Raw genomic sequence first — 57,266 nt, 5'->3', positions numbered from 1 at the left:
ACACTCACCGCCGATGGCGCGGACCTGTTCTTCGGCCCGTACCGCGAGGGCACCGAACTGGACGATCCCCGGCTGCAGGGCTGAGCCTGCAGCCGGGGACCGCGTCAGCCCTGCGAAGCGCCGTAGATCGGGCTCTTGGCCTGCTCCTCTTCGGCTTCGGGGCCGAGCGGGATGCCGGTCCGGTCGCGCAGCAGCAGGGTCGCGATGAGCGCCAGCGCGACCATGCCCAGCAGGTAGCCGGAGATCGACCACGTCGTGCCGGTCGCCTGCAGCAGGGCGGTCGCGATGGTCGGGGCGAACGCCCCGCCGAGGATCGCGCCGATGGCATACGAGATCGAGACGCCCGAGAAGCGGATCGATGCCGGGAACAGCTCGGAGTACAGCGCAGCCTGCGGCCCGTACGTGAAGCCGAGACCCACCGTCAGCAGCACGAGCGCGGCCAGGAGCGACCAGATCGAGCCGAGGTTCACGAGCGGGAACAGGGCGACGATCCCGAGGGCCAGCACGATCCAGCCGATGATGTAAGTGTTGCGGCGCCCGATCCGATCGCTGAGCACCCCGCCGAGCCAGGTGAAGATCAGCCAGGTGACGCCCGAGATCGCGACCATCCACAGCACGGGGGCCGGGTCGAGCTTGATCGGGCCGGCCGGGTCGGTGGAGTAGCGCTGGATGTAGCCGCCGGTCGACATGTAGCCGACCGCGTTGTTGCCCGCGAACACGAACGCGGCGACGATCACCAGCAGCCAGTGCTTGCGGAACAGCTGCACGATGGGCATCCGGGCCTCCTCCTTGCGTTCGGCGATCTCCTGGAACACCGGGCTCTCGGAGACTCGGCGGCGCACCCAGTAGCCGACGAAGATCAGCACGATCGACAGCAGGAACGGCACGCGCCATCCCCAGGCGAGGAATGCTTCGCCGGGCGCGATGCCGGCCATGATGGCCATGACGGCCGAGGCGAGCAGGATGCCGAGCGGCACCCCGATCTGCGGCGCGGCGCCGAACGCGCCCCGGCGATCCTTCGGCGCGTGCTCGACGGACATGAGCACGGCACCGCCCCACTCGCCGCCTGCCGAGATCCCCTGCAGCACGCGCAGCAGGATCAGCAGCGCCGGCGCCCACACGCCGATCGCGGCGTAGGTCGGCAGCAGGCCGACGAGGGTGGTCGAGGCACCCATCAGGAGCAGGGTGATGACGAGCATCGGACGACGGCCCAGCTTGTCGCCGAAGTGCCCGGCCAGGAACGCGCCGAGCGGGCGGAACAGGAAGCTGATGCCGACCGTGATGAACGCGAGGATCTGCGCGAACTGCGGCCCGGCGGGCTCGAAGAAGAGCTGACCGAACACCAGGGCGGCGCTGGTCGCGTAGATGAAGAAGTCGTACCACTCCACGGTGGTTCCGACGACGGTCGCGACGACCACGCGGCGGCGGTCGGACGGACTCTGGATGGTGCCGGTCGGGGTGAAACCGGGATGGGATGCTGCGGTCGGCGTGCTCATGTGACTCCCTCGTCAGCGGGTTGCGGTTGACCTGCGTCCGAGTATCGACGTGCAGGCCTCTCAGGGAAAAGCGGTGACATTCGCGGATATTCATCGGGAGAACCGAATTGCGGATGCCTTGCCCTTCCGCCACCGATTGTATACGATTTCGAATACCAACGACGGGCGAGGGAGCTCATGAGCACTGACAGCACATCGCCGGCACCGGCAGACGCACGATTCGCAGGTCTTCCGGGACGCCCCGGCAAGATCATCGCGGTCCACCTCAGCTATGCCTCCCGCGCCGACCAGCGCGGTCGCCGCCCCGCCGATCCGAGCTACTTCTTCAAGCCGTCGAGCTCCGTCGCGGCCACCGGTTCCGAGATCGTGCGGCCCGCCGGCACGGAGCTGCTAGCCTTCGAGGGCGAGATCGCCCTCGTCATCGGCACGCCCGCCAAGAACGTCCCGCTGCAGGACGCCTGGAGCCACGTCGGCTGGGTGACCGCCGCCAACGACTTCGGGCTCTACGACCTCCGCGCGAACGACAAGGGGTCCAACGTCCGCTCCAAGGGCGGCGACGGCTACACCCCCATCGGCGCGCAGCTGATCGACGCCCGCACCGTCGACCCGGGCGCCCTGCGCCTGCGCACCTGGGTGAACGGCGCCGTCGTGCAGGACGACACCACCGCGGGCCTCATCTTCCCGCTCGCCCAGTTCGTCGCCGACCTCTCGCAGCACTTCACGCTCGAGCCGGGCGACGTCATCCTCACCGGCACTCCCGCGGGCTCGTCGGTGGTGCGCCCCGGCGACGTGGTCGAGGTCGAGGTGGATGCCCCGCACTCCCCGGGATCTGCCACCTCCGGGCGCCTGATCACCACCGTCGTCCAGGGCGAAGGCGGCGGGTTCGACGAATCCGTCGGCTCGCTCCCGCAGGTCGACGACACCCAGCGCGCCGAGGCGTGGGGGTCGCGCGAGCTCGCCGGCCTGCCCCCGGTCGCCCCGCGCCCTTCGACAGGCTCAGGGACCGGGGGAGACGAAACCCAGCTCTCCCCCGAGCTGCGCGCCAAGCTCGAGGCGGCGCCGGTCGCGGGCCTGTCGCAGCAGCTGCGAAAGCGCGGCTTCAACAACGTCACGATCGACGGCGTCGCGCCGCTGCATCCCGAAGCGAAGCTCGTGGGCACCGCGAAGACCCTGCGGTTCGTCCCCAACCGCGAAGATCTCTTCAAGACCCACGGCGGCGGCTACAACGCGCAGAAGCGCGCGTTCGACGCGGTCCGCGCGGGCGAGGTCATCGTGATCGAGGCGCGCGGCGAATCCGGATCCGGCACGCTCGGCGACATCCTCGCGATCCGCGCGAACGCGCAGCGCGCGGCCGGCATCGTCACCGACGGCGGCGTGCGCGACCATGACGCGGTCGCCGCGGTCGGCATCCCCGTCTACAGCAACGGCGCCCATCCCGCCGTGCTCGGGCGCAAGCACGTCCCGTGGGACCACGACGTCACCATCGCCTGCGGCGGCACCACCGTGCAGCCCGGCGACATCATCGTCGGCGACAACGACGGGGTCATCGTCATCCCGCCCGCCCTTGTCGAGGAGGTCGTGGATGCCGCCCTCGCCCAGGAGGACGAGGATGCCTGGATCGCCGCCCGCGTCGCGGAGGGGCACCCGGTCGACGGGCTCTTCCCGATGAACGCGGAGTGGCGGGCGCGGTTCGAGCAGGCCCTTCGTCAGGCTCAGGGGACGGCGTGAGCACCGTGGTCGCGCCGAGCAAGTCGGAGCGCGCGTACGAGTACCTGAGCGAACGCATCAGCTCCGGCGACTACAGCCCCGGGTACCGCCTCGTGCTCGGCACGATCGCCGCCGAGCTCGCCATGAGCGTGGTCCCGGTGCGCGAGGCGGTGCGCCGGCTCGAAGCCGAGGGTCTCGTCACGTTCGAGAAGAACGTCGGCGCCCGGGTGACGCTCGTCGACGAGAGCGAGTACGTCTTCACGATGCAGACTCTCGGGCTCGTCGAGGGCGCCGCCACCGCGCTGTCCGCCCCGCTGCTGACGCCCGCGCAGCTGGATGCCGCGAACCAGGTCAACGACCGGCTGCAGGACCTTCTCGAGCACTTCGACCCGCACGTGTTCACGGTGCTCAACCAGCAGTTCCACTCGCTGCTCTACGAACCGTGCCCCAACCCGCACATCCTCGACCTCGTCCAGCGCGGATGGGGCCGGCTCGGACGCCTGCGCGACACCACGTTCGCGTTCGTCCCCGGCCGCGCCCAGCACTCCGTCGAGGAGCACGTCGAGATCCTCGACCTCATCCGCACCGGCGCCGACCCGCTCGAGATCGAGCTGGCCGCCCGAAACCACCGCTGGCGCACGATGGACGCGTTCATCGCCGCCCGACACGAAAACAAGGAGAACTGATGGCACAGCACGTCCCCGCCGACCTCCCCACCCGCATCCAGCACTACATCGACGGGGAGTTCGTCGATTCGGTCGACGGCGACACGTTCGACGTGCTCGACCCGGTCTCGAACGAGACGTACCTGCAGGCCGCGGCCGGCAAGAAGGCGGACATCGACAAGGCCGTCGCCGCCGCGAAGCGCGCCTTCGACGAGGGCCCCTGGCCGCGCATGCTCCCCCGCGAGCGCAGCCGCGTGCTGCACAAGATCGCCGACATCGTCGAGTCGCGGGATGCCCGCCTCGCCGAACTGGAGTCGTTCGACTCCGGCCTGCCGATCACGCAGGCGCTCGGCCAGGCCCGTCGTGCGGCCGAGAACTTCCGCTTCTTCGCCGACCTGATCGTCGCGCAGGCCGACGACACGTTCAAGGTCCCGGGCCGCCAGATCAACTACGTCAACCGCAAGCCGATCGGCGTCGCCGGGCTCATCACCCCCTGGAACACCCCGTTCATGCTCGAGTCGTGGAAGCTCGGCCCGGCCCTCGCGACCGGCAACACGGTGGTGCTGAAGCCCGCCGAGTTCACGCCGCTGTCGGCATCCCTCTGGGCCGGCATCTTCGAGGAGGCGGGCCTGCCCACGGGCGTCTTCAACCTCGTCAACGGCCTCGGCGAGGATGCCGGCGACGCGCTCGTCAAGCACCCCGACGTGCCGCTCATCTCGTTCACCGGCGAGTCGAGCACCGGCCAGCTGATCTTCGGCAACGCGGCGCCGTACCTCAAGGGCCTGTCGATGGAGCTCGGCGGCAAGTCCCCCGCCGTCGTGTTCGCCGACGCCGATCTGGACGCCGCGATCGACGCCACCATCTTCGGCGTCTTCTCGCTCAACGGCGAGCGCTGCACCGCGGGCAGCCGCATCCTCGTGCAGCGCGACGTGTACGACGAGTTCGTCGAGCGCTACGCGGCGCAGGCGAAGCGCGTCAGGGTCGGGTACCCGCACGACCCGCAGACCGAGGTCGGCGCACTCGTGCACCCCGAGCACTACGCGAAGGTCATGAGCTACGTCGAGCTCGGCAAGGAGGAGGGCCGCCTCGTCGCCGGCGGCGGCCGCCCCGAGGGGTTCGAGACCGGCAACTTCGTCGCGCCGACGGTGTTCGCGGACGTGTCGCCGGATGCCCGCATCTTCCAGGAGGAGATCTTCGGCCCGGTGGTCGCGATCACCCCGTTCGACACCGACGAGGAGGCCCTCGCGCTGGCGAACAACACGAAGTACGGCCTCGCCGCCTACGTGTGGACCAACGACCTCAAGCGCGCCCACAACTTCGCGCAGTCCGTCGAGGCGGGCATGGTGTGGCTGAACAGCAACAACGTGCGCGATCTGCGCACCCCGTTCGGCGGCGTCAAGGCGTCGGGTCTCGGCCACGAGGGCGGCTACCGCTCGATCGACTTCTACACCGACCAGCAGGCCGTGCACATCACCCTCGGCAAGGTGCACAACCCGACCTTCGGCAAGAACTGACACCCCGGGAACTGAGAGCAAGGACGCTGACATGACCAACCGCGAAGACATGACCCTCACCTCCTCGGGCTTCTATGTGAGCCAGGAGGCACCGATCCGCACCGACAACCCGGTGCCGACCCCGCAGGCCACCCCGCCGGACGTGCTGCGCTGCGCGTACATGGACCTCGTCGTCACGGACCTGGCGGCATCCCGCGTGTTCTACGTCGACGTGCTGGGCCTGTACGTCACCGCCGAGGACGACGAGGCGATCTACCTGCGCTCCACCGAGGAGTTCATCCACCACAACCTGGTGCTGCGCAAGGGCCCGGTGGCCGCGGTCGCCGCGTTCTCGTACCGCGTGCGCACCCCCGAGGACCTCGATCGGGCCGTCGCCTTCTACACGGAGCTCGGCTGCGACGTGCGCCGCAACCCGGACGGCTTCACCAAGGGCATCGGCGACTCGGTGCGCGTGGTCGACCCGCTGGGCTTCCCGTACGAGTTCTTCTACAGCGCCTCGCACGTCGAGCGGATGTCGTGGCGCTACGACCTGCACATCCCCGGCGAGCTCGTCCGCCTGGACCACTTCAACCAGGTCACCCCCGACGTGCCGCGCGCGGTCCGCTACATGCAGGACCTCGGCTTCCGCGTCACCGAGGACATCCAGGACGACGAGGGCACCGTGTACGCGGCGTGGATGCGGCGCAAGCCCACCGTGCACGACACGGCGATGACCGGCGGCGACGGCCCGCGCATGCACCACGTGTGCTTCGCGACGCACGAGAAGCACAACATCCTCGCGATCTGCGACAAGCTCGGAGCGCTCCGTCGGTCGGACGCCATCGAGCGCGGCCCCGGACGCCACGGCGTCTCGAACGCCTTCTACCTGTACCTCCGTGACCCCGACGGGCACCGCGTCGAGGTGTACACGCAGGACTACTACACCGGCGACCCCGACAACCCGGTCATCACGTGGGACGTGCACGACAACCAGCGCCGCGACTGGTGGGGCAACCCGGTCGTGCCCAGCTGGTACACGGATGCTTCCCTCGTTCTCGACCTGGACGGCAACCCGCAGCCGGTCGTGGCCCGCACCGACTCCAGCGAGATGGCCGTGACCATCGGCGCGGACGGCTTCAGCTACACCCGCTCCGGCGACGAGGAGATGCCGGAGTGGAAGCAGGGCGAATACAAGCTGGGGCACCAGCTGTAACCCATCGGTCGACCACCCCGGTCGTTGAGCGAGGCCCGCCAGGGCCGAGACGAAACGCATCTGCCGCTTGAGGTCACTGCGTTTCGACTCGCTTCGCTCGCTCAACGACCGGGGGTAACGCGAGAGGATTTCACCATGCTCCCCCCAGACACCATCGCCGCGATCGCGGACGAGCTCGCCGAAGCGGATCGCACGCACAGCGTGATCCCACGGATCACGGCGCGGTATCCGGATGCCGCCGTCGAGGACTCGTACGCCATCCAGAAGGTGTGGCGCGAGACCATGCTGGCGTCCGGCCGTCGCCTCGTGGGCCGCAAGATCGGGCTGACGTCCAAGGCGATGCAGCAGGCGACGGGCATCTCCGAGCCCGACTACGGGGTCATGTTCGACGACACCGTGTACGAGAACGGCGCCGTGATCGACACCGCGCAGTTCTCGAACGTGCGCATCGAGGTCGAGCTGGCGTTCGTGCTCAAGGAGCCGCTCGAAGGCCCGCACTGCACGCTGTTCGACGTGCTGCGGGCCACCGAGTACGTCACGCCGGCGCTGGAGATCCTGAACTCCCACATCGAGCTCGAAGGCCGCACGATCGTCGACACGATCAGCGACAACGCGGCGTACGGCGGCATGGTGCTGGGCGGCATCCCGATGCGGCCCGACCAGATCGACCTGCGCTGGGTGTCCGCTCTGCTGTACCGCAATGAGACGATCGAGGAGTCGGGCGTCGCCGCGGCGGTGCTCAACCACCCGGCGACGGGCGTCGCGTGGCTGGCGAACAAGATGCACCACCACGGCGACCGCCTGGAGGCGGGCGAGATCATCCTGGCCGGGTCGTTCACCCGGCCGATGTGGGTGTCGCAGGGCGACAGCGTGCTCTGCGACTACGGACCGATGGGAACCATCACATGCCGCTTCAGCTGAAACCGACCCTGCGCGAGCACATCGCCGCCACCGACCGTCCCCTGGTGGGCCTGTGGGCCTGTTCGGGGTCGGCGCTGGTCGCCGAGATCCTGGCCGGGTCGGGGGCGGACTGGCTGCTCATCGACATGGAGCACTCCGCCAACACCCTGCCGTCGGTGCTCGCGCAGCTGCAGGCCGTCGCCGCGTACCCGGTCACTCCCGTGGTGCGGGTGCCGTTCGGCGAGGACGTCATCCTCAAGCAGGTGCTCGACGTCGGCGCGCAGACCGTGCTCGTGCCGATGGTGTCGAACGCCGAGCAGGCGAAGGCGCTCGTCGAGTCGGTGCGGTATCCCCCGCACGGCCGGCGCGGCGTCGGCTCGTCGTTGTCGCGCTCGGCCCGCTGGAACCGCGTGGACGGCTACCTCGGCGACGCGGACTCCCACGTGTCGCTGATCGTGCAGATCGAGTCGGCGGATGCCGTGGATCACGCCGCCGAGATCGCCGCGGTCGACGGGGTCGACGGGATCTTCGTCGGGCCCGCCGACCTCGCGGCGTCGCTCGGCGTGCTCGGGCAGCAGACGCACCCGGATGTGCTGGCCGCCGTGCAGCGCACGTTCGACGCGGTGCGGGATGCCGGCAAGCCCGTCGGCGTGAACGCCTTCGATCCGGTCGCCGCCGACGCGTACATGGCCGGCGGCGCCGCATTCGTCGCGGTGGCGGCCGACGTCTCGATCCTCGCGCGGCAGTCCGAGGCCCTCGCCGCCCGGTTCATCCCCGCCACGGACGACACGGAGCGCGCGGGGTACTGATCAGCGCTCGATGACCTCGAGCAGCCCGTCGAGTCCGCGCAGGTCGGCGGCGTTCCGCGTGACGAGCGCGAGGCCGTTGGCCACGGCCGTCGCGGCGATCATCCGGTCGAACGCGTGGGCACGAAGTGTGCCGCCGCGCTCGCCGACGCGTGCGAAGATCAGGTCGGATGCCGACACGCACGCGTCGTCATACGGAAGGCCGTCGCCGAACCCGGACCGCATCGCCGCCAGCGCCTGCGATCGTCGGCGATACTCGGCGACGTTGCGGGCGAGATGAAGACCGAGCGTCAGCTCGTGCCATGTCAGGGCGCTGATCCGAGTGGACTCGAAGTCGGCCAGATCCGGCGTCTCCTCGTGCGCCGAGGCCGATGCGATGACGATCGAGGTGTCCAGAAGCACTGCGGTCATCGAGCGGGGTCCCACGGGTCGGAGATCTGGCTGTCGATCTCTGCACGCTGCGCACGCAGCTCCTCGGCCCAGCCCGGGACAGCCGCCAGGGAGCGCAGAATCTCCATGGCTTCGCGCCCGGACGGCGGGGCGGAGCGATCGACGGGCACGAGTCGCGCGACCGGCCGGCGGTAACGCGTGACGACATAGGTGTCGCCGTTCGCCACGGCATCCAAGGCGGGCCCCGGGTCGTGCCGCAGATCGGCGATACTGATCGTCTTCATGTGTCAATTCTGACATATCTGGCATATTCTGGCTCGGCCGCTTGCGGAAGAGGAGGATGTCGATCGGCGGCATCCTTGATCGTCATCATCACGTCAACCCGTACGGAAGGACGGATCATGCGATACACACTCCTGCTGCAGTACCCCGAGATGACGGCCGACGACCTCGGCCCGGAGGCGCTCGAAGAGGGCATGCGCGCGTTCGCCGAGTACGCGGCCGCGCTGGATGCCGCCGGCGTCCTGCAGTCCGCCGAGGTGCTGCATCCCTCGTCGGCGACCACCACGGTGCGCGTCCGCGACGGCGAGCTCGTCGTGCAGGACGGCCCGTTCGCCGACACGAAGGAACAGCTCGGCGGCACGTTCGTGATCGAGGTCGACGACCTGGATGCCGCACTCGCCTGGGCTACGAAGGCACCCTCTGTCGCGTGGGGTGCCGTCGAGGTGCGCCCGGTCGCCACCCGCTATGTGGACGGCGCCTGGCACGGCGCCCAGCCGGTGCGCTGACGCTCCGATGAGCACGGCCGACGAGTCCCGGGCCGCCGCGCAGCGCGCGGTGCGGGACTCGTACGGCCGGCTCGTGGCGCTGCTGGCATCCGGAACCGGCGACCTGCCGCTCGCCGAGGACTGCCTCGCCGACGCCCTGGAACGGGCGCTTCGGACGTGGCCGGAGGCCGGCGTGCCGGACAACCCCGAAGGATGGCTGCTCGCCGTGGCACGCAATCGTCTGCGCGACGTGCTCGGCTCCGCCGCGCGCCGCACGGCCGCGCCGCTCGACCCCGACACCGCGCGCGGCGCCGTCGCCGACGTCGACCGGCTGCTGGAGGTCGGCGACACGATCCCGGACCGCCGGCTGGAGCTGATGTTCGCGTGCGCGCACCCCGCGATCGATCCGGGCATGCGCACCCCGCTCATGCTGCAGGCCGTGCTCGGGTTCGAGGCCGCGAAGATCGCCGCCGCGTTCGACGTCGCCCCGGCCGCGATGGCGCAGCGGCTCGTGCGCGCCAAGCGCAAGATCCGGGATGCCGGCATCCCCTTCGCGATCCCCACCCGCGCCGACATGCCCGCCCGCACGAGCGCCGTGCTCGAGGCGATCTACGGCGCGTACGCGATCGACTGGCTCGGCCAGGGCGACCGGGTGCGCACCTCCATCGCCGACGAAGCGCGCTGGCTCGCCGTCCTCACCGCCACCCTGCTCGAGACCGATGCCGAAGCGTGGGGGCTCGCCGCGCTGCTGACGCTCGCCCAGTCCCGGGCCCCCGCCCGCGCCCAGCGGCCGTGGCCGCCGCTCGACGAGCAGGACACCGGCCTCTGGGACCGCGAACTCATCGCCGAGGGCGAGGCGCTGCTGCACCGGGCATCCCGGCTCAGCCCGCCGTCGCCGGAGCATCCCGGCGGAAGGTTCCAGCTGGAGGCCGCCATCCAGTCGGTGCACTGCGATCGTGCGCGCACCGGCATCCTCGACCGCGACGCGCTGGTCGCGCTGTACCGCGGGCTCGTGCGGGTCGCCCCCACCCGCGGGGCGCAGGACGCCCTGGCGGCGGTGGAGGCGCGCCGCTGAGGGGTCATTCCCCGGGCGTCAGCGGTCGAGGGCGCGCAGCGCCAGCCAGGCGGCGGCGCGATCGTCGGGGTCCGCGAGCGACAGCCCGGTCAGCTCCTCGACGCGGCCGATCCGGCTCGCCAGCGTCTGCCGGTGCACCCCGAGACGCGTCGCCGCCGTTCCCCACGCGCCGTTGCCCTGCAGGAACACGCGCAGGGTGTTCGTCAGCTCCCCGTGCCGCCCCGACTCGTCGCGCAGCGGATCGAGGACGCGCGTGAGGGATGCCGCATCCTGCGTTCCGAGCCGTGCCAGAACCAGCCTCACGGTGGGAATCGCCGCATAGCGCACCACCCGGTCGCCGGAGACCTCCGCCGATGCCAGGGCCTGGCGGGCCTCGTCCGCCGTGCCGGCGAGGGTCTGCACCGCGGCAGAGGTGCCGAGCCCCAGGAAGAGCGGCGACGGGTACGCCTGCACCCGTTCGGCGAGCGGATCCACGTGGTCGTCGCGCAGGAACCCGTGCAGCACGCCGTGATCGGTCGCGAACACGTACGGCGCACCGAGCTCCTCCAGCCAGTGCTTCAGCAGCCGCTCCCCGTCGACGTTGCCCGACCGCGGCTCCAGCGCGAAGCCGGTGAGGGTCCGCTCGTGCACGCCCCACTCGCGTAGCAGGGCGGCCGCGGCGGGTCCGCCGCCGAGGAGCGCGTCGATCATCGCCGCCCGCCCGAGCCGCTCGGTCACGCTGGTGTCGTTGGTGCGAAGCAGCAGGTCGAGCAGCGCGGCCGCCTGCGAGCCGAGCTCGCGCCCGCGGGCCACGGCATCCAGCCGGGGCGCCACGACCAGGCGGGCGGAGATGTCCTCACCGGGACCGACCGGGTGCACGTGCAGCGCCCCATGACGGATCCGCACCGGGCTCCCCTGCGCACTGGCGACGGCATCCTTGATGTGCAGGCTGCCTGCCCCCGAGGTCGCGATCATCTCGCCGTGCCGGTCGAGCAGCACCACCCACCCGTCGAGGCGATGCGCGAGCTCCGCGACGACCCCGCGCACCCCGCCGCGGCGGGCCGCGAGGGTGAGCACCCGCATCGCGGTCATCACCCGGCGATCCTCCGCGGCGGCATCCACCGCGAGCAGGGCGTCGAGCATCGGGCGCAGCAGGATGCCGGGGTCGCGCGTGCCGAGGATCGCGGTGACACCCGCCCCCGCGAGCGCGTCTCGCAACGCGGCATCGTCGTCGGCGCAGACCGCGACCGTCGCGTGCAGCAGGTCGCTCGCTGCGGCCCCGTCCCCCAGTGCCGCGACCAGCCCGGCACGCTCGCAGACCACGAGCGTGGCGAACATCGGGTTGCCGATCACCGTGAGATCGGCGAGATCCACGACTGCATCCACCGGCACGGCGGGGTCGACGGCGCCGGGAGAGATCGCGCCTCCGAGCGCCCGAGCGACCGATGCGACATCCCTGACCACACGGCAAGTGTACGGAGCGAGTGTACGAAGTTGTGAACCCGAGCCACCGAATCCACCAACTTTCACAGTGAAATGATCGTCGGTCCGGCCGTACATTCGTGTGGTCCCTCCCGCGCGATTCAGAGAGGATCCTCATGCGCGCCGTCGTCTTCACCGAGCCCGGCTCACCGATCACCTACACCGACGTCGACCTCGAGGCGCCCCGCGCCGGCGAGGTCCGCGTCCGCATCGCCGCCGCCGGCGTCTGCCACTCCGACCTGCACGTCAAGCGCGGCGAGTGGGATGCCCCGGCCCCCATGGTCATGGGCCACGAGGGCTCCGGCGTCGTCACCGAGCTCGGAGAGGGCGTCACCACCCTCGCGGTCGGCGACCACGTCGTGCTCAGCTGGGTGCCTCCGTGCGGCGAGTGCCGCTACTGCCGGGCCGGCCGCGAAGCGCAGTGCCAGAAGGTCGCGACCGTCGTCGCCCCGCAGGGCGTGCTGTTCGACGGCACCTCCCGCCTGTCGGTCGACGGCGAGACCGTGCACCACTACCTCGGCGTCTCGTCGTTCGCCGAAGAGGTCGTCGTGCCGGCATCCGGCGCCATCAAGGTGCGCGACGACGCCCCGCTCGACGTCGTCGCGGTCGTCGGCTGCGCCGTCGCGACGGGCGTCGGCGCCGTGCTGAACACCGCCGCCGTCGAGCCGGGCTCCACGGTCGCGGTGATCGGCTGCGGCGGGGTCGGGCTCAACGTGGTCCAGGGTGCGCGGATGGCCGGTGCCGAGCGCATCGTCGCCGTCGACGTGCTGGCCGCGAAGACGCACGCCGCCCGCCAGTTCGGCGCGACCGACTGCATCGTCGCCTCCGACGGCGACGTCGTGGAACAGCTCTTCGCCCTCCTCCCCGACGGCGTGGACTACGCGTTCGACGCCATCGGCCGCACGTCCACCACCGAGCAGGCGATCCGGATGCTCGGCCTCGGCGGTGCCGCCGTGCTCGTCGGTCTCCCGCCGACCGGCTCGCGCGCCTCGTTCGAGCCCCTCGTGCTCGCCGAGGCCGAGCAGCGCATCCTCGGTTCGAACTACGGCTCGGTGCGCCCGTCGATCGACATCCCCGCGCTCGTCGACCGCTACATGGACGGCCAGCTCAGCCTCGACCCGCTGATCTCCGGACGCCGGCCGCTCTCCGAGGCGGCCGAGGCGTTCGCCGACCTCGAGTCCGGGTCGGTGCTGCGCACCCTCCTCATCCCCTGACCCCTCCTCCCTCGCCCACCCGAACAACGAGAGAAACAATGATGTCCACCTCAGAGAGAACCGCGGCCGCTGCGCCGCCGAAGACCGACGCCGGCCTCCGGCACGGTGTCATGAGCGGTCCCGAACTCGCCGCTCAGGCCATCGCCAACATCGCGCCCAGCGCCGTCATCGCCTTCACCGCCGCCGCCATCTTCGTCGGCACCGGCAACGGCACCATCTATTCGTTCGCCCTCGCCACCGTCGTGATCCTCAGCGTCGGCTACTGCGTCGTGGTGTTCGCGCGCCGCCACGCATCCGCCGGATCGCTCTACACGTACGTCGCCAAGGGTCTCGGCCCGACCGGCGCATACCTGGCGGGCACGTCGCTCGTGATCGGATGCTGGGGCATCGCCGCCGGGTCCCTGGGCGGCTCCGTGTCGTACGTGCAGCAGTTCCTGCAGCAGATCGGGCTGCCGGTCGGCGGGTCGCTCTGGCAGATCGTGCTCGCGATCGTCGTCGGCGGGCTCGCCACCCTGTTCACGATCCGCGGCATCCGGCTGTCCGCCCGCGTCTCGCTGGTGCTGGAGCTGATCTCGGTGACCATCATCACGATCCTCCTGATCCTGGCGCTCGTCTGGGCCGGCCCCGCCGCCTGGGACCCCGCGCAGGTGTTCATGCACGGCGCCACTTTCCAGGGCGTCGCCACCGGCATGGTGCTCGGCATCCTCGGCTTCGTCGGCTTCTCGTCCGCCGACGCCCTCGGCCGCGAGGCGAAGAACCCGTACACGGCGATCCCGCGCGCGATCATGTGGAGCGCGCTCGTCGTGGGCGTCCTGTACGTCTTCGCCGCCTACACGCAGATCGCCGTCCTCGGCGACAGCCTGGCCACGAGCGCCAACCCGCTCAGCGACATCGCGCACAAGATCGGGATGCCGGACTGGTTCACGCCCGTGCTGACGCTCGGTGTCGGCGCATCCTTCTTCGCGGTCGTCGTCGCACCGCTGAACGTCGTCGGGCGCATCGTGTACGTCATGGGCAAGGAAGGCGTCGTGCCGGAACGCTTCGGCCGCACCCACGATCAGCACCTCACGCCGCACCGCGTGCTGCTGATCGCCGGGCCGCTCGCGATCCTCGTCGACGTGATCCTGATCGCGTTCGGTGCCGACCCGATGGACATCACGGTGTGGATCGACACGTACGGCACGTACGGCTACATGGTCGCGTACGCGCTCGTCGCCATCGCCTGCGTCGTCTACACCCAGCGGCTGAAGGTGTCCAACAAGCTCGTCTGGCTGTGCGCGACGATCGCCGTCGTGGGCATGGCGTACGTGTTCTTCGCGAACGTGTGGCCGGTGCCCGCGTTCCCGCTGAACATCATGCCGTACCTGTTCCTGGTGACGATGCTCGTCGCGGTCGCCTGGTTCGCGCGCCTGCGGGCCAAGCACCCCGAGGTGATCGGCAACATCGGCAACACCGAGACCGACTCGCTCGAGGGCGTCGGCTGAGGGTCACTCCCCCGGGTAGCGGAGTCCGATCTGACGGCGCACCTCGTCGAGGGTGCCCATGATCGCGACGGACTCCTCGGGCGGCAGGATGTCTCCTGCCGTCCGCCCGGCGGCCACGAGCCGTTCGAGCTCGAGAGCCTGCAGCTGACGCCCGCTGCCCGGCACCGGCTCCTCGAACTCCTCGAGCACGGTGCCGTCGGCGGCGACCAGACGGAACGACGTCTGCCCGTACCAGCCGGACCCGATCTCGATGCGCGCCTCGGTGCCGACGATCGCAGCCGTCACCGGGGAGGCGGCATCCAGCACGCACTGCAGCACCGCCTGCTGCCCGCCCGGATATCCCAGCACGATCGAGGTGGAGGCATCCACCCCGGTCGCGGCCGGGCTGGACAGGGCCAGCACCCGGTCGGGCGCACCGAGGACGTCCCACGCGAACGACACGGGGTAGATGCCGAGGTCGAGCAGCGCGCCGCCGCCGAGCGCCGGGTTCAGCAGCCGGCCCTCGGGATCGGCCGACAGGCGCTGACCGTGGTCGGCCTGCACGGTGCGCAGCTCGCCGAGTGCGCCGGAGCGCACCAGTTCGCGAATGCGCACCATGTGCGGCAGGAAGCGCGTCCACATCGCCTCGAGCACGACGAGTCCGCGCTCGGCGGCCCGGTCCACGACCCGGCGCGCCTCGTCGGCGGTGAGCGTGAACGGCTTCTCGACGAGCACGTGCTTGCCGGCATCCAGCGCCAGCAGGGCGTTCTCGGCATGCATCGGGTGCGGGGTCGCGACGTACACGGCATCCACGTCGGGATCCGCCACGAGCTCCTCGTAGCTGCCGTGCGCCCGCGGGATGCCGTGCGCCTGCGCGAACGCCTGCGCGTTCTCGAGACTGCGGGAACCGACCGCGGTCACGGGAACCCCCGCGACGCGCAGGTCGGATGCCAGCTGCCCCGCGATCCAGCCGGTGGCCAGGATGCCCCAGCGCAGGCGTTCGGTCATCAGGCGGCGCTCCGTTCTGAGGCCGCCCGCTCGGCGGCTTCGACGACGTTGGTCATGAGCAGGGCGACGGTCATCGGACCGACTCCGCCCGGGTTCGGCGAGATCCACCCGGCGACGTCGGCGACGTCCGGGTGCACGTCGCCGAACACGCGGTCCTTGCCGCCGTCGACACCCGGTTCGCGGGTGACGCCGACATCCAGCACCGCCGCACCGGGCTTCACGTCCTCGGCGCGGATCAGGTGCTTCACCCCGGCTGCGGCGACGATGACGTCGGCCTGTCGCAGATAGAAGGGCATGTCCACCGTGCCGGTGTGCGTGAGGGTCACCGTCGCGTTGATGGCGCGCCGGGTCAGGATCAGCCCGATCGACCGGCCGATCGTGACGCCGCGCCCGACGACGACCACGTGCTTGCCGTGCAGGTCGTAGTCATTGCGCAGCAGCAGCTCGATCACCCCGCGCGGGGTGCACGGCAGCGGCGTCGTGATCGGCCCGTTCACGTTCAGCACCAGGCGGCCGAGATTCGTCGGGTGCAGCCCGTCGGCATCCTTGGCGGGGTCGATCCGCTCCAGGATCGCATCGGTGTCGAGGTGCTTCGGGAGGGGCAGCTGCACGATGTACCCGTGGCAGGCCGGATCGGCGTTGAGCTCGTCGATCACCGCCTCGACCTCCGCCTGGGTGGCGTCGGCGGGCAGCTCGCGCTGGATCGAGTTCATCCCGACCGCCTCGGACTGCCGGTGCTTCATCCCCACGTACAGCTGGGAGGCCGGGTCGGCCCCGACCAGCACCGTCGCGATCCCGGGCACGACGCCGCGCTCCCGCAGCGCCGCGACCCGTTCGGTCAGCTCCGCCTTGATCGCCGCGGATGCCGCCCGGCCGTCGAGGACCTGAGCGGTCACTGCTGCAGGTCCGGGTACAGCGGGAAGGCCTCGGCGAGCGCGTCGACGCGAGCGCGCAGCGCCTCGACGTCGGCACCCGGCTGCAGGGCCAGGGCGATCACGTCGGCGACCTCGGTGAACTCGGCGTCGCCGAATCCGCGCGTCGCCAGGGCCGGGGTGCCGATGCGCAGGCCCGAGGTCACCATCGGCGGCCGCGGGTCGTTCGGGACCGCGTTGCGGTTCACGGTGATGTGGATGTCGTGCAGCAGGTCTTCGGCCTGCTTGCCGTCGATCTCGGCGTCGCGGAGGTCCACGAGCACGAGGTGCACGTCGGTGCCGCCGGAGCGCACGGTGATGCCGGCATCCGCGACGTCCTGCTGCGAGAGGCGGTCGGCGAGGATCGCGGCGCCGCGCAGCACGCGCTCCTGGCGCTCCTTGAACTCGGGGGTCGCGGCGAGCTTGAACGCGGTCGCCTTGGCGGCGATCACGTGCATGAGCGGACCGCCCTGCTGGCCCGGGAACACGGCCGAGTTGATCTTCTTCGCGATGTCGGCGTCATTGGTGAGGATGAAGCCCGAACGGGGACCGCCGATGGTCTTGTGCACCGTCGAGGAGACGACGTGCGCGTGCGGCACCGGGTTCGGGTGCAGGCCGGCGGCGACGAGTCCGGCGAAGTGGGCCATGTCGACCCAGAGGATCGCGCCCACCTTGTCGGCGATCTGACGGAACCGCGCGAAGTCGAGCTGGCGGGGGTAGGCCGACCAGCCGGCGATGATGACGTCGGGCTGGTGCTCCTCGGCGAGGCGCTCGACCTCGTCCATGTCGATGATCGAGGTCTGCGGGTCGACGCCGTACGCGACGATGTTGTAGAGCCGGCCGGAGAAGTTGATCTTCATGCCGTGGGTCAGGTGGCCGCCCTGGTCGAGCGAGAGGCCCAGCAGCTTGTCGCCGGGCCGCGCGATCGCGTGCAGCACGGCCGCGTTCGCGGATGCCCCGGAGTGCGGTTGGACGTTGGCGAACTCGGCGCCGAACAGCGCCTTGGCGCGGGCGATCGCGAGTTCTTCGGCGACGTCGACCTCTTCGCAGCCGCCGTAGTAGCGGCGCCCCGGATAGCCCTCGGCGTACTTGTTGGTCAGCACCGAGCCCTGCGACTGCAGCACCGACACGGGCACGAAGTTCTCGGAGGCGATCATCTCGAGGAACGTCTGCTGGCGCTTGAGCTCCCGGTCGAGCACCTCGGCGATCTCGGGATCGACTTCGGCGAGCGGGGCGTTGAAGAACTGGTCGGTCATGGGTGTCCCTTCACGGCGGGCGGTTCGAGTGAGTCGAGGGTGTCGCTTCGGCCCAGGCGTGCGGTCGAATGCCGTGTCGGTCGCTCCCCGGTGGTAAGCCACCTCAACGCCAGTCGCGACACGACGAGCCTAGCGGATCCGGATGCCGGAAACCCCGTCCGGGATCCCACAGGATTGGCTGTATGCGGACGGATTCACAGCGCAACCGGCTTCGCCCTCTCGTCGGCGGGGTGGTGGCGGTCGCCCTCGCGGCGACGCTGTCCGGGTGCAGCGCTGCGGACCAGCCCGACACGGCCGCTCTCCGCAGCGCGCTGGTGTCCGGCGACTTCAGCCACGTGCGCCTCGCCGGTGCGACGGCGAAGCAGGCGGGCACGGAGTACTCCGCCATCGTCGCGGGCCTCGGCAAGATCACGCCGACGGTCGAGATCTCGGCCCCGAAGGTCGAGGACGACCACGCGACCTCCCGCATCCGCTGGAGCTGGCCGGTGGCCGGCACGGAGAACTGGACGTACACGTCCACGGTCCGAAGCACCAAGAAGGGCGGCACGTGGTCCGTCGACTGGGCTCCCTCCGTCGTCGAGCCGAGCCTCGTCGCCGGTGGCGTGCTGCGGCGCGCGACCCAGGCGCCACCGCGTGCGGACATCCTCGGTGCGGACGGCACGGCACTGATCACCGACCGCCCGGTCGTCACCTTCGGCATCGACAAGAGCAAGGTGACGCCGGCCGTGGCGGCGACATCCGCGGCGGCGCTGGCAAAGCTCGTCGGGGTCGATGCGAAAGGCTTCGTCGCGAGCGTGAAGTCCGGTGGCGCCCAGCAGTTCGTCGAGGCGATCACCTACCGGAAGGCCGAGGTCCCCGCATCCGCGGCGGACCTGTCCGGCATCCCGGGCGCCCTCGCGGTCCCCGGCTCCCGCCAGCTCGGGCCTGCGCGCGGCTTCGCCGGTCCGGTGCTCGGCACGGTCGGCCCGGTCACCGCCGAGATCATGCAGAAGCACCCGGGCATCTACACGTCCACGGACTCCGTCGGGCTCAGCGGCCTGGAACAGCGCTATGACGGTCAGCTGCGCGGAACCCCCGGCGTGACGATCAGCCTGGTGCCCGAGAGCGGCGACGCGACCGATCTGTTCACGGCACAGCCCAAGCCCGGTGAACCGCTGAAGACGACGCTCGACGAACACCTGCAGACCATCGCCGAGGCGGCGCTGCACGACATCGGCCCGGCGAGCGCCCTGGTGGCGCTGCGCCCCAGTGACGGCGCGATCCTCGCCGCGGCGAACGGCCCCGGCACCGGCTCGTTCGACGCGGCCCTGAACGGACAGGTGCCGCCCGGCTCGACCTTCAAGATGTTCGACACGCTCGCGCTGCTGCGGGCGGGCCTCACCGCCGACTCGACGGTCGACTGCACGGCGAAGGCCGTCGTCGACGGCTACACCTTCGTGAACGACGCCGACTATCCCGCGTCGGCGATCGGCAGGATCCCGCTGAAGACGGCGATCGGCCACTCGTGCAACACCGCCATGATCAACGCCCGCGACAAGCTGGGAGACGTCACCTCCGCTGCGCAGACCCTGGGATTCGGCATCGGCCGGACACCGGGGGTGGACAGCTTCCCGGGGCGGATTCCCGCGGGAGGATCCGCCACCGAGGCCGCCGCCGCCGTGATCGGGCAGGGCAAGGTGCTCGCCTCCCCGCTGGCGATGGCCGCCGGCATCGCCTCGATCCAAGCGGGTCACACCGTCGTGGCCGGCCTCCTGCCGTCGCAGCCGGCCACCGTGCCGAGCGAGGTGAAGCCGTTGACCGCGGCCGAAGCCGCGCAGCTGCGGCTCATCTTCCGGCAGCCGGTGCTGGACGGCACCGCCGTCGGCCTGAAGACCGTGCCCGGCGCGCCCGTCATCGCGAAGACCGGCACCGCCGAGTTCGAACAGGGCGGAAAGACGCAGGTGCACGCCTGGATGGTCGCCGCCCAGGGCGACCTGGCCGTGGCCGTGTTCGTCGACACCGGCCACAGCGGCGCCGACACCGCCGGTCCGATCGTGAAGAGGTTCCTGACCGCGGCGCAGCGCTGAGTAACCCGATCCCCGTTTGTTAGGCTTCCTCACATGTCTGCGTCGCCGCTGCCGCTCATCCCCCTGCCCGCCTCCGTGACGCTCACCGAGGGTGCCGCGCCGTACCGACCGGCCGATCCGTCCGACCTGCACCTCACGGTGACGGTGGATGCCGCCGCCGGCGGCCCGGAGGCGTACATGCTGCGCATCACCGAGCGCGGCATCCAGATCATGGCCGGCGGCCCCGCCGGCGCCTTCTACGCCCGGCAGACCCTCGCGCAGCTGGAGCACGACGGCGAGTACCCCGCGGTGGTCATCGAGGATGCCCCGCGCTTCGCCTACCGCGGCGTGATGCTCGACGTGGCCCGCCACTTCCAGCCGGTCGAGACGGTGAAGACGTACATCGACCACGCCGCCTCGCTCAAGTTCAACCACCTGCACCTGCACCTCACCGACGACCAGGGCTGGCGCCTCGCGCTGGACTCCCGCCCCGCACTGGTCGAGAAGGCCTCCACGACCAGCGCGCTGGGCGACCCGGGCGGGCACTACACGCGGGAGGACTGGACAGAGATCCTCGAGCATGCGGCATCCCGCCACGTGACCGTCGTCCCCGAGATCGACGTTCCCGGGCACACCCACGCGGTCGGACTGGCCTACCCGGAGCTCGCCGCCGACCCGGTGATCTCGGACCTGGTGCTGGAGACCGTCGAGACCTTCGGCGGGGGGCTCCCCCTGCCCGGACACCCCTACACCGGGTGGGCGGTCGGCTTCTCGTCCCTCAAGCACGACGACCCCGAGGTCGATCGGTTCCTCAGCGACGTGTTCACCGAGCTCGCCCGGATCACCCCGGGCCCGTACCTGCACGTCGGCGGCGACGAGTGCCACGGCACGGATCCCGCCGACTACGCGGTCTTCCTCGAGAAGGTCACCGCGATCGTCGCCGCCACCGGCAAGACCCCGGTGGCCTGGCACGAAGCGGGGGCCGCCGCCGGCCTCCATCCCGCGACGGTCGGCCAGTACTGGAACTACGTGCAGCCGGAGCCGGGTCAGGATGCCCCGGCCCGCGCGTTCGGCTCCCGCGGCGGCCTCATCATGTCGCCCGCCGACGTCGCGTACCTGGACATGAAGTTCGACGCCGACTCGCCGCTCGGGCTCACCTGGGCCAAGGGCGTCACCACGATGCAGGACGCCTACGGCTGGGAGCCGACCGCGATCCTCGACGGGGTGGACCCGGATCGGATCCTCGGCGTGGAGGCGCCGCTGTGGTCCGAGACCGCCCGCGACCTCGCCGACATCGAGCAGCTCGCGTTCCCGCGCATCGGCGCGATCGCGGAGATCGCATGGAGCCCGGCCGGCGCACACGACGCGGCCGGTTTCGAAGCGCGCACGGCGGCGCTGATCTCCCGCTGGAAGGCCGCCGGAATCCGGATCCCCACACCGTAGCCCGCAGCCGCTAGTGTCAGTGCCGTGACCGCGAATTCCCCCGCCGCCCCGCCTGTCGCCCGGGTGTTCGGCACCCTCGCCTCCCGCCCCAGCGCACGCTCGATCGAATCACTGGCGCTCGGCGTCGGCGTGACGGCGTTCGTGTTCGTCGCGGTCGTGGCGATCTTCGTCTTCCGCTTCGAGCCGGCCCCCATCTCGGGTCCGGGCTCGGTCGGCGAGTACGCCGCCGTCGCCTCCGGCGTCGCGACCGCCCTCGCCGTCCTCGGCGCCCGCTACGTGGTGCGCGAGCGCACCCGCGCCGGCCGCATCGGGTTCTTCGACGTCGTGGACGTCGTCGCGCTCGCCTTCGCCCTGGCGGTCATCGTCATCCTCACCCTGACGCTGCTCGCCGGCATCATGGAGCAGTCGTTCCAGGGCGCCACGGTGTTCGGGTTCTCGGTGCTGGTGCTCTCCGGGGCGACCGCCGCGATCGCGGCATACTTCACGTTCTACCTCGCCGCCGAGATGACCCTGTCGTCGCTGGCGGCGGTGCTGGCCGTCTTCCTCGTCGAGGGCGTCATCACGAGCGCCCTCACCGCGAGCGACCCGCAGTGGTGGAAGGAGAACCTCAGCGCGCTGGGCATGAACAACGACTTCTCGTCGTGGGCGTTCAACATCTCGCTGATCGTGTCGGGCATCCTCGTCACGGCGCTCGCCCGCCTCGCCACCCGCGGGGTCCCCACCACCAACCCGGAGGGCGTGCAGCGCACCCGGGTCGCGCTAGTGGTCATCGGCATCTTCCTCGCGTGCGTCGGGGTCTTCCCGGTCGACGAGTTCCTCGCGATCCACAACACCGTGGCGACCGGCATGGCCGTCGTCTTCGCGATCACCGTCTTCCGGGTGCACTCGTGGATCCCCGGCCTCGCGCGGGCGTTCCGCCTGGTCGGCTACCTGTTCGTCGCGGTCGTGGTCGTCGCCGGCGTCTTCTTCGCCGTCGGCTTCTACACGCTCACCGCGGTGGAGCTCATCGCGGGGGCGCTGGTGTTCTCGTGGATCATCCTGCTGGTGCGCAACTGCGCCGCCCTCGTCGCCGATTCCACCCGGAACGGCGGCGACGCGGAGGCGCCGGCACCGGCCGTAAACTGGAATCCATGACCGACCCCCAGCCCGCCGGCACCCGGCCGCCCCTCAGCGCGGTCGACCTCGTCGCCTTCGTCTGCGAGCTGTTCGCCTTCGCCGTGTTCGCGTTCTGGGGCTTCGCCGCGTGGCCGTTCCCGTGGAACATCGTGTTCGGCCTCGGCACCCCGATCCTCGCCCTCCTGATCTGGGCGCTGTTCGTCTCGCCGCGCGCGGTGCTGCACGTGCACCCGTTCGTGCGCGCCGGTGTGGAGCTGCTCGTCTACGCGGGCGCCACGGTGTGCCTGTGGAGCATGGGGCTCACGTGGATCGGCCTCGGGTTCGCGGTCGTCGCCGTCACGGCCGGTCTCATCGCCGGACGCCGCCGCTTCGTATGACCACGCCCGACGTCGTCGCCCGGCTTCGCGCCGAGCTCGGCGACCGTGTCGACACGTCGGCCGACGCGCGGGATGCCGCCCGCGCCGACAAGTCCGGCTTCGCGGCCGACGCCGCGCCGCTCGCCGTGGTGCGCGCCGAATCCGTCGCCGACGTGCAGGCGGTGATGCGCATCGCCACGGCCACCGGCACCCCCGTCGTGACACGCGGCGCCGGAACGGGCCTCGCCGGCGGCGCCAACGCCGGCGCAGGTGAGATCTCGCTGTCGCTCGGCGCCATGGACCGCATCCTCGAGGTGCGCCCCGACGACCTGCTGGCGGTCGTCGAGCCCGGCATCCTGAACGCCGACCTCAACGAGGCGCTCCGGCCGCACGGCGTGTGGTGGGCGCCGGATCCCGCCAGCCGCGCCATCTCGACGGTGGGCGGCAACATCGCGACCGGTGCCGGCGGCCTGCTGTGCGCGAAGTACGGCGTGGTGCGCGACGCCGTCCTGGCGCTGGACGTGGTGCTCGCCGACGGGCGCCTCCTGCACCTCGGCCATCGCAGCGTCAAGGGCGTCACCGGTCTCGACCTCACGTCTCTGTTCATCGGGTCCGAGGGCATCCTGGGCGTGGTCGTCGGCGCGACGCTCAAGCTGCGCCCGCTGCCGTCCGGCCCGGTGTGCTCGATCACGGCGATGTTCCCCGACGTGCGGGCCGCGGCATCCGCGTCGGCGGCGGTCACCGCCTCCGGTGTCCAGCCCGCGATCATGGAGCTGATGGATGCCGGCAGCCTCGCCGCCGTGCACGCGCTGCTCGGGCTCGAGACGCCCCCGCCGGGCGCCGCGCAGCTGACGATCCAGACCGACGGGTCGGCGTCGGTCGCCGAGGCCGAGGCGATCGCCGGCATCCTCCGCGACGCGGGCGGCGCCGTGCTCGTCACGGACGACCCGGACGAGGGCGAACGGCTGCTCGCGATCCGCCGGTCGCTGCATCCCGCGATGGAGACCCTCGGCACCACCCTCATCGAAGACGTGTCGGTGCCGCGCAGCCGCCTCGCCGACATGTACGACGAGATCGCCCGTGTGGAGCGCGAATACGGAGTGCGCATCCCGACCGTGGCGCACGCCGGCGACGGCAACCTGCACCCGAACTTCGTGGTCGAGACCGGGGCGGACGTGCCGCAGCACGTGTGGGATGCCGCGGACGACCTGTTCCGCGCCGCCCTGCGCCTGGGCGGAACGCTGACCGGCGAACACGGCGTCGGACTCCTCAAGCGCCGGTGGCTCGCCGCCGAGCTCGGCGACGACCAGTGGCGCCTCCAGCGCGACATCGCCCGGGTCTTCGACCCGGACGGCATCCTGAACCCGGGCAAGGTCTTCGAACCCCCGGTCGTTGAGCGAGGACGCGCGCAGCGCGACCGAGTCGAAACGCAATGAGATATCTCGACGTCGAGACAAATCCCGGCGCCCGGTAGACTGAAGACACCGCGAAAAACCCCTGACGGGAGACCTCTGTGCCTGAATCCACCATCATCTACACGCACACCGACGAAGCTCCGGCGCTGGCGACCGCGTCGTTCCTTCCGATGGTGCAGGCCATCGCCGCGCAGGCGGGCGTGCAGCTGGACACCCGCGACATCTCGCTGGCGGCCCGCATCCTGGCGGCGTTCCCGCAGAGCCTGACGCCCGAGCAGCAGGTGGGCGATGCCCTCGCCGAACTCGGCGGCCTCGCCACCCTGCCCGAGGCGAACATCATCAAGCTGCCGAACATCTCGGCATCCATCCCGCAGCTGAAGGCCGCGATCGCCGAGCTGCGGGCCCAGGGCTACGACATCCCGGCCTACCCCGACGACCCGCAGACCGCCGACGAGAAGGACGCCAAGGCGCGCTACGACCGCATCAAGGGCTCCGCGGTCAACCCGGTGCTTCGCGAGGGCAACAGCGACCGCCGGGCGCCGCTGTCGGTGAAGAGCTACGCGCGCAAGCACCCGCACCGCAACAAGCCGTTCGCGGACGGCTCGAAGACCCGCGTCGCCACCATGGGCCACGACGACTTCCGCTCGAACGAGAAGTCCTACGTGTCGCCCGACGACGACGTGCTCACGATCCAGCACGTCGGAGCCGACGGAACGGTCTCCCCGCTCAAGCAGAACCTCAAGGTGCTCCCCGGCGAGATCGTGGATGCCACGTTCCTCGACGCCGCCGCCCTCGACGCGTTCCTGGCGCAGACGCTGGAGCAGGCCACGGCCGACGACGTGCTCTACTCGGTGCACCTCAAGGCGACCATGATGAAGGTCAGCGACCCGATCATCTTCGGCCACGTCGTGAAGACCTACTTCGCCGACGTGTTCGACCGGTACGGCGACGTCATCGCGTCCGAGGGACTCACGCCCAACAACGGCCTGGGATCCATCCTCGACGGCCTGACCGCCGCCGGCCGCACCGACGTCGTCGACGCGATCACCGCCGACCTCGCCCGCGGCCCGCGCCTGTCGTACGTCAACTCCGACAGGGGCATCACGAACCTGCACGTGCCCTCCGACGTGATCGTGGACGCCTCGATGCCGGCCCTCATCCGCAACGGCGGCAAGCTGTGGGGCGCCGACGGCGGCGAGGACGACACCCTCGCGGTCATCCCCGACTCGTCCTACGCCGGGGTCTACCAGGCCGTGATCGAGGACGTCATCGAGCACGGTCCGCTCGACCCGGCCACCATCGGCACCGTCCCGAACGTCGGCCTCATGGCGCAGGCGGCCGAGGAGTACGGCAGCCACGACAAGACGTTCGAGATCCAGGCTCCCGGCACGGTGCAGGTCGTCACCGCGGCGGGCGACGTCGTGCTCGAGCACGCGGTGAACCCGGGTGACATCTGGCGCGCGACGCAGACCAAGGACGTCGCCGTGCGCGACTGGGTCAAGCTCGCCGTGAGCCGCGCCCGCGCCACCGGCTCCCCCGCCGTGTTCTGGCTCGACGAGACCCGCGCGCACGACGCGTCGCTCATCGCCAAGGTGCGCGAGTACCTCGCCGAGCACGACACCGACGGCCTCACCATCGAGATCCTCGCTCCGGCGGAGGCCACCCGCTACTCGCTGGAGCGCATGCGCCGCGGCGAAGACACCATCTCGGTCACCGGCAACGTGCTGCGCGACTACAACACCGACCTGTTCCCGATCCTCGAGGTCGGCACGTCGGCCAAGATGCTCTCGATCGTTCCGCTGCTGGCCGGCGGCGGGCTCTTCGAGACGGGCGCCGGCGGCTCAGCACCCAAGCACGTGCAGCAGCTGCTCGCCGAGGACTACCTGCGCTGGGACTCGCTGGGCGAGTTCTTCGCGCTGGCGGCATCCTTCGAGCACTACGCCGGCTTCACCGGCAACGCCAAGGCGCAGGTGCTCGCCGACACGCTCGACCGCGCCACCGGCACGTTCCTGGAGAACGACAAGTCCCCGGGCCGCGCGCTCGGCACGATCGACAACCGCGGCAGCCACTTCTACCTCGCCCTGTACTGGGCGCAGGAGCTGGCCGGCCAGACCGAGGATGCCGACCTCGCCGCCGTGTTCGCGCCGGTCGCGCAGCAGCTGGCGGATGCCGAAGAGGCGATCGTCGCCGAGCTGATCGCGGTGCAGGGCGAGCCCGTCGAGATCGGCGGCTACTACCACCCCGACGAGGCGAAGGTCTCGGCCGTGATGCGTCCGTCCGCGACGCTGAACGCGATCATCGACGCTCTGGCCTGACCCGCCGCCGTCCGCGAAACGCGTCGTCCCATTTCGGGGCGGCGCGTTTCTGCGCTCACAGGCTTCTTTCAGCTAGCATGCAGGCATGCCTGTCTGGTCCCTGCACGGAGACGGCCGCCACGTCGGCCCCGGCGATGCCGTCCACCCCCGCGAACGCCTCACCTGGCCGCTGACCATCGCGATCGGCGCGCAGCACGTCGTCGCCATGTTCGGCGCGACGTTCCTGGTGCCGAGCATCACGAAGTTCCCGGTCTCGACAACGCTGCTGTTCTCCGGCTTCGGCACGATCCTGTTCCTGCTGATCACGAAGAACCGCCTGCCCAGCTATCTGGGTTCGTCGTTCGCGTTCATCGCACCCATCACCGCTGCGACAGCAATCGCCGGAACCGGATCGGCGCTCGCGGGCATCGTGTCGGTCGGCATCCTGCTGGCACTCGTCGGCGTGATCGTGCAGGTGCTCGGCACGGGCTGGGTCGACAAGCTGATGCCACCGGTCGTCGCCGGCGCGATCGTCGCGCTCATCGGCTTGAACCTCGCTCCCGCTGCGTGGAGCAACTTCAAAGACGGCCCGCTCACCGGATCGATCACGCTGGTCGCCATTATCCTGTTCAGCGTGCTTTTCCGCGGGTTCCTCGGGCGCATCTCGATCTTCATCGGCGTGCTCGTCGGGTATGTCGCCGCAGCGCTCCAAGGCGAGCTGGACTTTGCGAAGGTGAACGCCGCCGCGTGGATCGGCCCGCCCACATTTCAGTTCCCCGACTTCGCCACGCCGGGGACGTGGAGCGTCATCGCGATGTTCCTCCCGGTGGTGCTGGTTCTGATCGCTGAGAACGTCGGCCACGTGCGCGGCGTCGCGACCATGACGGACCCGGCGGTCAACAAGCTCACCGGCCGCGCCCTCCTCGCCGACGGCATCTCGACGACGGTCGCGGGTGCCTTCGGCGGTTCGGGCACGACGACCTACGGCGAGAACATCGGGGTCATGGCGGCCACCAGGGTCTACTCGACGGCCGCCTACTGGGTCGCGGGCACCGTCGCCATCCTGCTCTCGATGTCACCCAAGATCGGAGCGGTCTTCAACACCATTCCGCACGGCGTGCTCGGTGGCGCCACGACGGCCCTCTACGGTCTCATCGGTGTCATCGGCATCAAGATCTGGGTGGACAACCGCGTGGACTTCTCACGGCCCGTCAACCAGTACACCGCGGCGGTGGCGCTGGTCATCGCGATCGCGAACTTCACGATGCAGTGGGGAAACTTCCAGCTCACCGGCATCGTGCTCGGCGCGGGCGCGGCCCTGCTGATCTACCACCTGGGCAACGCCGTCGCCCGGGCGCGCAAGACCGGGGCGGACGACGGCGGCCCGATCCCCGCGGTCGGCGCCCTCGGCGGGGACCCCGTCGACGCGTAGAATCTGGTCGTGAGCCAGCTCGTCCCCGCATCCGCTGATCGCCTCGCGGCCGACACGCGCATGGGCGCGGTCACGCTGCTCGTCGGTGACCTCGACCTCATGACGCGGTACTACCGCGATGTCGTGACGCTGCAGGTGCTGGATGCCGCGGGCGACACCGTCACGCTCGGCCGTGCCGGGCACCCCATCGTCGTCCTGCGCCACGAGCCCGCGCTGCGGCACGCCGCACCGGGGTCGGCCGGGCTCTACCACACGGCCATCCTGTTCGAGTCGCAGGCGGCCCTCGCCGCGGCGCTGTACTCCGTCGCCAAGAACGCGCCGGGCACCTTCACCGGCAGCGCCGACCACCTCGTCAGCCAGGCGTTCTACTTCACCGACCCGGAGGGCAACGGCGTCGAACTGTACTGGGACCGCGCCCGCACCGAGTGGTCGTGGACCCACGGGCAGGTCGAGATGGCGACCCTGTACCTCGACCCGAACGCGTTCCTCACCGAGCACCTCACCGAGGAGATCGTCGACGGGGCGACCGCGCACGACGCGGCCACCGTCGGCCACGTGCACCTGTCCGTGGGCGACGTCGCCACGGCGAAGGCGTTCTACGTCGACGCGCTCGGCTTCGACACGACGGCGTCGCTCGGCAACACCGCCCTGTTCGTCAGCGCGGGCGGATACCACCATCACATGGCGATGAACGTGTGGGAGTCCCGCGGCGCCGGGCCGCGGATGCCCGCCCTCGGCCTCGGCCGCGTCGACCTGGCCCTGCCGGATGCCGACTCCCTCGGCGCCCTGCAGGAGCGTCTGCGGCACCACGGCTTCCAGGTGCGCGACGACGGACGCACGGTGAGCTTCGACGATCCGTGGAACAACCTGCTTCAGGCGTCGGTCACAGGCGGATCTGCGCGATGACCTCGCCGTACTCGGTCTCCCCGACGGGCGTGAAGCCGACCGCGGTGAAGAACGCCTCGGGCCCCTCTTCGCCGGCCTCGTAGATCACGTTCACGTGATCGACGCCGCGCTCGCGCGCCTCGGCGAGCAGCCCGTCGATGAGGAAGCGCCCGACGCCGCGACCCTGCTCGTCGGCGTCGACGTTGATGCGCCAGAGCACCGACTGGAAGTGCTCCTCGAGCACGTCGCCGTCGAAGTTGGCGCTCACGAAGCCGACCACGTCGTCTCCGTCGAGCGCCACCCGCTGCCACGACGTCGCCGGGTTCACGACCGTCGCCGCGACCCCGTAGCTGACCGGGGAGAGGAACCCCTCCTGGCCGGGCTTCAGCGACATCTTGTTGACCGCCACGATGGTCGAGGCGGACAGTTCCTCCAGGCGAAGCTCAGTCATGCGTCCAGGCTAGCGCTCAGCGCCGACACGCGGCGGGCCGGATTCAGTTGTGAACCCAGACCTCGATGTTGTCGGGCGACCAGTCGTAGAGCTGCTTGGCGCGGGAGATCGGCATCCCGACGCAGCCGTGACTCATCTTGTGGCCCCAGTTGTTGTGCCAGTACACGCCGTGGAAGCCCTCGCCGCCGTTGAAGTACATGATCCACGGGACGTCCGGCGTGGTGTACTTGGTGCCGTCGACGTTCAGCCCGCGCATGGTCTGCACCGGCAGGTGCACGTAGACGCGGTAGTGCCCGGTGAAGGTCGGGGTGATGTCGTGCCCCGAGGAGACCAGCCAGGAATCGACGACCTTGCCGTCCTGCTTCAGGTAGACGCGCTGCTCGGTGAGGTTCACCTCGAGCTGACGGACGATCTTGGTGGTCTTGCCCGGCACGACGGTCACCGGCAGCTTGTACGCGCCGTCGCCCTTCTCGAGCTGCGCGGCGAACTGTTCGGCCACCTTCGACGTGTCGCCGAGGGTGCGGCCGTCCTGCGTGGGCGTCTCGACCCGAAGAATGCTGCCCTCGCTGTCGGCGATCGCGCTGCCGTTGCGCACCGTCTGATCGATCTGCGCGGCGGTGGGCACCGCCTTCTGGATCTTGGCGGCATCCGCCGAGACGGAGATCTTGCCGTCGACGTCGGTCGTGATCGTCAGCCATGACGCCATCGTCGCCGGTGAGACCGGGACCACGCGCTCGGAGCCGACGTAGAAGCCGCCCATGTCGAGCACGGCGTTCAGCTTCACCGCGACCTGCTTGGCCGTGGCCGTCGACGTGGCGGCCGGCACCGTGACGCCCGTGATGGCGACAGGGCTGGCCGTCTTGCCGGTGACGAAGGACTGCTTGAGCGCTGCGGCCACCGAGGCCAGCTCGACGCCCTTGCCGGCGACCGCGGGAGTGACGACGTACTTCGCGGCATCCGCGTTGTAGGCGACGGTGGCGTTGCGCGGGTCGGCGAACAGCGACGGTGCGACCTTGTGCAAAGCCGCCTCGGCCGTGGCCGGGTTCAGGGTCACCGTGGCATCCTTCACCTCGGCGAACCAGGAGCCGACCTTCCACATCGGGTGGGCGTCGTAGGCGGACTTCGCGAGCGTCTCGGCGTCGACCGTGGCACCCAGATCGGCGCCGGTGAGCGACACGTTGCCGTTGGGCCCGGCGACCTCGATCGTGGTCTGCGACAGCTTCTGCTGGATCGCCTGCGCGGCGGCGCCGGCGGTCATGCCGCCGACCGGAACGCCGGCGACGGCGGTGCCGGGGGCGATGAGAACGAGAGAGGACGTGATCGCCGCGACCAGGAGAACGGCCACCGGCGTGCCGATCCACCAGCCCAGATGCCGCTTGCGCTTCGGCGGAGTCGCCGGCGCCCAGGCATAGGTCACATCGCCACCGAGCGGCGTGGTGTCGTCGGTATGGCTCCCCGAATCATGCGTCATGCGTGTGTCACTCCCCCAAAGTGCGCGTTCTACTATGATATTGGATCCGCGGACCTCTCTCCTACCAGGCCGCACAACAGTACGGTCACAGATGGGCGGTCAATGGATCAGTCGCCGTTCGAGGCCGGAAGACCTCTGCGCCGGGGCGGGAAGGTGCTGCCCGAGCAGGCCCGTGCACACAACCGGTCCCTGGTGCTGCAGACGCTCTTCCACGGCGGAGGCATGAGCCGGGCCGACCTCGCCCGCGCCACCGAACTCACCCGGGTGTCCATCTCCGACCTCGTCGCCGAGCTCATGGACGACGGATACGTCATCGAGACCGGCGAGCGCACCGCTCCGCGCCCGGGCAAACCGGCGATGGTCGTCGACCTCGCGCACGATGCGCACCGCATCGTCGGGATCGACCTGTCCGGCGCGGGAGAGTTCACCGGCGCGGTGCTGACCCTGAGCGGCGAGATCGTCGCCCGGGCAGCCGTGCCGCAGCCGCACTCGGCCGGAGACCGCATCGACGCGGTCGTCGAACTGGCCCGCGACCTGGTCGCCCTGTCCGAGACCCCCGTGCTCGGCGTCGGCGTCGGCACCCCCGGTGTGGTCGACGACGCCGGGGTGGTGCTGACCGCGCCGAACTTCGGCTGGACCGACATCGACCTCGACGGCATCCTCACCGAGGCGCTGCACCTGCCGGTCACCGTCGCCAACGACGCCAACGCCGCCGTGCTCGCCGAATACACGTTCGGCGGCGCCCGGGACGACGTGATGCTGGTGAAGGTCGGCCTCGGCGTCGGCTCGGGCCTTCTCGCCGGCGGGCAGCCGCTGGTCGGGGCCCGGCACACCGCGGGTGAGATCGGGCACGTCACGGTGGGCACCGACGGCGGGCCGCGGTGCTCGTGCGGCAAGAGCGGCTGCCTCGAAGCGTGGCTGTCGGTGCCGGCGCTGACCGCGCGGCTGGCGGGCGTCGACGAGGCATCCCGCGAGGGCGTCCTGCGGGATGCCGGCGAGCGCCTCGGCATCGCCCTGGCTCCCGTCGTGGGTGCGCTGGATCTCTCCGAGGTGGTGCTCGCCGGTCCTCCCGAGCTCCTCGCGGGCACCATCGCCGACCAGACCCGGGCGACCCTGCGAGCCCGCACCCTGCCCGTCTTCCACGACGACATCCGTGTGCGGATGACCGGTCAGGGCCCCGACATCGTGCTGCGCGGCGCCGCCGTCATGGTGCTCAGCGCCCAGCTCGGTGTGAGCTGAGCGCTGAGCAACCCCGCGGTTACACCAGCGACTGGCGCCAGGCGCTGTGCAGCTGGGCGAACTTGCCCGTGCCCGCGATGAGGGCGTCGGGGGCGTCGTCCTCGATGATGCGGCCGTGCTCCATGACCAGGACGCGATCGGCGATCGCGACCGTCGACAGACGGTGCGCGATGATGATCGCGGTGCGGTCGGCGAGCAGGGTCTGCAGCGCCTCCTGGATCTGTCGCTCGGACGGGATGTCCAGGGATGCCGTCGCCTCGTCGAGGATGAGCACCGCCGGATCGGCGAGGAACGCGCGGGCGAACGAGATCAGCTGACGCTGCCCCGCCGAGACGCGGCCGCCGCGCTTGTTCACGTCGGTGTCGTACCCGTCCGGCAGCGCCCGGATGAATCCGTCGGCGCCGACCGCGCGCGCGGCCGCCTGGATCTCGTCCAGGGTGGCGTCGGGTTTGCCGAGCGCGATGTTGTCGGCGACCGTGCCGGAGAACAGGTACGCCTCCTGCGTGACCATCACGATCGCGCGGCGCAGGTCCGACGACGACAGCTCGCGCAGATCCACGCCGTCGAGCTGCACCGAGCCGCGCGTCGGGTCGTAGAACCGCGACACCAGCTTGGCGAGGGTCGACTTGCCCGCACCCGTCGTGCCGACGAGCGCGATCGTCTGCCCCGCGGGCATGTCGAGCGTGAAGTCGGGCAGGATGACCCGCCCGTTGCCGTACGCGAACTGCACATCGTCGAAGAGCAGATGACCGCGGGCGTCCGGAAGCGCCACCGGCTCGGCCGGCTCCGGCACCGACGGCTGCTCCTCGAGCACGCCGGACACCTTCTCGAGCGCCGCCGTGGCGGACTGGTACGAGTTGAGGAACATCGCGACCTCCTCCAGCGGACTGAAGAAGTTGCGCACGTACAGCACGGCGGCCAGCAGCGTACCGATGAGGAGGCCCCCGTTCACGACGCGGATCGCGCCCCACACGAGCACCACCGACATGGTGATGTTCGCGAGCAGGATGAGGCCCGGGTCGAAGATGCCGTACAGCTTCACCAGCCACAGGTTCACCCGCCGGTACTCGGCCGAGATGTCGCCGAACTCGACGTCGTTGCGCTTCTCCTTGCGGAACGCCTTGACCGCGCGGATGCCGGTCATCGTCTCGACGAACTGGACGATGAGCCGTGCCGAGACCACGCGGGACTCCCGGTAGCCCTTCTGCGACTGCAGGTAGAACCAGCGCATCAGGAACGCCAGCGGGATGCCCATCGCGAGCAGCACCAGGCCGGACTGCCAGTCGAGCAGGAACAGCGCGACGAGCGTGAACACGCCGTACAGGGCGCCCTGGACGAGCTGGTTCAGCCCGCCGTCGAGCAGCTCTCGGATCGACTCGAGGTCGCTCGTCTGCCGCGAGATGATGCGGCCCGACGTGTACGACTCGTGGAACTGCAGGCTGAGCAGCTGCGTGTGCCGGAAGATCCGGGTGCGCAGATCCATCAGGATCGCCTGGGTCAGCTTCGCCGACAGCACCACGAACCAGCCGATGAGGAGCGCCCCGACGATGCCTGAGACGAGGTACACCGCCGTGACGCCGAAGGCCGGCATCCAATCCGCGGCGTTCACGGCCTGCGGCAGCGCCGTGTTGATGCCGTAGGCGATCAGCGCCGGCCCCAGCACCCGCAGGCCGGTGGAGACCACGATCACGACGATCGACAGCGCCATGAGCCGGCGGAGCGGGTGCAGCAGCGTGCCGAGCAGCCGCATGGAGCGGCGCCGGATGATGCGGCTCTCCGCCTTGGTGTAGATGTGGCGGTCTTCGCCCGCCGTGCCCTGGATGTCGCTCATCGGGTCACCTCCAGTTCTGTCTCATCCGATTCCGGTCCCTGAGCCTGTCGAAGGGCCGGATGCCGGTCCGCCTGCTCGGCCTCGAGGCTCGAGATCACGTGCCGGTAGTGGTCGCTGGATGCCAGCAGCTCGCTGTGCGTGCCCACCGCGACCACTCGGCCGTCCTGGAGCACCGCCACGCGGTCGGCGAGCGCGACCGTCGAGGGACGGTGCGCGATGATCAGCGCCGTGGTGGTGGCCAGCACGCGCCGCAGCGCGGCTTCGACGAGCGCCTCGGTGTCGACGTCGAGCGCCGACAGGGGGTCGTCGAGCACCAGCACGGCGGGCTTGGCGGCCACGGCACGGGCCAGCGCGAGACGCTGCCGCTGTCCGCCGGACAGTGACAGGCCTTCCTCGCCCACTGTCGTGTCGAGTCCGTCGGGCAGGTCGTAGGCGAAGTGCGCCTGGGCCACCTGCAGCGCCTCCTCGAGCACGGCCTCCGCTTCGGGACTGCCGAGTTCGAGGTCGTCGCGGCCGAGCAGCACGTTCTCACGCACCGACGCCGAGAACAGCGTGGCATCCTCGAACGCCATCGAGATGTGCCGGCGCAGCTCGTCCAGGCGCAGGTCGCGCACGTCGACGCCGTCGAGCTCGACCGCTCCCCCGGTCACGTCGTAGAGACGGGTCGGGAGGGTGGTCAGGGTCGTCTTGCCGCTGCCGGTGAGACCGACCAGCGCCATCGTCTCGCCCGGGCGCAGCACCAGGTCGACCCCGTCGAGCAGGTCGCGCTCCTGCGGCTTGGCGTCCTGGTAGCGGAAGCGGACGTCGCGGAACGCCAGCTCGCCGCGGGGCGCGGCGATCGTCTTCGGGTGCTCCGGGTCGACGATGTCGTTCTCCTCGTTGAGCACGTCGAACACGCGGTCGGTCGCGGTCCGGGCATCCACCAGGAACGAGAAGAGGAACCCGAGCGACTCCATCGGCCACCGCAGCGCCGTCGCCATGGCGAAGAACGCGAACAGGTCGCCGACGGTGAGCGCGCCCGTGCTGACCAGCCAGATGCCCTCGAGCAGGCAGATGGCGAAGGCGATCATCGGCATGACCTCGAGCCAGAACCAGAGGATGCCGACCTCCTTCGCCTTGCCGAGCTCGGTGGCGCGCAGGCTCTCCGCCTGACGGCGGAACTTCGCGAGGGCGTGTCCGCCGCGGCCGAAGGCCTTCAGCACGCGGATGCCGTGCACGCTCTCCTCGACGGCCGTCGCGAGGTCGCCGGCCTGGTCCTGGCTCTGCCGGGCGAGCACGCCGTACTTGCGCTCGAAGTCGAACCCGAACCACCACAGCGGGATCGACACCGCCAGGAAGGTCACGCCGAGCAGCCAGTGCCACCGGAACAGCAGTGCGGAGCCGATGATGATCGTCAGCACGTTGACGATGAGCAGCAGCAGGCCGAACACGATCCACCGGCGGATCAGGTTGATGTCCTGCATCATGCGGCTGAGCAGCTGGCCGGACTGCCAGCGGTCGTGGAAGGCGACCGGCAGCCGCTGGAGCCGGCGGTAGAACTTCTGCCGGATCTCGTACTCGACCGCCGTTCCGGGCGTCAGCACGAACGCGCGGCGGAGGTACACGAACACGGCCTCGAGGACGCCGAGCACGAGCACGCCGATGGACGCCCACACGATCATCGGGATGTTCCCGTCGGCGATCGGTCCGTCGACGGTCGCCTGCAGCACGAGGGGGATGATCAGCGACATGAGGGCCGCGGCGAGCGCGACGAGGAACCCGCCGATGAAGCGGCCGAGCTTCGGCTTCACGAACGGGTAGAGGCGCATCAGCGCCCGCAGGGTGGACAGGCGATCAGGTGGTTTCTGCAACGACGAAGAAGTCATGTTCCTTGTGGGGTGGGTGACGGATGCCTGCCGGTGGACAAGCGCGAGGACGACGAAGTCGGGCGTGCGGGGACGCCAAGAGAAGGCCGGCGCGATCGACGGCGCGCGGTGCCTCAGCCGGAGGGGCTCGGGAGAACTAAGCCCCGGCGCGCCCGCGAACGATCGGGAGTGCTGAGACCGGCTGAGCTGCGGCGGTCAGAATCATGGCTTCCTCCTTGGTTCGCGGGACACGGATGCCGGTTCCAGCGATGGAACGCGACAGCCCTCCAGCCTATACCTGGGTGAACGCTGGGTGCAAGCCTGGCTATTCCCGAATGCTCGAAGTCAGGCGGTCGCCTCTCGCTGCAGCAGGCTGTTCTTCACCCCGAGTCCCCACGCGAACCCGCCCAGGGTGCCGTCCGAGCGCAGCACGCGGTGGCACGGCACGAACAGCGCCGGCGCATTGCGTGCGCAGATGGATGCCGCCGCCCGCACCGCCCCGGGAGAGCCGAGGGCGGCGGCGAACTCCGTGTAGGTCAACGGATGCCCCGGGTCGATGCGGCGCAGCGCCGCCCACCCGGCGGTCTGCATCGCGGTGCCGGACTGACGCACCGGGACGGCGGCGATCGCCTCGAGGTCGCCGGCGTAGTACGCGCGCACCGCCGCTGCGGCATCCGTCTCGCCGACGGCGACGTCCGCCGGAGCGGCCCGCAGGCGCCCGAGGATCCGGTCGCGGTCGGCGGTCCAGCCGGAGGCGAGCACGGCGCCCGCGTCGTCGGCGAGGATCGTGAACAGTCCGTCGGGGGTGTCGATGGTCTGGATGGTGGCGCTCATGCGAGGACTCCTCGGATCGTGGAGAGTGTCGTGGGGATCTTGATCGGGACCGCGCGCCAGAGGTGCGCGGTCAGGTAGCTGCGCCAGGGCGCGGTGCGGGCGGACCAGGCGACGAGGCCGGCCGCGTCCGACGGGATGCCGAGATTCGCCGCCCCGGCCCGGGCGGCCACGTCGCCGGGAAGCAGTACGTCCGGGTCGCCGGTGACGCGCATCCGCACGTAGTCCGCGGTCCAGGGGCCGATGCCGGGCATCGCGAGCAGCGCCGCGCGCTGCGTCGCCGCGTCGTCGCCGGTGCCGAGTTCGAGCGACCCGTCCGCGAGCGCCCGGGCGGCGCCGGTGATCGCGCGGATGCGTGCTGCGGGACCGCGCAGCACTTCGGCTCCGTGCTCGGCGATCGCGGTCATGGTCGGCAGCAGGCGGTCGGTGCCCTCGTGCGGTTCGACCCGCTCCCCCAGCTCCTCGGTGAGTCGGGACAGCGCCGTGCGGGCGGCGGCGACGCTGATCTGCTGGCCGATCATGGCGCGGATCAGCATCTCGTGCGGGTCGATGCAGCCGGGGACGCGGATGCCGGGCGTCGCCGCGACCGCCGCGCCGAGCTCGGGAACGGCGCCGAGCGCCTCATCGATCGCGAGCGGGTCGGCATCGAGGTCGAACAGCCGCCGCACCCGCGCGACGAGCGCGGGCAGGTCACTGAGCCGGTTCACCCGGGCCTCGAGGCGCATCCGGTCGGCGGGGTCGTGCCGCGTCACCCGGAACCAGGCCGGCCCGCCGGGAAGCAGCACCGTGCGTGCGTACGCGTCGGATGCTGCGACCTCCGCCCCGGCGACCGATCGCGCGGCCATCCACGCGAACAGGCCTGCGCTGTCGAAGGGGCCGCGCAGAGGCAGCAGGAGCTCGATGGCCCCGGGCGCCGCCAGGCCGGCCTCGTGTCCGCGGCGTCGTGCACGAAGCTCGGTCGGGGTGAGGCCGAAGACCTCCCGCACGGTGTCGTTGAACTGGCGGATGCTGGCGAATCCGGCGCTGAAGGCCACGTCCGCGACGGGCAGGTCGGTGCCGACGAGCAGCATCCGCGCGGTCTGCGCGCGCTGCGCCCGGGCCAGCGCCAACGGTCCGGCGCCGAGCTCGGCCGTCAGCAGCCGCGTCACCTGGCGAGAGGAGTACCCGAGCCGGGATGCCAGGCCGCCGACGCCCTCGCGTTCGACGACCCCGTCGGCGATGAGCCGCATGGCACGGCCCGTGGTGTCGCCGCGCAGGTTCCATTCCGGGGACCCCGGCGTCGCCTCGGGAAGGCACCGCTTGCACGCGCGGTACCCGGCCTCGTGCGCGGCTGCGGATGTCTCGTAGAAGGTGACGTTCGCGGGCTTCGGAGTGCGGGCGGGGCAGCTGGGCCGGCAGTAGATCCCGGTGGACCGGACAGCCGTGACGAACTGCCCGTCGAAGCGGGAGTCCCGCGCCGCGATGGCCCGGTAGCGGTCGTCGAACGTGGTGGGCATGCGACCAGTCTGACACCGGACGGATGCTCCGACTGGCGGAAATCGGACATCGCGGTGACGCCACGGGGCTGGCCCGATCGTCAGGCGTGCCCGGTACCGAACTCCCGGTTCATGAGCGTCTGGATGTCGCGATCCATCCCGTCGAGGTCTGTGCGGCATCCAACGTGATCACCCTCCCATTGTCACCTACCCCGTAGCGTGGGACCCATGACCGAGTACGACGTGATCGTGATCGGCGCGGGACCGGTGGGCGAGAACGTCGCCGATCGCACCGCGCAGGGCGGCCTCTCCACCGTGGTCGTGGAGAGCGAACTGGTGGGGGGCGAGTGCTCCTACTGGGCGTGCGTCCCGTCGAAGGCGCTGCTGCGCCCCGGGGCAGCGCTGCGGGCCGCTGCCGACGTCGACGGCGCGAAGCAGGCCGTGACGGGCGAGCTGGACGTCGCCGGCATTCTGCGCCGGCGCGACTACATGGTGAGCGACTGGAACGACGAGGGCCAGGTGAAGTGGCTCGAGGAGACGCACATCGACCTGGTGCGCGGGCACGGCCGACTCACCGGACCCAAGCGTGTCGCGGTGACGGGCACCGACGGCGAGATCACCGAACTCACCGCCCGCCACGCGGTCGTGGTGAGCACGGGATCGGCGGGGCTCGTCCCGGACACTCCGGGACTCGCCGGCATCCGTCCCTGGACCAGCCGCGACGCGACGAGCGTCAAGGACGTCCCCGAGTCACTCGCGATCATCGGCGGAGGGGTCGTCGCCTGCGAGATGGCGTCGGCGTTCACCGACCTCGGCTCCCGGGTGACGATGATCGTGCGCAGCCGCCTGCTCGCGAACCAGGAGCCGTTCGCCGCGCAACTCGTCCATGATGCCCTCGCCGAGCGCGGGGTGACGATCCTCGAGGGCGCCTCCGTGGCCGAAGCCTCGCGCACGCCGGAGGGCACGGCATCCCTCGTGCTCGCCGACGGCCGCGAGGTCGCCGCCGCGGAAGTGCTCGTCGCGACCGGGCGCGTGCCGCGCACGACCGACATCGGCTTGGAGTCGGTCGGGCTGAAGCCGGGGAGCTGGCTGGATGTCGACGACACGCTGCGCGTGACCGGCACCGACTGGCTGTACGCCACCGGCGACGTGAACCACCGGGCTCTCATGACCCACCAGGGCAAGTACCAGGGCCGGGCGGCGGGCGACGTCATCGCGGCGCGGGCCGCGGACCGCCGGGTCGACGACGCCCCCTGGGGCGCGCACGTCGCCACCGCCGACCACTCCGCGGTGCCGCAGGTCGTGTTCAGCGATCCGGCGGTGGCATCCGTCGGACTCACCGCTGCCGCCGCCGAACGCGCCGGCATCGCCGTGCGGGTGCGCGACTACGACATGTCCGCGGTGTCCGGCGCCTACGAGGCCGCCGACCACTACCGCGGCCAGGCGCGGCTGGTGATCGACGACGCTCGCAACGTGGTCGTCGGGGCCACGTTCGCCGGACCCGACGTCGCCGAGCTGCTGCACGCCGCCACCATCGCGATCGTCGGCGAGGTGCCGATCGCGCGCCTGTGGCACGCCGTGCCGGCCTACCCGACGGTCAGCGAGGTGTGGCTGCGCCTCCTCGAGGCCGACGGGCGCCCGACCGCTCCCGGTCGTTGAGCGAGCGCCAGCGAGACGAAACGCGGCGCAGGTCAGTGGAAGAAGTGCCGCTCGTGCGTGAAGAACATCGGGATGCCGCGCTCGCGCGCCAGATCGATGGTCTCCTGGTCGCGCACTGACCCGCCGGGCTGGATGATCGCCGAGACACCGGCATCCATCAGCACCTGCGGGCCGTCCGAGAACGGGAAGAACGCGTCGGACGCCGCGATCGACCCGGCGGCGCGGTTGCCGGCGCGCTCGACGGCCAGGCGGCACGAGTCGACGCGGTTGACCTGACCCATGCCGATGCCGACCGTCGCGGATCCCTTCGCCAGCACGATGGCGTTGGACTTCACCGCGCGGCACGCCTTCCACGCGAAGACGAAGTGCTCCATCTCGGCGGGGTCCGGACGCTCGCCCGACACCAGCTCCCAGTTGTCGGCGACCGAGAGGACGTCGTCGGGGAAGCGGTCCGAGTCCTGCAGCAGCAGGCCGCCGGAGACGAGGCGCACGTCCATGCGCTCCTGCTTCCAGTCGTCGGGCAGCTGCAGCACGCGCAGGTTCTTCTTGAGACGGAACAGCTCCAGCGCGTCCGGCTCGAAGTCGGGAGCGATGATCACCTCGGTGAAGATGTCACGCAGGTTCTCGGCCATCTTCAGCGTCACGGTGCGGTTGGCGGCGATGACGCCGCCGAACGCCGACACCGGGTCGCACTCGTGCGCACGCAGGTGCGCGGACGCGATGGGGTCCGGCGCCTTCGGGGCGGCGGTGGCGATGCCGCACGGGTTGGCGTGCTTGATGATCGCGACCGCCGGCTGCACCATGTCGAACGCGGCGCGCAGGGCGGCATCCGCGTCGACGTAGTTGTTGTACGACATCTCCTTGCCCTGCAGCTGCGTGGCCTGGGCGATGCCGTGCCCGTCGGTACGGGTGTAGATCGCCGCGCGCTGGTGCGAGTTCTCGCCGTAGCGCAGGGTCGCCAGGCGCTCCGCCTTGATGGTGAGGTGCTGCGGCAGGTCCTCGCCCTCGGCGAGCATGCCGTCCGAGAACCAGGTCGACACGGCCCGGTCGTAGTCGGCGGTGTGCGCGAACGCGCGGGCGGCGAGCTCGCGACGCTGCGACAGCGTGGTGCCGCCGGCGCCCAGGGCCTCGACGATCGACCCGTACGACTCCGGGGAGACGACGATCGCGACGTTCGCGAAGTTCTTCGCGGACGCGCGCACCATCGCCGGGCCGCCGATGTCGATCTGCTCGACGACGGCGTCGCCCTCGGCACCCGATGCGACGGTCTCGACGAAGGGGTACAGGTTCACCACGACGAGCTCGAACGGCGCGATGCCGAGGTCGGCCAGCTGCTGCTCGTGCGACGCGAGACGCAGGTCGGCGAGCAGGCCCGCGTGCACGGCGGGATGCAGGGTCTTGACGCGTCCGTCGAGCGACTCCGGGAAGCCGGTGACCTCCGACACGTCCGTGACGGCGAGTCCGGCATCCCGGATCGTCGCGGCGGTGGAGCCGGTCGACACGATCTCGGCTCCGGCGGCGGCGAGCGCCTGGGCCAGGGGCAGCAGCCCGGACTTGTCGCTGACCGAGATCAGCGCGCGGCGCACCGGCACGAGGTCGCGCTCACGGTACAGGGAAGGGTCGTGGGTGGGGCCGGCCATGATCACTCCTGGGGGTCGGGTTGGGATGCTGCAGCGAGATCGAGCTCGCCGGTCGCGATGCGGCGCACGACGTCGATGAGCAGACGCCGCTCCACGGGCTTGATGCGCTCGTGCAGCGTGTGCTCGTCGTCGTCGGGCAGCACGGGCACGCGCTCCTGGGCGAGGATCGGCCCGGAATCGACCCCGTTGTCGACCACGATGACGGATGCTCCGGTGCGCGCGACCCCGGCCGCGAGCGCGTCCCGCACGCCGTGCGCGCCGGGGAACTCGGGAAGGTACGCCGGATGCGTGTTGATGATGCGGGGCGCCCACTCGTCGACGAGGGAGGCCGGCAGCAGCCGCATGAGCCCGCTGAGGACGACGAGGTCCGGATTCCAGACGCGCAGCTGAGCGCCGAGCTCGGCGCCCCACTCCTCGCGCGAGGGGAATCGCTCCCAGGGCACGGTGAAGCTCGGGATGCCGAAGTTCTCGGCGTGCTCGAGGCCGTCGGCCTGCCGGTCGGCGCCGACGGCGATGATGCGAGCGGGGAAGTCCGGGGCGTCGGCCGCTTCGAGCAGTGCCCGAAGGTTCGACCCGGTACCGGAGATGAGGACCGCGACCGTGAGCACGCGCCCAGCTTAGTGGAGAGCGCTCAGACCGGCGTCATCCCGGTCTCCCGCCGGGAGCGGGAGCCGAGCAGCAGGATGGCCGCGCCGAGGAGCACCTCGACGCCCACAGCCAGGGCGGCCGCCCACCAGATCGGGCCGACGTGGGCGAGGCCGCCCGGGCCGATGGAGCCCGACGACACGGCCGCGAGCACGGCCATGCCTGCAGCGGACAGCAGCGCGATGCCGATCGCGGCGATCGCGCGCGGACCGAACGGGGCGTCCTCGCCGTCACCGTCCTCGAGGAGGCGAACGCGCACCAGGTAGCCCGCACCCGCGCCGATCGCGATCGGCAGCAGCACGACGATCAGCATCCACGGGGAGCTGTGCGCGGGCAGGGCGCCGAGAACGGGGATGCCGGGCACCACGCCGAGGTGGGTGCCGGCGGGCGAGACGGCACCCGCCGTGCCGAAGACGAAACCGGGGCCGGAGATGTACGACACCGCCCAGACGATCATCGTCGGGAGGTAGGCCAGCTGGCCGAGCGACGTGATGACCACGCCGATGACGCTCATGTTGCCCGCCTCGTACAGGGCGATGATCCGGCTGCCATTGAATAGGACGTCCACGGCGACCGCCGCGGCGCCCAGCGAGATCAGGCCGGTGAGGGCGGCCACGGCCCCGCGCAGCGCGGCATCCGGCACGATCCCCCAGCCGTCCGGCAACGCGTCGATCCGGTCGCGCAGCGCGTCGATGCGGCCGCCGTCGCCGTCGCGCCAGGCGGTGCCGAACCACCCGAGAAGGCCGCCGACGAGGAACACCAGGGCGGGGACGAACACGGCGAGCCAGCCGTTCACCACCGCGACGTCGGTGCGGGAGGTCGCCAGCACGAGGGCGGCGACGATCGCGAACACGACGGCCCCGGCGCCGACGCCCGCGGGACCGTCCCCCGCGCGCACCGCCCGGCCGCCCGAGCGGGCGGCGAAGATCGCCGTGAACGCCGTGAACGCGAGCGGGGCCAGCGACACGGTGAAGGCCGCAGCCGACTCCGGGATGCCGGTGGCCGCGAGGTACTGCGCGGGCAGATGCAGGGTGACCGGCACGAGGTGCCCGAGCTGCCAGATGGACGCCGCCGTCGGCCACAGCCCGATCCATGACGCCCCCGGCATCCCGAACAGCCACAGCAGCACGAGCGGCACGACGACGGCAGCCAGCCCGATGACGGCCGCGATGGCGGCGTCCAGGGCGGAGAGCAGGGTGACGAGGAGGCGGTTCATGCCTGATCGACCCTACCGTTCACCCCCTCCGGATCACCGCAACGGCGTCCAGCCCGGTGGGAGCGGGCCGTCGATGTCGGCCCGTTCGGCATCCTGCTGCGCCGACCAGCCCTGCGCGGCGTCCGCCGTGTCGAAGCCGCCGCGCGCCACGCGGAATCCGACGTCCTCGTACGCCATCGTCGGGCCGCCGCCGCGGCGGGTGGATGCCCGCACGCTGTGCGCGTCGTCGGCGTACCCGCCTCCGCGGAACACCCGGTAGTCCCGGTAGCGGGCGGGATCGAGCAGGTCCCAGCACCACTCCCACACGTTCCCGAGGGTGTCGAAGAGACCGTTGAGGTTCGGCATCCTCCCGCCCACCTCGGCCGGTGCGGTGAGGCCGTCGGCGCTCGTCCACGCGACCTCGGCGAGCGGGCCGTACTGCGCACCCGTGGAACCGGCGCGGCAGGCGAATTCCCACTCGGCCTCGGTGGGCAGGCGGAAGCCGTCGGCATCCACCTGCCAGGCGACCTCGTCGCCGTCGACCCGGTAGGCCGGGTCGAGGCCCTCCCACTCGGAGGCGGCGTTGCAGAACCGGATGGCCCGCATCCAGGTGACCTCGACCGCGGGGCGGCGCGGGGACTCCGCCGCGATGCCGAGCAGATCGCCGAGCTGGGCCTGCGTGACCGGATAGACGCCGATCTCGAACGGCTCGAGCTCGACGGTGCGGCGGACCTTGCGCCGGGCGTCGTGCAGCGTGACCGCGCCCGCGGCGATCCGCGCGAGCTCGAGGTCCGTCACGCCTCGCGGGGCTCGAGGAGGAAGAGCGCGATGCGCCGGTCGGTCTTGGTCTGGTAGTCGTCGTACGACGGCCAGGTCTCGTTGGCGCGCTTCCACCAGGTGGCGTACTCGTCGCCGTCGACGTCGAGCTCGCGGGCGTCGTAGTCGCGCTTGACCGCGCCGTCCTGGAGTTCGACGTGCGGATGCCGGCGGATGTTGCCGGCCCACTTGGGCTCGTGGGGCGCGCCGCCCTTGGACGCGACGACGACGTACCGGCCGTCGTGCTCGACGCGCATGAGCGCCGTCTTGCGCAGCGCCCCCGTCTTGGCGCCCACCGTGGTCAGGACGATGATCGGCCGGCCGCGCAGCTCGTTGGCCTCGGCTCCCTCGGTCGCCTCGAACTTCTCGGCCTGCGTGCGCGCCCACTCCGCGGTGGACGGGAGGTACTCCCCATTCAGTGGCATGCCTCCAGCGTAGGGCGAGTTTCCGGGGGCCGGCCGTTTCCTGCGCGCTTGCCAGTAGAGTCCACGCAGAACCCGTCACCGAAACATGCTCGCGCCGACGACGCGGGTGCGCGGCGCCCCTGTCTCGGCAGCAAAGACCTGTCTCGCGGGCGCCGGTCAAGACCCGCCGGGGAACGAGAAGGGCCCCGGGCGGGTGCCCGGAGCCCTTCTCGACGCTGGCTGTCAGGAAGCGATCGTCGTGTGCTTCCGAGAGGCGCGCCGGGTGGGCTCGGTGCCGCTGTCGATCGCGCGGCCCTCCTCCTCGGCGGCACGCGCGGCGAGGAACAGGCCCTCGCGGTTCAGGTGGCGCGAGTAGCGGGCGTCGAGGTAGAGGACGGGGACGTCACCGGCGGTGCGGATGAGCTCGGGGTAGAGGGCATCCTTGATCGGGCCGGAGCCGCCACCGTAGACGTAGACGACCTCGGTCGACTCGCCCGACTGGCTGAGCGTCTCGTCGAAGGCACGGCGGATCTGCTCGACGAGGTGCTTGACGTCGGGCTCGACGAGGCGCTCGGCGCGCTGGTGGCGACCGCGCTGCAGCGCCGTCGGAGCGGTCTGCAGGAAGTCGGCGAGCTGCTTGCGGCTCGTGAAGCGCAGATCGGCCTCGTCCTGGCGGTCGAGCGCGTTCTCGAGGATCGTGCCGTACCCCATGTCCAGCGTCGAGGCTGCTTCGGCGTTGAACCGGCCCGCCGTGAACACGGGGAAGTTGACCGTGCCCTCGCCGACGTCGATGCCGATGGTGTGCTGCGCGGCGACGAGGTCGGCGCCGGTGATCTCGGGCAGGAAGTCCGCCTCGCGGGAGCGCAGGTCGGCCAGCAGCGCGTTGGCGAGCGGTTCGCCCTTGTCCGAGATGGCGAACTGCGCGGACGCGCCCTCGGCGACGACCTGGACGTCCACGAACTCGAGGCGCAGGCTGACGGGGGTGTTGAAGTTCTTGATCGTGACCAGGTGCACGGCCGAGCCCTTCGAGCCGATGAACTCGCCGGCGTAGCCGTAGCGGCGCGCGACGAACTCGCTGATCGGCAGGGCCAGGCCGGTGCGCACCTCGACGCGCAGCTCGTGGTCGGGCAGCTCGCCGTTCTCGCGCACGTAGTCTCGCAGCGCCTTGGCGGCGTACACGCCGAGCACCAGGATCTTGCTGAGCTGCTGGTCGGCCTTGCTGGCGTGGCCGTCGTGCACCTCGAATTCGCTGAACGCCGAGCCGCGCACGCTGAGCGCCGCCCGACCGAAGATGCGACGGTCGCTGTCGGCGACCAGCGGCGACGAGATGGATGCGTCGAGGCGGTTGTAGAAGTCCTGCTCGGCATCCTCCATCACCTGCAGCGCCTCATCGTCCTCGACCGGGACCTTCGGCGACTGGCGAGGCGTGGCGACGATGGCGCTGGGCAGGTCGATCCGGTCGCGCACGTCGGTGTCCGTGTTGAGGATCATGCCCTTGACGTAACCGTTGCCGACGTCGATGCCGCCGGTGAGGTGGATGATGTCCGAGCTCATAGGGGAAGCCTTTCTTTCCGCGTAGTCGGATGAAGAGGGAAGGAGGGGTCAGAGACCGAGGATGTCGTTGATGGTGTCGGTCGCGGATCGGTCGGCGGCCTGCACTCGGCGAGTCCTGGGCGTTGCCGTGCGGGGGGCGGCAGCACGCGGCTCCGCCCCGTCGTCTTCGGCTGCGGGGGCCGGCTTGCGCACCGGTTTCGGGGCGGGAGACGGCTCACGCACCGGCTTCGCGGCGGGGGCCGGCTCGTCACGCGCCGAGCCCGGCTCTTCGGCCGACGGAGCGGGAGGCTCGTCGGGGAAGTCCTCCGCGACGTAGATGGGGTTCGCCGGCGGGCGCACCGGGCGGTTGGCGACGTCGGTGAAGCCTTCGCGCGCAACGGACTCGCGGATGAGCTTGCGGATGGAGTCGGCCGCCGAGTACTGGACATCCAGCCACTCGTTCATGGTGGTGTCGGCAGGCGGGATGGTGAGCTGCACCTTGCGGGCGGATGCCGTCTGGGCCACTACCGCGCTCCATTCCTTGCTCGTCAGCACGCCGGATCACCGCGACACGCCACTGCCAACGTACATTATCCCGTCCGAGTGAATGCTCGGCGTCGCGCTTCGTCCGTGTGGACGGGATCAGCGATCGATGGAGATCGCGAGCCCGATCGCGGTCGCGGCGGATGGGTGGGGCGAGCGATGCACGCGGCTGCCGTAGCGCTCGCGGGCGAGGCGCGACACCAGCGGCAGGCGCGATCCGCTGCCGACGAGCGAGATGCCGGCCACGGAGGAATCGCGATCCAGAACGCCGACCAGCGGGTCCATCTCGGCGAGGCACCGCTCGACGAGCGGGCCGATCGCCGCCCAGAGCTCGTCGACGGGCACCACGACCTGATCGCCGTGGACATCGACGGCGATGCGCCGGGTCTGGGGCGTCAGGCGCTCCAGGGCGGCGCGGCACTGCCCTTCGAGGTTCTCGAGCACGGCCGGTTCGAGAGCCTCCCGCCAGGCTCCGACCCGCGCGAGCACGAGATCGACGAGGATCCGGTCGAAGTCGTCGCTGCCGAGCCGGGGCACCCGGCGGGTCTCGAGCACGGCGGGCTGCCCGCCTCTCGCGTCCAGCAGCGATGCGTCGAAGGTGTCGCCGCCGAGGTCGAAGACGCCGATCTGCGAGCGCCGCGCCGTCAGGCTGCGCGCGTGCCGATGCGTGTACTCGAAGGCGGCGGCCGACGGCTCGTCGATCGTGGCGACGACTGCGAAGTCCGCTGCGCGAAAAGCCTCGAGCGTGAGGTGACGCCGGGTGTCGGGCGCGTGTGCGGGAACCGAGACGGCCACTTCGCCGGGATCCACCGGCAGCCGGTCCCGGACGTCACGGAGGTAGGCGGCGAGGAGATCGACGAGGGGCACCTCGCGCGAGCCGACGGATGCCGTGCTGTCGGCCTGCAGCACCGGATCGCCGAGGAGGTGCGTGAACGAGCGGAGCACCGGCGCCCCGCGCCGACCCGCCTCGAGGGCCTCGAAGCCGAAGACAAGGCGCCCGGCCGCGAGCGCGACCACTGTCGGGAAGAACCCGTGCGCGCCGCCCGCGTGATCCTCGAACTCCAGGACGGGGTGAACGCCGCGGTCGACGCCGGCGACGACCGTGCGCGTGGTTCCGAAGTCGATCCCGAGTCGCATTCCGTACACGCTACCGTCGTCGGTGATGCGAATGCACCGCGCTCTCGGCGCCGGCAGACGCGAAGGCCCTGGGCCCCGGATGGATGCCGGGGCCCAGGGCCTTCGAGGTGCGCCTTACAGCGACTCGATGATCTCGCGCATGAGGGCGGCGGCCTCGGACGGGGTCTTGCCGACCTTGACGCCGGCGGCCTCGAGGGCCTCCTTCTTGGCCTGGGCGGTGCCGGCGGACCCGGACACGATGGCGCCCGCGTGGCCCATCGTCTTGCCCTCGGGTGCGGTGAAGCCGGCGACGTAGCCGACGACCGGCTTGGTCACGTTGGCCTTGATGAACTCCGCCGCCCGCTCCTCGGCGTCGCCGCCGATCTCGCCGATCATGACGATCGCCTTGGTGTCGGGGTCGGCCTCGAACGCCTCGAGGGCGTCGATGTGCGTGGTGCCGATGACCGGGTCGCCGCCGATGCCGATGGCGGTCGAGAACCCGAGGTCGCGAAGCTCGAACATCATCTGGTAGGTCAGGGTGCCCGACTTCGAGACCAGGCCGATGGGCCCCGTCCCGGTGATGTTGGCCGGGGTGATGCCCACGAGCGACTCGCCGGGGGTGATGATGCCCGGGCAGTTCGGGCCGATGATGCGGGTCTTGTTGCCCTTGGCCTTGGCGTAGGCCCAGGCCTCGGCGGTGTCGCCGACCGGAACGCCCTCGGTGATGACCACGAGCAGCGGGATCTCGGTGTCGATGGCTTCGACCATGGCGTCCTTGGTGAACGCGGGCGGGACGAAGGCGATCGAGACGTCGGCGCCGGTGGCGGCGATCGCCTCGGCGACCGACGCGAACACGGGCAGCTCGACGGGGTTGCCCGCGGCATCCACGTGCGACACGGTCGTTCCCGCCTTGCGCGCGTTCACGCCGCCGACGACGTTGGTGCCCGCCTTGAGCATGAGCGCCGTGTGCTTGGTGCCCTCGCCGCCGGTGATGCCCTGGACGATGACCTTGGAATCCTTGTTGAGGTAGATCGACATCTCTGTTGCTCCTTATGCGTTCGCCAGCTCGGCGGCCTTGTCGGCGCCGTCGTCCATGGTCGCGGCGAGGGTGACGAGCGGGTGGGCGTACTCGGCGAGGATGCGGCGGCCCTCGTCGACGTTGTTGCCGTCGAGGCGCACGACGAGCGGCTTGTTCGCCTCGTCGCCGAGCGTGTTCAGCGCACCGACGATGCCGTTGGCGACCGCGTCGCACGCGGTGATGCCGCCGAACACGTTCACGAACACGCTCTCGACCTGCGGGTCGTTCAGGATGACGTCCAGGCCGGCGGCCATGACCGCCGCGGATGCCCCGCCGCCGATGTCGAGGAAGTTCGCCGGCTTCACGCCGCCGTGCTTCTCGCCCGCGTACGCGACCACGTCGAGGGTGGACATCACCAGGCCCGCGCCGTTGCCGATGATGCCGACCTGGCCGTCGAGCTTGACGTAGTTGAGGTCGTGCTCCTTGGCCTTCGCCTCGAGCGGGTCGGCCGCGGACTTGTCTTCGAGCGCCTCGTGGTCGGCGTGACGGAACGCGGCGTTCTCGTCGAGCGAGACCTTGCCGTCGAGCGCGATGATGGCGCCGTCCTCGGTCTGCACGAGCGGGTTCACCTCGACGAGGGTGGCATCCTCGCCCTTGTACACGTTGAAGAGCTTGACGAACACGTCGGCGACCTTGGGGGCGGTCTCGTCGTCGAAGTTCGCGGCCTTGGCGATCTCGAGCGCCTTGGCGGCGTCGATGCCCCGGTCGGGGTCGACCTCGACGCGGGCGAGGGCCTCGGGCTTCTCGACGGCGAGCTGCTCGATCTCCATGCCGCCCTCGACCGAGCACAGCGACAGGTACGAGCGGTTGGCCCGGTCCAGCAGCACCGAGAAGTAGAACTCGCGGGCGATGCGGGCACCTGCGGCGACCATCACGCGCTTGACGATGTGGCCCTTGATGTCGAGGCCGAGGATGGCCTGTGCGGCCTCGTAGGCCTCATCGGGGTTCTTGGCGACCTTGACGCCGCCGGCCTTGCCGCGACCGCCCGTCTTGACCTGGGCCTTGACGACGACGACGCCGCCCAGTTTCTCGGCGGCAGCGCGAACCTCGTCAGGAGTGTCGGCGACGATGCCGGCGAGAACCGGCACCTCGTACTTCTCGAAAAGGTCGCGTGCCTGGTACTCGTAGAGATCCACGTGCATTCCTTCGCTTCGGCGAATGTCAGGATTCCGGCCGCAGAAGTTATCTCGATATCAAGACAAATCGGCCGTGGTCCCAGCCTACTACCGTGATTTTGCGGGCTTGCACGCGGGCATTCAGGCTCCGCTCATGAACGGGCCGGGTCAGGCGATCTCTCCGGCCGCCACGGTCTCGGCGAGCGCGTGCACGCGCGGCAGATGATGCGCGGTGTAGAAGTCCGCCGACGCGAGACGGGCGGCATCCTGCTCGGACGCCTCCCCGCGGCGGAGCACCGCGACGGTCGCGAGGGCGTGCATCCACGCGCCGGCGAGCGTGCCGAGCAGCATCAGGTACGGCACGCTCACCGCGAACGCGTCGCGCGGCGACGCGGCGAACGCGACGAGGTCCGCGGTGGCGCGCCGGGACGCCTCCACGGCGCGCTGCAGCCGGACGCCGATCCGGTGCGCGGTCGGGTGCTCCGTCGCGGCGAGCTGCCCGGCCGTCGCCGAGACCTGCGCGAACACCGTCTCGGCGGTCGCCCCGCCGTCGCGCAGCACCTTTCGTCCCACCAGGTCGTTCGACTGGATCGCCGTCGTCCCCTCGTAGATGGGCATGATGCGCGCGTCGCGGTAGTGCTGCGCGACACCGGTCTCCTCGATGAAGCCCATGCCGCCGTGCACCTGGATCGCATCGCTCGTGATGCGCAGGGCCTCCTCCGTGGCCCACCCCTTGAGCACCGGCACGAAGAACTCGGCGAGCGCGCCGGCACCGGGCTCGTCGGCCCGGTCGGCGAGGTCGGCGACGTGCACGCCGAGCGCCCGCATCGCGAAGATGTCGCTGGACATCGACGACAGCAGCCGCTGCACGTCGGGGTGACCGGCGATCGGGGTGCCGGCGGGCCGGCCGAGCACCGGCCCCTGGCGGCGTTCCGCGGCGTACGCGGCGGCCTGCTGGCGGGCGCGGTCCGAGATGCCGGTCGCCTGGAACGCCATCGCCGAGCGCTCCGCGTTCATCATCACGAACATGCCCGCCAGGCCGCCGTGCAGCTCCCCCACGAGGTAACCGGTGGCGTCGTCGTACGCGAGCTGGCAGGTGGGACTGCCGTGGATGCCGAGCTTGTGCTCGATCGCCACCGTCGTGATGGCGTTGCGCTCGCCGAGCGTTCCGTCCGCGTTCACGAGGACGCGCGGTGCGACGAACAGGGACAGGCCGCGCGCGCCCTCGGGGGCATCCGGGGTGCGTGCGAGCACGAGGTGCACGATGTTCTCGGCCGCGTCGTGGTCGCCCCAGGTGATGAAGATCTTCTGCCCGCGGATGCTCCACGACCCGTCGCCGCGCGGGGTGGCCAGGGTGCGGATCGCACCGAGGTCGGTGCCCGCGTCGGGCTCGGTGAGGTTCATCGTGCCGGTCCACTCACCGGACACGAGCTTGGTCAGGTACGTCTCGCGCAGGGCCGGGGATGCCGCGGCATCCAGCGCGAGGATCTGGCCCTGCGTGAGTCCCCAGCACAGCGCGAACGCGGCGTTCGAGGCGTTCCAGATCTCACCGAGGGCGGCGCTCACCACGCGCGGCAGGCCGTCTCCGCCCGCGGACTCGGGCGCTTCCGCGGTCACCCAGCCCGCCTCGACGAACCGGCGGTACGCGTCCCCGAAGCCGTCGGGAAGGCGGACGTCGCCGTCGATCAGCTGCGCGCCCACCCGGTCGCCGACCGTCTCGAGAGGGGCGAGGACGGATGCCGCGAAGTCCCCCGCGGCGGCGATGACGTCGACCGCGTCGGAAGCGGTCAGCGCACCCCCGGTGGAGTGCTCGAGCAGGTCGCGTCCGAAAGCCTCCCCGTAGAGGAACGCGTAGTCCTCGACGGGGGCGCGGTAGGGGGGTGCAGTGGTCATCATCGACTCCTCGCAGGGATGCCGAATCATCGGCACGTGGAACTGAGGTTCAGTGTAGGTGCGACTCAGTCCCAGGCAAAGCATGCACGGACGCACGGATCCGGGTGCGCACGGGTTATCTTTCCTTGTATGAGTGACGCCGCATCGTCGGCCGCGCACGACGCCGTCGTCGTCGCGGCACTGGAGCTGTTCGACCGGCAGGGCTTCGAGCAGACCTCCGTGGAGCAGATCGCCAAGGCCGCCGGGGTGTCGCGATCGACCTTCTTCCGCCAGTTCGGCGGCAAGGAGGATGTGGTGTTCGCCGATCACGAGGCGATCCTGCAGATGATCCGCGACGATCTCGCCCGCCAGCACAGCGACCCCTGGCAGGCGGTGTGCGAGGCCTCCCTGAAGGTGTACCGCCACTTCGCCGCCGATCCCGTGCTCGCCCGCCGGCGCTACGCCGTGGTGCGGCAGGTGCCGGCGCTGCGCGACCGGGAGATCGTCGCGGTGTTCCGCTACGAGCGTCTGTTCGACGAGTACCTGCGCCAGGCGCTGCCGGGACTCGACCCGCTCGTTGCGGTGTCGTTCGCCGCGGAGGTGACGGCGATCCACAACCACGTGCTGCGCCGCCTCATCCGCGGCACCAAGCGGGTGCCGGCCTCCGTGCTGCGCGCGGCGCTCGACGAGGCGCTGCAGCGGTTCGGCGTCGCCGAGGGCGCGGAGTCATCTCCGGACGACCTCGTCGTCGCCGTGTTCCCGCGCCGGATGCCGGTCGCCGAGGTCGCGAGGCGCCTGCGGGGCAACCTGCCCAGCTGACACCCAGTCCCACGATTCGCGAGACTCAGTCCCATCGGCGTACCCTGGTCGGCATGACCGACACCGCCTTCCCCGGCGAGCGCGTGCCCGCGTACGACGTCACGCAGCGCCTCGACACCGACTACTACGCCGTCTTCACCGACCTCCCCGACGCCGACCGTGCCGCGTGGGATCGGGCGAAGGCCTTCGTCGACGAGGTCGGCGACCGGATGCTGCAGGCGTGGGATGCCGCGGAGTACCCGCTCGACGTCGCCCGGCGCATGGGCGAGCTGGATCTCGTCGTGGACGGCATCCAGCACCCCGCGCTGACGTCGCTGTCGCCGCTCGCGGCCGGCCTCGTGGGCATGGAGATCTCGCGCGGCGACGGGTCGCTGGGGACCGTGCTCGCCGTCCAGGGCGGGCTCGCCCTGCGCACCCTCGCCCTGTTCGGCAGCGACGACCAGCAGGAGCGCTGGCTGCAGCCGATCGCCTCGGGGCAGGTGCTCGCCGCGTTCGCGCTCACCGAGCCAGACCACGGCTCGGACTCCGTGTCGCTGGAGACGGTGGCCCGGCGCTCGGGGACCGCGGGGTGGACGCTGCGCGGGACGAAGAAGTGGATCGGCAACGGGGCATCCGGCGGCGTGACGTTCGTGTGGGCGCGCGTGGACGACGAGGGCGACCCCGACCACGGGCAGGTGCGCTGCTTCCTCGTGCCGCAGGACTCCCCCGGCTACCGCGGCACGATCATCACCGGCAAGGTCGCCCTGCGCGGCATCCATCAGGCGCACATCGTGCTCGACGACGTCGAGCTGCCCGCCGATGCCGTGCTCCCCGGCACGCACTCGTTCAAGGACGCCTCGACGGTGCTCTACTCGACCCGCTCCGGCGTCGCCTGGTCGGCGCTCGGGCACGCGACGGCCTGTTATGAGGCCGCACTGGCCTACGCGACGCAGCGGGTGCAGTTCGGCAAGCCGCTCGCGAAGTTCCAGATGGTGCAGGAGCGCCTCGCCCAGATGCTCGACGAGCTCACCGCGATGCAGCTGTACTGCCGGCGCCTCGCCGACCTCGAGCTCCAGGGCCTCCTGCGCCCCACCCAGGCGTCGCTGGCCAAGTACCACAACACGCGCGCGGCGCGGCGTGTGGCATCCGTCGCGCGGGACCTGCTGGGCGGCAACGGCATCCTGCTCGAGAACCGCGTGATGCAGCATCTCGCGGACATCGAGGCGATCCACACCTACGAGGGGACGGAGTCCGTGCAGGCTCTGCTGCTCGGCCGCGACATCACCGGGATGAGCGCGTTCGCCTGACCTGAGCAGGCGGCCCGGATCGGCCGCCTGGCGGGCTCCCGGCGCCTGTATGTTTAGCGCATGAGCTCTGTGGAGACCTCCCCCGACAAGCCCGCCGACACCCCCTGGTACGCCCAGGATGCGGATGCCGTCGTCGCCGCGCTGACCAGCGACCGCGACCGCGGGCTCACCGCGGCGGAGGCGGCCAAGCGTCTCGCGGACCACGGTCCCAACGCCATCGCGGCCGAGAAGCCGCCGTCGGTCTGGCAGGTCGCCCTGCGCCAGCTCGCCGACCCCATGAACGTCATGCTCGTCGCGGTCGCGATCATCAGCCTGTTCATCAACCAGGTCTCCGTCGGGCTCCTCGTCGGCGCCCTCGTCATCCTGAACGTGGTGCTCGGCACCCGGCAGGAGATGAAGGCGAAGGCGTCGGTGGATGCCCTCGCGAAGATGCAGATCCCGCAGGCGAAGGTCGTCCGGGACGGCTCGCTCGTGCAGGTGGATGCCACCACCCTCGTGCCGGGCGACGTCATCTCGCTCGAGGCGGGCGACATCGTGCCCGCCGACGGGCGCATCCTCCGCTCGGCGACCCTGGAGACCCAGGAGGCGGCGCTCACCGGCGAGAGCGCCCCGATCGCCAAGGACCCGGGCACGCTGCCCGACCCCGACACCACGCTCGGCGACCGCACCGACATGGTGTTCCAGAACACGCAGGTGACGCGCGGCACGGCGGCCGTGGTGGTCACCGACACCGGCATGCAGACCCAGATGGGCCGCATCGCGTCGATGCTCTCCGCCGTGAAGCCCGCGAAGTCGCCGCTGCAGCGCGAGCTCGACTCGCTCACCGGCGTCCTCGGCTGGATCGCCTGGGGCGCGGTGGCGGTCATCATCGTGACGGGTCTGCTGCGCGGCCAGGAGATCGCATCCGTCATCCTGCTCGGCATCTCGATGGCGATCTCGGCGATCCCCACCGGCATGCCCTCGTTCGTGCAGGCGATGCTGTCGTACGGCTCCCGGCAGCTCGCCGAGCACAAGGCCGTCGTGAAGAACCTCACCGACGTCGAGACGCTGGGCGCCACGAGCGCGATCAACTCCGACAAGACCGGCACTCTCACGATGAACGAGATGACGGTCGAGACCCTCTACTACCGCGGCGAGTGGTTCACCGTCGCCGGCAGCGGCTACGAGAAGACCGGCGAAGTGCGGCACACCGCGGGTCTGCCCGTTCCGGACTTCGCCCAGCTCGCCCTGGGCCTGACCCTCTGCAGCGATGCGACGGTGTCCGACGAGGGCGACGTGATCGGTGACCCGACCGAGGCGGCGCTGGTCGTGCTGGCCGCCAAGCTCGGCGCCGACGCCGAGCTCACCCGCGGACGGTTCCCGCGGGTGGCGGAGGTGCCGTTCGATTCCGCGTACAAGTTCATGGCCACCTTCCACCAGATCCCCGTCGACGGCGCGGACACGCTGGTCGGCTACGTCAAGGGCGGCCCGGACGTGGTGCTCGACCGGTGCACGTCGGTGGCGACCACCGACGGCGTGGTGCCGATCGCGGGCCTGCGCGAAGACATCCTCGCCGCCAACCGCTCGCTGTCCGAACAGGGTCTGCGCGTGCTCGCCTTCGCGGTGCGCCGATTCGCCCCCGGCGCGCCGATCACCGACGACCCCATGGCGGCGGTGCAGGAGCTCACCTTCGTGGGGCTGGTCGGCATCATCGACCCGCTGCGGCCCTCGTCGAAGGAGGCGGTGCGGATCGCCCGGGAAGCCGGCATCGAGGTGCGCATGATCACCGGCGACCACGCCATCACGGCCGCCGCGATCGGCGCCAAGCTCGGCCTCGGCGAGGGTGCCGCCAGCGGCGCCGAGATCCAGGCGATGAGCGACGACGAACTCAAGGCGGCGCTCCCGCGGCTGCACATGTTCGGCCGGGTGACCCCGGAGGACAAGCTGCGCCTGGCCAAGCTCATGCAGGAGCAGGGCGCTGTGGTCGCGATGACCGGCGACGCCGTCAACGACGCGGCGGCCCTCAAGCAGGCCGACATCGGCGTGGCGATGGGCTCGGGCAGCGACGTGACCAAGCAGGCGGGGAAGATGATCCTCGTCGACGACAACTTCGGCACGCTCGTCACCGCGGTGCGCCTGGGGCGCTCGATCTACGAGAAGATCGTCAGCTACGTCCGCTTCCAGATGTCGCAGCTGTTCTCCCTCGTGCTGCTGTTCCTCGTGGCCAGCATCTTCAACATCAACCACGGGGTGCCGCTGACCCCCATCATGGTGCTGTTCCTCAACTTCTTCGTCGCCATCTTCCCGGTGATCGTCATCCTCCTCGACCCGGTGCCGGACGGCATCATGCAGCGTCCGCCGCGTGACCCGAAGAAGACGATCGCCAACCGGGCCGCGGTGATCCTCTGGTTCGTCTACGGCGGTCTGCTGTTCATCGTCACCCTGGTTCCGCTGCTGATCCACCCCGACCAGCTCAGCTCCACGCAGGCGAACATGCCGGTCACCATGGCGTTCGTCGTCGCCGCCCTCGGCTCGATCTTCGGCGGCTTGGTGATGCGTCGCGACCCCGAGTCCGGGCTCTCGGCGCCGATCCTCTCCGCCGTCAAGTGGCTGTCGATCCCCACCCTGCTCACGGTCGTCGCCGTCGAGGTCGGGTTCATGCAGCAGCTCGTCGGAACCGTCGCCCTCTCGGGGAGCGAGTGGGTGACCGCCCTCGGCCTCGCCCTCGTGGTGCCGGTGGTCATCGAACTGATCAAATGGATCCGGCGCGCACGACTCGCACGGGCATCCTGATGTACGAGATCCCCGCGCCGATGCTGGCGAAGGCCGTCACCGCGGTGCCGGCCGGCCCCGGCTACAGCTACGAGCCCAAGTGGGACGGCTTCCGCGGGCTGGTCGCCTGGGACGGCGAGACGGTCGAGATCGGCAGCCGCGGTGCGAAGCCGCTCACCCGGTATTTCCCCGAACTCGTCGAGGCCTTCCGCACGCTCCTCCCGGAACCGTGCCTGATCGACGGGGAGATCGTCGTCCCGACCGGCGACCCGCAGCGCCTGGACTGGGAGGCGCTGTCGCAGCGCATCCACCCGGCGGCATCCCGCGTCGCCAAGCTCGCCGCCGAGACTCCGGCGATGTTCATCGCCTTCGACCTGCTCGCGGTCGGCGAGGAGGACGTGCAGGCGCAGCCCTTCGCCGATCGCCGGGCACGGCTCGTGGAACTGCTCGGCGACGTGCCGCACCCGGTGCACGTGACGCGCACCACGCAGGACCCGGATGCCGCGATGAAGTGGTTCGAGCAGTTCGAGGGCGCGGGGCTCGACGGGGTCGTCGCCAAGCCGCTGGATGCCCCGTACTCGCCCGGCAAGCGCACCATGCTGAAGATCAAGCACTCGCGCACCGCCGACGTCGTCGCGCTCGGGTACCGCGTGCACAAGTCGGGGCAGGGCGTCGGGTCGATCCTCGTCGGCCTGTACACCGACGAGGGAGCCCTGGTGCCGGTGGGCGGCGTCTCCGCGTTCACCGACAAGCGCCGGCTCGAGCTGATCGACGAGCTGGAGCCGCTCGTGGAGCGGGATGCCGACGGGCAGATCGTGACCGCGCAGGGCGAGGCGTCCCG

Annotated in this window: 49 protein-coding genes and 1 riboswitch (2 of these 50 cut by a window edge); of the genes, 25 read left to right on the top strand and 24 right to left on the bottom strand. The window is 70.8% G+C overall.

Going from position 1 to position 57,266, the window contains the following annotated elements:
• A protein-coding gene (locus LK09_RS01760) for an HtaA domain-containing protein (RefSeq protein ID WP_156138603.1) crosses the window boundary here: on the top strand, positions 1-84 show its end. The gene continues 330 nt to the left of window position 1, outside the view; 84 of the gene's 414 nt are visible here — the last part of the coding sequence; its start codon lies beyond the left edge, outside the window; the stop codon is at positions 82-84.
• Between the two features lie 20 nt (positions 85-104).
• Here the strand turns inward: LK09_RS01760 and LK09_RS01755 are convergent, their stop codons facing one another.
• The gene (locus tag LK09_RS01755; protein WP_039394772.1) at positions 105-1,496 is read right to left on the bottom strand and encodes an MFS transporter; all 1,392 of its coding nucleotides are present in this window, start codon (positions 1,494-1,496) and stop codon (positions 105-107) included.
• 177 nt (positions 1,497-1,673) lie between these two features.
• Between LK09_RS01755 and LK09_RS01750 the strand changes: the two genes are divergently transcribed.
• The 6 genes from LK09_RS01750 to LK09_RS01725 all read left to right on the top strand — a co-directional run bounded on the left by LK09_RS01750 (position 1,674) and on the right by LK09_RS01725 (position 8,283).
• On the top strand, positions 1,674-3,224 hold the full coding sequence (locus LK09_RS01750) for a fumarylacetoacetate hydrolase family protein (RefSeq protein ID WP_039394769.1): 1,551 nt from the start codon (positions 1,674-1,676) through the stop codon (positions 3,222-3,224).
• Positions 3,221-3,889 carry a GntR family transcriptional regulator gene (locus tag LK09_RS01745; protein WP_039394766.1) on the top strand — a complete coding sequence of 223 codons (669 nt, stop codon included), beginning with the start codon at positions 3,221-3,223 and terminating at the stop codon, positions 3,887-3,889. The genes LK09_RS01750 and LK09_RS01745 overlap by 4 nt, the downstream gene beginning before the upstream one ends.
• Positions 3,889-5,382 carry a 5-carboxymethyl-2-hydroxymuconate semialdehyde dehydrogenase gene (hpaE, locus tag LK09_RS01740; protein ID WP_039394762.1) on the top strand — a complete coding sequence of 498 codons (1,494 nt, stop codon included), beginning with the start codon at positions 3,889-3,891 and terminating at the stop codon, positions 5,380-5,382. Before LK09_RS01745 ends, hpaE begins: the two co-directional genes overlap by 1 nt.
• A gap of 31 nt (positions 5,383-5,413) precedes the next feature.
• Positions 5,414-6,574, top strand: coding sequence for a 3,4-dihydroxyphenylacetate 2,3-dioxygenase (gene hpaD, locus LK09_RS01735; protein WP_039394759.1), 1,161 nt, complete (start codon positions 5,414-5,416; stop codon positions 6,572-6,574).
• A 135-nt stretch (positions 6,575-6,709) separates the two neighbouring features.
• On the top strand, positions 6,710-7,495 hold the full coding sequence (gene hpaH, locus LK09_RS01730; RefSeq protein WP_039394756.1) for a 2-oxo-hept-4-ene-1,7-dioate hydratase: 786 nt from the start codon (positions 6,710-6,712) through the stop codon (positions 7,493-7,495).
• Positions 7,480-8,283: an HpcH/HpaI aldolase family protein gene (locus tag LK09_RS01725; protein WP_039394753.1), complete on the top strand. Its 804-nt coding sequence runs from the start codon at positions 7,480-7,482 to the stop codon at positions 8,281-8,283. The genes hpaH and LK09_RS01725 overlap by 16 nt, the downstream gene beginning before the upstream one ends.
• On the opposite strand, the gene LK09_RS01720 is transcribed toward LK09_RS01725, so the two are convergent.
• Both LK09_RS01720 and LK09_RS01715 read right to left on the bottom strand, forming a co-directional pair.
• Positions 8,284-8,691, bottom strand: a complete 408-nt coding sequence (locus LK09_RS01720) for a PIN domain-containing protein (protein ID WP_039394750.1) — start codon at positions 8,689-8,691, stop codon at positions 8,284-8,286.
• Entirely contained in the window at positions 8,688-8,954 is a 267-nt protein-coding gene (locus tag LK09_RS01715; protein ID WP_039394747.1) for a type II toxin-antitoxin system Phd/YefM family antitoxin, read from the bottom strand. The genes LK09_RS01720 and LK09_RS01715 overlap by 4 nt, the downstream gene beginning before the upstream one ends.
• Before the next feature lie 117 nt (positions 8,955-9,071).
• Here LK09_RS01715 and LK09_RS01710 point away from each other — a divergent pair, with 117 nt between their 5' ends.
• Together LK09_RS01710 and LK09_RS01705 are read left to right on the top strand one after the other, a co-directional pair.
• Complete coding sequence (locus LK09_RS01710; protein WP_039394744.1) at positions 9,072-9,458, top strand: YciI family protein; 387 nt, start codon at positions 9,072-9,074, stop codon at positions 9,456-9,458.
• A 7-nt stretch (positions 9,459-9,465) separates the two neighbouring features.
• A complete protein-coding gene (locus tag LK09_RS01705) occupies positions 9,466-10,512 on the top strand; it encodes an RNA polymerase sigma factor (protein WP_039394740.1) in 1,047 nt (348 codons plus the stop codon).
• Between the two features lie 18 nt (positions 10,513-10,530).
• Here the strand turns inward: LK09_RS01705 and LK09_RS01700 are convergent, their stop codons facing one another.
• Positions 10,531-11,955 carry a PucR family transcriptional regulator gene (locus LK09_RS01700; protein WP_039394736.1) on the bottom strand — a complete coding sequence of 475 codons (1,425 nt, stop codon included), beginning with the start codon at positions 11,953-11,955 and terminating at the stop codon, positions 10,531-10,533.
• Positions 11,956-12,089: 134 nt separating this feature from the next.
• Between LK09_RS01700 and LK09_RS01695 the strand changes: the two genes are divergently transcribed.
• Together LK09_RS01695 and LK09_RS01690 are read left to right on the top strand one after the other, a co-directional pair.
• Complete coding sequence (locus LK09_RS01695) at positions 12,090-13,187, top strand: alcohol dehydrogenase catalytic domain-containing protein (RefSeq protein WP_039394734.1); 1,098 nt, start codon at positions 12,090-12,092, stop codon at positions 13,185-13,187.
• A 41-nt stretch (positions 13,188-13,228) separates the two neighbouring features.
• Entirely contained in the window at positions 13,229-14,671 is a 1,443-nt protein-coding gene (locus LK09_RS01690; protein ID WP_039395062.1) for an APC family permease, read from the top strand.
• A gap of 3 nt (positions 14,672-14,674) precedes the next feature.
• Here LK09_RS01690 and LK09_RS01685 read toward each other — a convergent pair whose 3' ends face one another.
• From LK09_RS01685 to glyA, 3 genes are read right to left on the bottom strand one after another with little or no spacing between them, the layout of a single operon-like run.
• On the bottom strand, positions 14,675-15,658 hold the full coding sequence (locus LK09_RS01685) for a Gfo/Idh/MocA family protein (RefSeq protein ID WP_039394732.1): 984 nt from the start codon (positions 15,656-15,658) through the stop codon (positions 14,675-14,677).
• A complete protein-coding gene (locus tag LK09_RS01680) occupies positions 15,658-16,554 on the bottom strand; it encodes a bifunctional methylenetetrahydrofolate dehydrogenase/methenyltetrahydrofolate cyclohydrolase (RefSeq protein ID WP_039394729.1) in 897 nt (298 codons plus the stop codon). Before LK09_RS01680 ends, LK09_RS01685 begins: the two co-directional genes overlap by 1 nt.
• On the bottom strand, positions 16,551-17,825 hold the full coding sequence (gene glyA / locus LK09_RS01675) for a serine hydroxymethyltransferase (RefSeq protein ID WP_039394726.1): 1,275 nt from the start codon (positions 17,823-17,825) through the stop codon (positions 16,551-16,553). The genes LK09_RS01680 and glyA overlap by 4 nt, the downstream gene beginning before the upstream one ends.
• Before the next feature lie 43 nt (positions 17,826-17,868).
• Positions 17,869-17,952, bottom strand: a riboswitch (ZMP/ZTP riboswitch).
• 55 nt (positions 17,953-18,007) lie between these two features.
• Between glyA and LK09_RS01670 the strand changes: the two genes are divergently transcribed.
• The 8 genes from LK09_RS01670 (at position 18,008) to LK09_RS01635 (ending at position 28,832) form a co-directional block, all read left to right on the top strand.
• Entirely contained in the window at positions 18,008-19,891 is a 1,884-nt protein-coding gene (locus LK09_RS01670; RefSeq protein WP_052226284.1) for a penicillin-binding transpeptidase domain-containing protein, read from the top strand.
• 33 nt (positions 19,892-19,924) lie between these two features.
• Positions 19,925-21,313, top strand: coding sequence for a family 20 glycosylhydrolase (locus tag LK09_RS01665; protein WP_052226283.1), 1,389 nt, complete (start codon positions 19,925-19,927; stop codon positions 21,311-21,313).
• Positions 21,314-21,337: 24 nt separating this feature from the next.
• Positions 21,338-22,447, top strand: a complete 1,110-nt coding sequence (locus LK09_RS01660; RefSeq protein ID WP_156138602.1) for a DUF998 domain-containing protein — start codon at positions 21,338-21,340, stop codon at positions 22,445-22,447.
• Entirely contained in the window at positions 22,444-22,806 is a 363-nt protein-coding gene (locus LK09_RS01655) for a YrdB family protein (RefSeq protein WP_039394720.1), read from the top strand. Before LK09_RS01660 ends, LK09_RS01655 begins: the two co-directional genes overlap by 4 nt.
• A complete protein-coding gene (locus tag LK09_RS01650) occupies positions 22,803-24,221 on the top strand; it encodes an FAD-binding oxidoreductase (protein ID WP_052226282.1) in 1,419 nt (472 codons plus the stop codon). The genes LK09_RS01655 and LK09_RS01650 overlap by 4 nt, the downstream gene beginning before the upstream one ends.
• A 77-nt stretch (positions 24,222-24,298) precedes the next feature.
• Complete coding sequence (locus tag LK09_RS01645) at positions 24,299-26,515, top strand: NADP-dependent isocitrate dehydrogenase (RefSeq protein WP_039394717.1); 2,217 nt, start codon at positions 24,299-24,301, stop codon at positions 26,513-26,515.
• Positions 26,516-26,600: 85 nt separating this feature from the next.
• On the top strand, positions 26,601-27,926 hold the full coding sequence (locus LK09_RS01640) for a uracil-xanthine permease family protein (RefSeq protein ID WP_039394714.1): 1,326 nt from the start codon (positions 26,601-26,603) through the stop codon (positions 27,924-27,926).
• Between the two features lie 60 nt (positions 27,927-27,986).
• Positions 27,987-28,832 (top strand): VOC family protein, encoded by an 846-nt coding sequence (locus tag LK09_RS01635; protein WP_052226295.1) that lies wholly within the window; start codon positions 27,987-27,989, stop codon positions 28,830-28,832.
• Here LK09_RS01635 and LK09_RS01630 read toward each other — a convergent pair.
• Both LK09_RS01630 and LK09_RS01625 read right to left on the bottom strand, forming a co-directional pair.
• Positions 28,810-29,262 (bottom strand): GNAT family N-acetyltransferase, encoded by a 453-nt coding sequence (locus tag LK09_RS01630; RefSeq protein WP_039394708.1) that lies wholly within the window; start codon positions 29,260-29,262, stop codon positions 28,810-28,812. The genes LK09_RS01635 and LK09_RS01630 overlap by 23 nt on opposite strands.
• Positions 29,263-29,305: 43 nt before the next feature.
• A complete protein-coding gene (locus LK09_RS01625) occupies positions 29,306-30,733 on the bottom strand; it encodes a L,D-transpeptidase family protein (RefSeq protein WP_052226281.1) in 1,428 nt (475 codons plus the stop codon).
• A gap of 102 nt (positions 30,734-30,835) precedes the next feature.
• Between LK09_RS01625 and LK09_RS01620 the strand changes: the two genes are divergently transcribed.
• Positions 30,836-31,972, top strand: a complete 1,137-nt coding sequence (locus LK09_RS01620; protein ID WP_039394705.1) for an ROK family transcriptional regulator — start codon at positions 30,836-30,838, stop codon at positions 31,970-31,972.
• 19 nt (positions 31,973-31,991) lie between these two features.
• Here the strand turns inward: LK09_RS01620 and LK09_RS01615 are convergent, their stop codons facing one another.
• The 4 genes from LK09_RS01615 to LK09_RS01600 all read right to left on the bottom strand — a co-directional run bounded on the left by LK09_RS01615 (position 31,992) and on the right by LK09_RS01600 (position 37,974).
• A complete protein-coding gene (locus tag LK09_RS01615) occupies positions 31,992-33,803 on the bottom strand; it encodes an ABC transporter ATP-binding protein (protein WP_039394702.1) in 1,812 nt (603 codons plus the stop codon).
• Positions 33,800-35,668 carry an ABC transporter ATP-binding protein gene (locus LK09_RS01610; protein WP_039394699.1) on the bottom strand — a complete coding sequence of 623 codons (1,869 nt, stop codon included), beginning with the start codon at positions 35,666-35,668 and terminating at the stop codon, positions 33,800-33,802. Before LK09_RS01610 ends, LK09_RS01615 begins: the two co-directional genes overlap by 4 nt.
• A gap of 324 nt (positions 35,669-35,992) precedes the next feature.
• Positions 35,993-36,481 carry a methylated-DNA--[protein]-cysteine S-methyltransferase gene (locus LK09_RS01605; protein ID WP_039394696.1) on the bottom strand — a complete coding sequence of 163 codons (489 nt, stop codon included), beginning with the start codon at positions 36,479-36,481 and terminating at the stop codon, positions 35,993-35,995.
• A complete protein-coding gene (locus LK09_RS01600; protein ID WP_039394693.1) occupies positions 36,478-37,974 on the bottom strand; it encodes an AlkA N-terminal domain-containing protein in 1,497 nt (498 codons plus the stop codon). Before LK09_RS01600 ends, LK09_RS01605 begins: the two co-directional genes overlap by 4 nt.
• Positions 37,975-38,181: 207 nt before the next feature.
• On the opposite strand from LK09_RS01600, the gene LK09_RS01595 reads away from it, so the two are divergent.
• Positions 38,182-39,612: a dihydrolipoyl dehydrogenase family protein gene (locus LK09_RS01595; protein ID WP_039394690.1), complete on the top strand. Its 1,431-nt coding sequence runs from the start codon at positions 38,182-38,184 to the stop codon at positions 39,610-39,612.
• A 32-nt stretch (positions 39,613-39,644) separates the two neighbouring features.
• On the opposite strand, the gene purH is transcribed toward LK09_RS01595, so the two are convergent.
• The 11 genes from purH to LK09_RS01535 all read right to left on the bottom strand — a co-directional run bounded on the left by purH (position 39,645) and on the right by LK09_RS01535 (position 51,590).
• A complete protein-coding gene (purH, locus tag LK09_RS01590) occupies positions 39,645-41,252 on the bottom strand; it encodes a bifunctional phosphoribosylaminoimidazolecarboxamide formyltransferase/IMP cyclohydrolase (protein WP_039394687.1) in 1,608 nt (535 codons plus the stop codon).
• Positions 41,253-41,254: 2 nt separating this feature from the next.
• Positions 41,255-41,860 (bottom strand): phosphoribosylglycinamide formyltransferase, encoded by a 606-nt coding sequence (purN, locus tag LK09_RS01585; protein WP_039394684.1) that lies wholly within the window; start codon positions 41,858-41,860, stop codon positions 41,255-41,257.
• Between the two features lie 23 nt (positions 41,861-41,883).
• Positions 41,884-43,113, bottom strand: a complete 1,230-nt coding sequence (locus LK09_RS01580) for a cell division protein PerM (protein ID WP_052226280.1) — start codon at positions 43,111-43,113, stop codon at positions 41,884-41,886.
• A gap of 33 nt (positions 43,114-43,146) precedes the next feature.
• Complete coding sequence (locus LK09_RS01575; protein ID WP_039394682.1) at positions 43,147-43,890, bottom strand: formylglycine-generating enzyme family protein; 744 nt, start codon at positions 43,888-43,890, stop codon at positions 43,147-43,149.
• Positions 43,887-44,333: a nitroreductase family deazaflavin-dependent oxidoreductase gene (locus LK09_RS01570; RefSeq protein ID WP_039394679.1), complete on the bottom strand. Its 447-nt coding sequence runs from the start codon at positions 44,331-44,333 to the stop codon at positions 43,887-43,889. The genes LK09_RS01575 and LK09_RS01570 overlap by 4 nt, the downstream gene beginning before the upstream one ends.
• A gap of 222 nt (positions 44,334-44,555) precedes the next feature.
• Complete coding sequence (locus LK09_RS01565) at positions 44,556-45,866, bottom strand: acetate and sugar kinases/Hsc70/actin family protein (protein WP_039394676.1); 1,311 nt, start codon at positions 45,864-45,866, stop codon at positions 44,556-44,558.
• Positions 45,867-45,914: 48 nt separating this feature from the next.
• The gene (locus LK09_RS20475) at positions 45,915-46,370 is read right to left on the bottom strand and encodes a hypothetical protein (RefSeq protein ID WP_052226279.1); all 456 of its coding nucleotides are present in this window, start codon (positions 46,368-46,370) and stop codon (positions 45,915-45,917) included.
• Positions 46,371-46,487: 117 nt separating this feature from the next.
• Positions 46,488-47,525, bottom strand: coding sequence for an Hsp70 family protein (locus LK09_RS01550; RefSeq protein ID WP_052226278.1), 1,038 nt, complete (start codon positions 47,523-47,525; stop codon positions 46,488-46,490).
• A gap of 114 nt (positions 47,526-47,639) precedes the next feature.
• The gene (sucD, locus tag LK09_RS01545; protein WP_039394670.1) at positions 47,640-48,542 is read right to left on the bottom strand and encodes a succinate--CoA ligase subunit alpha; all 903 of its coding nucleotides are present in this window, start codon (positions 48,540-48,542) and stop codon (positions 47,640-47,642) included.
• Between the two features lie 12 nt (positions 48,543-48,554).
• Positions 48,555-49,718, bottom strand: coding sequence for an ADP-forming succinate--CoA ligase subunit beta (gene sucC, locus LK09_RS01540; RefSeq protein WP_039394669.1), 1,164 nt, complete (start codon positions 49,716-49,718; stop codon positions 48,555-48,557).
• A 147-nt stretch (positions 49,719-49,865) separates the two neighbouring features.
• Entirely contained in the window at positions 49,866-51,590 is a 1,725-nt protein-coding gene (locus tag LK09_RS01535) for an acyl-CoA dehydrogenase (RefSeq protein WP_039395020.1), read from the bottom strand.
• A 129-nt stretch (positions 51,591-51,719) separates the two neighbouring features.
• Here LK09_RS01535 and LK09_RS01530 point away from each other — a divergent pair, with 129 nt between their 5' ends.
• The 4 genes in view from LK09_RS01530 to LK09_RS01515 are tightly spaced (at most 60 nt apart) and all read left to right on the top strand, a layout consistent with a single transcriptional unit that may run on beyond the window.
• A complete protein-coding gene (locus tag LK09_RS01530; protein ID WP_039394666.1) occupies positions 51,720-52,388 on the top strand; it encodes a TetR/AcrR family transcriptional regulator in 669 nt (222 codons plus the stop codon).
• Positions 52,389-52,441: 53 nt separating this feature from the next.
• Positions 52,442-53,674 (top strand): acyl-CoA dehydrogenase family protein, encoded by a 1,233-nt coding sequence (locus LK09_RS01525; RefSeq protein WP_039394663.1) that lies wholly within the window; start codon positions 52,442-52,444, stop codon positions 53,672-53,674.
• 60 nt (positions 53,675-53,734) lie between these two features.
• Positions 53,735-56,446 (top strand): cation-translocating P-type ATPase, encoded by a 2,712-nt coding sequence (locus LK09_RS01520; RefSeq protein ID WP_039395017.1) that lies wholly within the window; start codon positions 53,735-53,737, stop codon positions 56,444-56,446.
• On the top strand, positions 56,446-57,266 hold the 5' portion of the coding sequence (locus LK09_RS01515; RefSeq protein WP_039395014.1) for an ATP-dependent DNA ligase. It continues 202 nt past the right edge of the window; the window shows 821 of its 1,023 coding nt (coding positions 1-821); it begins with the start codon at positions 56,446-56,448; its stop codon lies beyond the right edge, outside the window. The genes LK09_RS01520 and LK09_RS01515 overlap by 1 nt, the downstream gene beginning before the upstream one ends.

Origin of the sequence: Microbacterium mangrovi (genome assembly GCF_000802305.1) — a bacterium.
Lineage (GTDB): Bacteria > Actinomycetota > Actinomycetes > Actinomycetales > Microbacteriaceae > Microbacterium > Microbacterium mangrovi.
Note: the sequence above shows the minus strand (reverse complement) of the source record. Positions and strands in the feature narration are given on the sequence as shown.

Excerpts from the sequence above, each read along its gene's own strand:
- LK09_RS01530 (WP_039394666.1), top strand. The coding sequence starts at position 51,720 with ATGAGTGACGCCGCATCGTCGGCCGCGCACGACGCCGTCGTCGTCGCG.
- LK09_RS01715 (WP_039394747.1), bottom strand. The coding sequence starts at position 8,954 with ATGAAGACGATCAGTATCGCCGATCTGCGGCACGACCCGGGGCCCGCC.
- LK09_RS01525 (WP_039394663.1), top strand. The coding sequence starts at position 52,442 with ATGACCGACACCGCCTTCCCCGGCGAGCGCGTGCCCGCGTACGACGTC.
- LK09_RS01665 (WP_052226283.1), top strand. The coding sequence starts at position 19,925 with ATGTCTGCGTCGCCGCTGCCGCTCATCCCCCTGCCCGCCTCCGTGACG.
- purH (WP_039394687.1), bottom strand. The coding sequence starts at position 41,252 with ATGGCCGGCCCCACCCACGACCCTTCCCTGTACCGTGAGCGCGACCTC.
- LK09_RS01595 (WP_039394690.1), top strand. The coding sequence starts at position 38,182 with ATGACCGAGTACGACGTGATCGTGATCGGCGCGGGACCGGTGGGCGAG.
- LK09_RS01620 (WP_039394705.1), top strand. The coding sequence starts at position 30,836 with ATGGATCAGTCGCCGTTCGAGGCCGGAAGACCTCTGCGCCGGGGCGGG.
- glyA (WP_039394726.1), bottom strand. The coding sequence starts at position 17,825 with ATGACCGACCAGTTCTTCAACGCCCCGCTCGCCGAAGTCGATCCCGAG.
- LK09_RS01640 (WP_039394714.1), top strand. The coding sequence starts at position 26,601 with ATGCCTGTCTGGTCCCTGCACGGAGACGGCCGCCACGTCGGCCCCGGC.
- LK09_RS01630 (WP_039394708.1), bottom strand. The coding sequence starts at position 29,262 with ATGACTGAGCTTCGCCTGGAGGAACTGTCCGCCTCGACCATCGTGGCG.
- LK09_RS01535 (WP_039395020.1), bottom strand. The coding sequence starts at position 51,590 with ATGACCACTGCACCCCCCTACCGCGCCCCCGTCGAGGACTACGCGTTC.
- LK09_RS01635 (WP_052226295.1), top strand. The coding sequence starts at position 27,987 with ATGGGCGCGGTCACGCTGCTCGTCGGTGACCTCGACCTCATGACGCGG.
- LK09_RS01725 (WP_039394753.1), top strand. The coding sequence starts at position 7,480 with ATGCCGCTTCAGCTGAAACCGACCCTGCGCGAGCACATCGCCGCCACC.
- LK09_RS01710 (WP_039394744.1), top strand. The coding sequence starts at position 9,072 with ATGCGATACACACTCCTGCTGCAGTACCCCGAGATGACGGCCGACGAC.
- LK09_RS01670 (WP_052226284.1), top strand. The coding sequence starts at position 18,008 with ATGCGGACGGATTCACAGCGCAACCGGCTTCGCCCTCTCGTCGGCGGG.
- LK09_RS01550 (WP_052226278.1), bottom strand. The coding sequence starts at position 47,525 with ATGCGACTCGGGATCGACTTCGGAACCACGCGCACGGTCGTCGCCGGC.
- LK09_RS01610 (WP_039394699.1), bottom strand. The coding sequence starts at position 35,668 with ATGACTTCTTCGTCGTTGCAGAAACCACCTGATCGCCTGTCCACCCTG.
- LK09_RS01695 (WP_039394734.1), top strand. The coding sequence starts at position 12,090 with ATGCGCGCCGTCGTCTTCACCGAGCCCGGCTCACCGATCACCTACACC.
- LK09_RS01600 (WP_039394693.1), bottom strand. The coding sequence starts at position 37,974 with ATGCCCACCACGTTCGACGACCGCTACCGGGCCATCGCGGCGCGGGAC.
- hpaE (WP_039394762.1), top strand. The coding sequence starts at position 3,889 with ATGGCACAGCACGTCCCCGCCGACCTCCCCACCCGCATCCAGCACTAC.
- LK09_RS01605 (WP_039394696.1), bottom strand. The coding sequence starts at position 36,481 with ATGAGCGCCACCATCCAGACCATCGACACCCCCGACGGACTGTTCACG.
- LK09_RS01690 (WP_039395062.1), top strand. The coding sequence starts at position 13,229 with ATGTCCACCTCAGAGAGAACCGCGGCCGCTGCGCCGCCGAAGACCGAC.
- LK09_RS01750 (WP_039394769.1), top strand. The coding sequence starts at position 1,674 with ATGAGCACTGACAGCACATCGCCGGCACCGGCAGACGCACGATTCGCA.
- hpaH (WP_039394756.1), top strand. The coding sequence starts at position 6,710 with ATGCTCCCCCCAGACACCATCGCCGCGATCGCGGACGAGCTCGCCGAA.
- LK09_RS01625 (WP_052226281.1), bottom strand. The coding sequence starts at position 30,733 with ATGACGCATGATTCGGGGAGCCATACCGACGACACCACGCCGCTCGGT.
- LK09_RS01755 (WP_039394772.1), bottom strand. The coding sequence starts at position 1,496 with ATGAGCACGCCGACCGCAGCATCCCATCCCGGTTTCACCCCGACCGGC.
- LK09_RS01570 (WP_039394679.1), bottom strand. The coding sequence starts at position 44,333 with ATGCCACTGAATGGGGAGTACCTCCCGTCCACCGCGGAGTGGGCGCGC.
- hpaD (WP_039394759.1), top strand. The coding sequence starts at position 5,414 with ATGACCAACCGCGAAGACATGACCCTCACCTCCTCGGGCTTCTATGTG.
- LK09_RS01685 (WP_039394732.1), bottom strand. The coding sequence starts at position 15,658 with ATGACCGAACGCCTGCGCTGGGGCATCCTGGCCACCGGCTGGATCGCG.
- LK09_RS01720 (WP_039394750.1), bottom strand. The coding sequence starts at position 8,691 with ATGACCGCAGTGCTTCTGGACACCTCGATCGTCATCGCATCGGCCTCG.
- LK09_RS01655 (WP_039394720.1), top strand. The coding sequence starts at position 22,444 with ATGACCGACCCCCAGCCCGCCGGCACCCGGCCGCCCCTCAGCGCGGTC.
- LK09_RS01615 (WP_039394702.1), bottom strand. The coding sequence starts at position 33,803 with ATGAGCGACATCCAGGGCACGGCGGGCGAAGACCGCCACATCTACACC.
- LK09_RS01520 (WP_039395017.1), top strand. The coding sequence starts at position 53,735 with ATGAGCTCTGTGGAGACCTCCCCCGACAAGCCCGCCGACACCCCCTGG.
- sucD (WP_039394670.1), bottom strand. The coding sequence starts at position 48,542 with ATGTCGATCTACCTCAACAAGGATTCCAAGGTCATCGTCCAGGGCATC.
- LK09_RS01705 (WP_039394740.1), top strand. The coding sequence starts at position 9,466 with ATGAGCACGGCCGACGAGTCCCGGGCCGCCGCGCAGCGCGCGGTGCGG.
- LK09_RS01650 (WP_052226282.1), top strand. The coding sequence starts at position 22,803 with ATGACCACGCCCGACGTCGTCGCCCGGCTTCGCGCCGAGCTCGGCGAC.
- LK09_RS01565 (WP_039394676.1), bottom strand. The coding sequence starts at position 45,866 with ATGAGCTCGGACATCATCCACCTCACCGGCGGCATCGACGTCGGCAAC.
- LK09_RS01580 (WP_052226280.1), bottom strand. The coding sequence starts at position 43,113 with ATGAACCGCCTCCTCGTCACCCTGCTCTCCGCCCTGGACGCCGCCATC.